General features: G+C 49.2%; 65 protein-coding genes and 1 tRNA gene (1 of these 66 running past the window's edge). 52 read left to right on the plus strand and 14 right to left on the minus strand.

The window, feature by feature from the left end; all coding sequences use genetic code 11:
- Window positions 1-144 precede the first annotated feature (144 nt).
- The gene (locus VGK02_02850) at window positions 145-342 is read left to right on the plus strand and encodes a hypothetical protein (GenBank protein HEY3373983.1); all 198 of its coding nucleotides are present in this window, start codon (window positions 145-147) and stop codon (window positions 340-342) included.
- Window positions 343-374: 32 nt separating this feature from the next.
- Here VGK02_02850 and VGK02_02855 read toward each other — a convergent pair whose 3' ends face one another.
- Both VGK02_02855 and VGK02_02860 read right to left on the minus strand, forming a co-directional pair.
- Window positions 375-1001 (minus strand): Fe-Mn family superoxide dismutase, encoded by a 627-nt coding sequence (locus VGK02_02855; GenBank protein HEY3373984.1) that lies wholly within the window; start codon window positions 999-1001, stop codon window positions 375-377.
- 92 nt (window positions 1002-1093) lie between these two features.
- Window positions 1094-1603 (minus strand): flavin reductase family protein, encoded by a 510-nt coding sequence (locus tag VGK02_02860; protein ID HEY3373985.1) that lies wholly within the window; start codon window positions 1601-1603, stop codon window positions 1094-1096.
- 439 nt (window positions 1604-2042) lie between these two features.
- Here VGK02_02860 and thiM point away from each other — a divergent pair, with 439 nt between their 5' ends.
- The 6 genes from thiM (at window position 2043) to yfcE (ending at window position 7276) form a co-directional block, all read left to right on the plus strand.
- Window positions 2043-2867 (plus strand): hydroxyethylthiazole kinase, encoded by an 825-nt coding sequence (thiM, locus tag VGK02_02865; GenBank protein HEY3373986.1) that lies wholly within the window; start codon window positions 2043-2045, stop codon window positions 2865-2867.
- The gene (gene thiE, locus VGK02_02870; GenBank protein ID HEY3373987.1) at window positions 2839-3489 is read left to right on the plus strand and encodes a thiamine phosphate synthase; all 651 of its coding nucleotides are present in this window, start codon (window positions 2839-2841) and stop codon (window positions 3487-3489) included. Before thiM ends, thiE begins: the two co-directional genes overlap by 29 nt.
- 15 nt (window positions 3490-3504) lie before the next feature.
- Window positions 3505-4806, plus strand: coding sequence for a phosphomethylpyrimidine synthase ThiC (thiC, locus tag VGK02_02875; protein HEY3373988.1), 1302 nt, complete (start codon window positions 3505-3507; stop codon window positions 4804-4806).
- Window positions 4806-5804 carry a thiamine-phosphate kinase gene (gene thiL / locus VGK02_02880; GenBank protein HEY3373989.1) on the plus strand — a complete coding sequence of 333 codons (999 nt, stop codon included), beginning with the start codon at window positions 4806-4808 and terminating at the stop codon, window positions 5802-5804. Before thiC ends, thiL begins: the two co-directional genes overlap by 1 nt.
- 47 nt (window positions 5805-5851) lie before the next feature.
- Window positions 5852-6658: a bifunctional hydroxymethylpyrimidine kinase/phosphomethylpyrimidine kinase gene (gene thiD, locus VGK02_02885; protein ID HEY3373990.1), complete on the plus strand. Its 807-nt coding sequence runs from the start codon at window positions 5852-5854 to the stop codon at window positions 6656-6658.
- Window positions 6659-6721: 63 nt separating this feature from the next.
- Window positions 6722-7276: a phosphodiesterase gene (gene yfcE, locus VGK02_02890; GenBank protein HEY3373991.1), complete on the plus strand. Its 555-nt coding sequence runs from the start codon at window positions 6722-6724 to the stop codon at window positions 7274-7276.
- A 128-nt stretch (window positions 7277-7404) separates the two neighbouring features.
- On the opposite strand, the gene rpmB is transcribed toward yfcE, so the two are convergent.
- A complete protein-coding gene (rpmB, locus tag VGK02_02895) occupies window positions 7405-7596 on the minus strand; it encodes a 50S ribosomal protein L28 (protein ID HEY3373992.1) in 192 nt (63 codons plus the stop codon).
- Between the two features lie 167 nt (window positions 7597-7763).
- Here rpmB and VGK02_02900 point away from each other — a divergent pair, with 167 nt between their 5' ends.
- The 30 genes from VGK02_02900 (at window position 7764) to VGK02_03045 (ending at window position 38051) form a co-directional block, all read left to right on the plus strand.
- Window positions 7764-8258, plus strand: coding sequence for a ferritin-like domain-containing protein (locus VGK02_02900; protein HEY3373993.1), 495 nt, complete (start codon window positions 7764-7766; stop codon window positions 8256-8258).
- Window positions 8259-8531: 273 nt separating this feature from the next.
- Window positions 8532-10190, plus strand: a complete 1659-nt coding sequence (locus tag VGK02_02905) for a DAK2 domain-containing protein (GenBank protein HEY3373994.1) — start codon at window positions 8532-8534, stop codon at window positions 10188-10190.
- 34 nt (window positions 10191-10224) lie between these two features.
- A complete protein-coding gene (locus tag VGK02_02910; protein HEY3373995.1) occupies window positions 10225-11070 on the plus strand; it encodes a DegV family protein in 846 nt (281 codons plus the stop codon).
- 1 nt (window position 11071) lies between these two features.
- Window positions 11072-13144 (plus strand): ATP-dependent DNA helicase RecG, encoded by a 2073-nt coding sequence (gene recG / locus VGK02_02915; GenBank protein ID HEY3373996.1) that lies wholly within the window; start codon window positions 11072-11074, stop codon window positions 13142-13144.
- Between the two features lie 41 nt (window positions 13145-13185).
- A complete protein-coding gene (gene rsmD, locus VGK02_02920) occupies window positions 13186-13740 on the plus strand; it encodes a 16S rRNA (guanine(966)-N(2))-methyltransferase RsmD (GenBank protein ID HEY3373997.1) in 555 nt (184 codons plus the stop codon).
- 2 nt (window positions 13741-13742) lie between these two features.
- Entirely contained in the window at window positions 13743-14219 is a 477-nt protein-coding gene (coaD, locus tag VGK02_02925) for a pantetheine-phosphate adenylyltransferase (protein HEY3373998.1), read from the plus strand.
- Window positions 14220-14241: 22 nt separating this feature from the next.
- Window positions 14242-14694, plus strand: a complete 453-nt coding sequence (locus VGK02_02930) for a hypothetical protein (GenBank protein ID HEY3373999.1) — start codon at window positions 14242-14244, stop codon at window positions 14692-14694.
- A 262-nt stretch (window positions 14695-14956) separates the two neighbouring features.
- Window positions 14957-15475, plus strand: coding sequence for a YceD family protein (locus tag VGK02_02935; protein ID HEY3374000.1), 519 nt, complete (start codon window positions 14957-14959; stop codon window positions 15473-15475).
- Between the two features lie 266 nt (window positions 15476-15741).
- On the plus strand, window positions 15742-16125 hold the full coding sequence (locus VGK02_02940; GenBank protein ID HEY3374001.1) for a hypothetical protein: 384 nt from the start codon (window positions 15742-15744) through the stop codon (window positions 16123-16125).
- Window positions 16126-16297: 172 nt separating this feature from the next.
- The gene (rpmF, locus tag VGK02_02945; protein ID HEY3374002.1) at window positions 16298-16477 is read left to right on the plus strand and encodes a 50S ribosomal protein L32; all 180 of its coding nucleotides are present in this window, start codon (window positions 16298-16300) and stop codon (window positions 16475-16477) included.
- 75 nt (window positions 16478-16552) lie between these two features.
- Window positions 16553-18649 (plus strand): acetate--CoA ligase family protein, encoded by a 2097-nt coding sequence (locus VGK02_02950; GenBank protein ID HEY3374003.1) that lies wholly within the window; start codon window positions 16553-16555, stop codon window positions 18647-18649.
- A gap of 6 nt (window positions 18650-18655) precedes the next feature.
- Complete coding sequence (locus VGK02_02955) at window positions 18656-19720, plus strand: phosphotransacetylase family protein (protein HEY3374004.1); 1065 nt, start codon at window positions 18656-18658, stop codon at window positions 19718-19720.
- Window positions 19721-19978: 258 nt separating this feature from the next.
- The gene (gene plsX / locus VGK02_02960; GenBank protein ID HEY3374005.1) at window positions 19979-20992 is read left to right on the plus strand and encodes a phosphate acyltransferase PlsX; all 1014 of its coding nucleotides are present in this window, start codon (window positions 19979-19981) and stop codon (window positions 20990-20992) included.
- Window positions 20985-21974 carry a beta-ketoacyl-ACP synthase III gene (locus VGK02_02965; protein ID HEY3374006.1) on the plus strand — a complete coding sequence of 330 codons (990 nt, stop codon included), beginning with the start codon at window positions 20985-20987 and terminating at the stop codon, window positions 21972-21974. The genes plsX and VGK02_02965 overlap by 8 nt, the downstream gene beginning before the upstream one ends.
- Before the next feature lie 15 nt (window positions 21975-21989).
- Complete coding sequence (gene fabK / locus VGK02_02970) at window positions 21990-22952, plus strand: enoyl-[acyl-carrier-protein] reductase FabK (protein ID HEY3374007.1); 963 nt, start codon at window positions 21990-21992, stop codon at window positions 22950-22952.
- A 10-nt stretch (window positions 22953-22962) separates the two neighbouring features.
- Window positions 22963-23907: an ACP S-malonyltransferase gene (gene fabD / locus VGK02_02975; protein HEY3374008.1), complete on the plus strand. Its 945-nt coding sequence runs from the start codon at window positions 22963-22965 to the stop codon at window positions 23905-23907.
- Between the two features lie 150 nt (window positions 23908-24057).
- Window positions 24058-24798 (plus strand): 3-oxoacyl-[acyl-carrier-protein] reductase, encoded by a 741-nt coding sequence (gene fabG, locus VGK02_02980; protein HEY3374009.1) that lies wholly within the window; start codon window positions 24058-24060, stop codon window positions 24796-24798.
- A 73-nt stretch (window positions 24799-24871) separates the two neighbouring features.
- The gene (gene acpP, locus VGK02_02985) at window positions 24872-25108 is read left to right on the plus strand and encodes an acyl carrier protein (protein ID HEY3374010.1); all 237 of its coding nucleotides are present in this window, start codon (window positions 24872-24874) and stop codon (window positions 25106-25108) included.
- Window positions 25109-25151: 43 nt separating this feature from the next.
- Window positions 25152-26126: a nitronate monooxygenase gene (locus tag VGK02_02990; GenBank protein HEY3374011.1), complete on the plus strand. Its 975-nt coding sequence runs from the start codon at window positions 25152-25154 to the stop codon at window positions 26124-26126.
- A complete protein-coding gene (fabF, locus tag VGK02_02995) occupies window positions 26119-27360 on the plus strand; it encodes a beta-ketoacyl-ACP synthase II (GenBank protein ID HEY3374012.1) in 1242 nt (413 codons plus the stop codon). Before VGK02_02990 ends, fabF begins: the two co-directional genes overlap by 8 nt.
- A gap of 2 nt (window positions 27361-27362) precedes the next feature.
- Complete coding sequence (rnc, locus tag VGK02_03000) at window positions 27363-28067, plus strand: ribonuclease III (GenBank protein HEY3374013.1); 705 nt, start codon at window positions 27363-27365, stop codon at window positions 28065-28067.
- Between the two features lie 210 nt (window positions 28068-28277).
- Window positions 28278-31805, plus strand: coding sequence for a chromosome segregation protein SMC (gene smc, locus VGK02_03005; GenBank protein ID HEY3374014.1), 3528 nt, complete (start codon window positions 28278-28280; stop codon window positions 31803-31805).
- Between the two features lie 246 nt (window positions 31806-32051).
- Window positions 32052-33209: a signal recognition particle-docking protein FtsY gene (gene ftsY / locus VGK02_03010; protein ID HEY3374015.1), complete on the plus strand. Its 1158-nt coding sequence runs from the start codon at window positions 32052-32054 to the stop codon at window positions 33207-33209.
- A gap of 193 nt (window positions 33210-33402) precedes the next feature.
- Entirely contained in the window at window positions 33403-34140 is a 738-nt protein-coding gene (locus VGK02_03015; protein ID HEY3374016.1) for a tetratricopeptide repeat protein, read from the plus strand.
- 220 nt (window positions 34141-34360) lie between these two features.
- Window positions 34361-35137 (plus strand): hypothetical protein, encoded by a 777-nt coding sequence (locus VGK02_03020; protein HEY3374017.1) that lies wholly within the window; start codon window positions 34361-34363, stop codon window positions 35135-35137.
- A gap of 195 nt (window positions 35138-35332) precedes the next feature.
- Window positions 35333-36676, plus strand: coding sequence for a signal recognition particle protein (ffh, locus tag VGK02_03025; protein HEY3374018.1), 1344 nt, complete (start codon window positions 35333-35335; stop codon window positions 36674-36676).
- A gap of 72 nt (window positions 36677-36748) precedes the next feature.
- Complete coding sequence (gene rpsP / locus VGK02_03030; protein HEY3374019.1) at window positions 36749-36994, plus strand: 30S ribosomal protein S16; 246 nt, start codon at window positions 36749-36751, stop codon at window positions 36992-36994.
- Between the two features lie 25 nt (window positions 36995-37019).
- Window positions 37020-37250 carry a KH domain-containing protein gene (locus VGK02_03035; protein ID HEY3374020.1) on the plus strand — a complete coding sequence of 77 codons (231 nt, stop codon included), beginning with the start codon at window positions 37020-37022 and terminating at the stop codon, window positions 37248-37250.
- Between the two features lie 51 nt (window positions 37251-37301).
- Complete coding sequence (rimM, locus tag VGK02_03040) at window positions 37302-37814, plus strand: ribosome maturation factor RimM (protein ID HEY3374021.1); 513 nt, start codon at window positions 37302-37304, stop codon at window positions 37812-37814.
- 164 nt (window positions 37815-37978) lie between these two features.
- Window positions 37979-38051: transfer RNA gene (locus VGK02_03045), tRNA-Ala, on the plus strand.
- A 4-nt stretch (window positions 38052-38055) separates the two neighbouring features.
- Here VGK02_03045 and VGK02_03050 read toward each other — a convergent pair.
- Window positions 38056-38364, minus strand: coding sequence for a tyrosine-type recombinase/integrase (locus tag VGK02_03050; GenBank protein HEY3374022.1), 309 nt, complete (start codon window positions 38362-38364; stop codon window positions 38056-38058).
- A 203-nt stretch (window positions 38365-38567) separates the two neighbouring features.
- Between VGK02_03050 and VGK02_03055 the strand changes: the two genes are divergently transcribed.
- Both VGK02_03055 and VGK02_03060 read left to right on the plus strand, forming a co-directional pair.
- On the plus strand, window positions 38568-39257 hold the full coding sequence (locus VGK02_03055) for an isoprenylcysteine carboxylmethyltransferase family protein (protein ID HEY3374023.1): 690 nt from the start codon (window positions 38568-38570) through the stop codon (window positions 39255-39257).
- A gap of 226 nt (window positions 39258-39483) precedes the next feature.
- Window positions 39484-40218 carry a glycerophosphodiester phosphodiesterase family protein gene (locus VGK02_03060; protein ID HEY3374024.1) on the plus strand — a complete coding sequence of 245 codons (735 nt, stop codon included), beginning with the start codon at window positions 39484-39486 and terminating at the stop codon, window positions 40216-40218.
- A gap of 27 nt (window positions 40219-40245) precedes the next feature.
- On the opposite strand, the gene VGK02_03065 is transcribed toward VGK02_03060, so the two are convergent.
- Window positions 40246-40935 carry an SDR family oxidoreductase gene (locus VGK02_03065; protein HEY3374025.1) on the minus strand — a complete coding sequence of 230 codons (690 nt, stop codon included), beginning with the start codon at window positions 40933-40935 and terminating at the stop codon, window positions 40246-40248.
- A gap of 235 nt (window positions 40936-41170) precedes the next feature.
- Here VGK02_03065 and VGK02_03070 point away from each other — a divergent pair, with 235 nt between their 5' ends.
- A complete protein-coding gene (locus VGK02_03070) occupies window positions 41171-42154 on the plus strand; it encodes a CapA family protein (protein HEY3374026.1) in 984 nt (327 codons plus the stop codon).
- A gap of 30 nt (window positions 42155-42184) precedes the next feature.
- Here the strand turns inward: VGK02_03070 and VGK02_03075 are convergent, their stop codons facing one another.
- Window positions 42185-42727: a hemerythrin domain-containing protein gene (locus VGK02_03075; GenBank protein ID HEY3374027.1), complete on the minus strand. Its 543-nt coding sequence runs from the start codon at window positions 42725-42727 to the stop codon at window positions 42185-42187.
- Between the two features lie 183 nt (window positions 42728-42910).
- Between VGK02_03075 and VGK02_03080 the strand changes: the two genes are divergently transcribed.
- Complete coding sequence (locus VGK02_03080) at window positions 42911-43078, plus strand: hypothetical protein (GenBank protein ID HEY3374028.1); 168 nt, start codon at window positions 42911-42913, stop codon at window positions 43076-43078.
- Window positions 43079-43396: 318 nt separating this feature from the next.
- The gene (rsgA, locus tag VGK02_03085; protein HEY3374029.1) at window positions 43397-44401 is read left to right on the plus strand and encodes a ribosome small subunit-dependent GTPase A; all 1005 of its coding nucleotides are present in this window, start codon (window positions 43397-43399) and stop codon (window positions 44399-44401) included.
- A 170-nt stretch (window positions 44402-44571) separates the two neighbouring features.
- Here rsgA and VGK02_03090 read toward each other — a convergent pair whose 3' ends face one another.
- Window positions 44572-44739: a hypothetical protein gene (locus VGK02_03090; GenBank protein ID HEY3374030.1), complete on the minus strand. Its 168-nt coding sequence runs from the start codon at window positions 44737-44739 to the stop codon at window positions 44572-44574.
- Between the two features lie 214 nt (window positions 44740-44953).
- On the opposite strand from VGK02_03090, the gene VGK02_03095 reads away from it, so the two are divergent.
- The gene (locus tag VGK02_03095; protein ID HEY3374031.1) at window positions 44954-45796 is read left to right on the plus strand and encodes a hypothetical protein; all 843 of its coding nucleotides are present in this window, start codon (window positions 44954-44956) and stop codon (window positions 45794-45796) included.
- A 103-nt stretch (window positions 45797-45899) separates the two neighbouring features.
- Here VGK02_03095 and VGK02_03100 read toward each other — a convergent pair whose 3' ends face one another.
- Window positions 45900-46259 carry a hypothetical protein gene (locus VGK02_03100; GenBank protein HEY3374032.1) on the minus strand — a complete coding sequence of 120 codons (360 nt, stop codon included), beginning with the start codon at window positions 46257-46259 and terminating at the stop codon, window positions 45900-45902.
- A 398-nt stretch (window positions 46260-46657) separates the two neighbouring features.
- Between VGK02_03100 and VGK02_03105 the strand changes: the two genes are divergently transcribed.
- Complete coding sequence (locus VGK02_03105) at window positions 46658-46993, plus strand: hypothetical protein (GenBank protein ID HEY3374033.1); 336 nt, start codon at window positions 46658-46660, stop codon at window positions 46991-46993.
- 139 nt (window positions 46994-47132) lie between these two features.
- On the opposite strand, the gene VGK02_03110 is transcribed toward VGK02_03105, so the two are convergent.
- The 3 genes from VGK02_03110 to VGK02_03120 all read right to left on the minus strand — a co-directional run bounded on the left by VGK02_03110 (window position 47133) and on the right by VGK02_03120 (window position 48500).
- Window positions 47133-47501 (minus strand): GNAT family N-acetyltransferase, encoded by a 369-nt coding sequence (locus VGK02_03110; GenBank protein HEY3374034.1) that lies wholly within the window; start codon window positions 47499-47501, stop codon window positions 47133-47135.
- A gap of 161 nt (window positions 47502-47662) precedes the next feature.
- Window positions 47663-48079 carry a hemerythrin domain-containing protein gene (locus tag VGK02_03115; protein ID HEY3374035.1) on the minus strand — a complete coding sequence of 139 codons (417 nt, stop codon included), beginning with the start codon at window positions 48077-48079 and terminating at the stop codon, window positions 47663-47665.
- A gap of 133 nt (window positions 48080-48212) precedes the next feature.
- Window positions 48213-48500 carry an RNA-binding protein gene (locus tag VGK02_03120; GenBank protein HEY3374036.1) on the minus strand — a complete coding sequence of 96 codons (288 nt, stop codon included), beginning with the start codon at window positions 48498-48500 and terminating at the stop codon, window positions 48213-48215.
- Between the two features lie 236 nt (window positions 48501-48736).
- On the opposite strand from VGK02_03120, the gene VGK02_03125 reads away from it, so the two are divergent.
- On the plus strand, window positions 48737-49435 hold the full coding sequence (locus tag VGK02_03125; GenBank protein HEY3374037.1) for a hypothetical protein: 699 nt from the start codon (window positions 48737-48739) through the stop codon (window positions 49433-49435).
- Here VGK02_03125 and VGK02_03130 read toward each other — a convergent pair.
- Window positions 49419-49985 (minus strand): hypothetical protein, encoded by a 567-nt coding sequence (locus VGK02_03130; protein HEY3374038.1) that lies wholly within the window; start codon window positions 49983-49985, stop codon window positions 49419-49421. The two genes, VGK02_03125 and VGK02_03130, sit on opposite strands and share 17 nt — an antisense overlap.
- Before the next feature lie 127 nt (window positions 49986-50112).
- On the minus strand, window positions 50113-50712 hold the full coding sequence (locus VGK02_03135) for a NapC/NirT family cytochrome c (GenBank protein HEY3374039.1): 600 nt from the start codon (window positions 50710-50712) through the stop codon (window positions 50113-50115).
- A 464-nt stretch (window positions 50713-51176) separates the two neighbouring features.
- Between VGK02_03135 and VGK02_03140 the strand changes: the two genes are divergently transcribed.
- From VGK02_03140 to VGK02_03150, 3 genes are all read left to right on the plus strand, one after another.
- Window positions 51177-51689, plus strand: a complete 513-nt coding sequence (locus VGK02_03140) for a GNAT family N-acetyltransferase (protein HEY3374040.1) — start codon at window positions 51177-51179, stop codon at window positions 51687-51689.
- A gap of 211 nt (window positions 51690-51900) precedes the next feature.
- Window positions 51901-52575 (plus strand): trypsin-like peptidase domain-containing protein, encoded by a 675-nt coding sequence (locus tag VGK02_03145; protein HEY3374041.1) that lies wholly within the window; start codon window positions 51901-51903, stop codon window positions 52573-52575.
- 79 nt (window positions 52576-52654) lie between these two features.
- Window positions 52655-53503: a hypothetical protein gene (locus VGK02_03150; protein HEY3374042.1), complete on the plus strand. Its 849-nt coding sequence runs from the start codon at window positions 52655-52657 to the stop codon at window positions 53501-53503.
- Between the two features lie 7 nt (window positions 53504-53510).
- Here the strand turns inward: VGK02_03150 and VGK02_03155 are convergent, their stop codons facing one another.
- The gene (locus VGK02_03155) at window positions 53511-53966 is read right to left on the minus strand and encodes a hypothetical protein (GenBank protein HEY3374043.1); all 456 of its coding nucleotides are present in this window, start codon (window positions 53964-53966) and stop codon (window positions 53511-53513) included.
- Window positions 53967-54203: 237 nt separating this feature from the next.
- Here VGK02_03155 and VGK02_03160 point away from each other — a divergent pair, with 237 nt between their 5' ends.
- The 4 genes from VGK02_03160 to VGK02_03175 form a co-directional block, all read left to right on the plus strand.
- Entirely contained in the window at window positions 54204-55079 is an 876-nt protein-coding gene (locus tag VGK02_03160) for a hypothetical protein (protein HEY3374044.1), read from the plus strand.
- 173 nt (window positions 55080-55252) lie between these two features.
- Window positions 55253-55768 carry a peptide-methionine (R)-S-oxide reductase MsrB gene (gene msrB, locus VGK02_03165; protein HEY3374045.1) on the plus strand — a complete coding sequence of 172 codons (516 nt, stop codon included), beginning with the start codon at window positions 55253-55255 and terminating at the stop codon, window positions 55766-55768.
- Window positions 55769-55822: 54 nt separating this feature from the next.
- Window positions 55823-56338, plus strand: a complete 516-nt coding sequence (locus VGK02_03170) for an N-acetyltransferase (GenBank protein HEY3374046.1) — start codon at window positions 55823-55825, stop codon at window positions 56336-56338.
- Window positions 56339-56513: 175 nt separating this feature from the next.
- On the plus strand, window positions 56514-56909 hold the 5' portion of the coding sequence (locus tag VGK02_03175; protein HEY3374047.1) for a flavin reductase family protein. It continues 183 nt past the right edge of the window; only the first 396 of its 579 coding nucleotides appear in the window; its start codon is at window positions 56514-56516; its stop codon lies off the right edge, out of view.

Below are 56909 nucleotides of genomic sequence, written 5' to 3' on the forward strand. Positions count from 1 at the left end.
GCCATCATTGCCACGGCAAAAAAGCTGCTTGGTATTATCTACCAGACCCTGAAGAACAAGTGGGTCTTTGAGGATTTCAGCAACTTTGTGCTGAGATCGACATAAAAATGTAAGTTGGAGTAGATTTCTTTCATAGGAGGAAATATGACTCTTGGCGAGACCGTAGTACTGTTTGTGGTATCTCTTATCGGCTTTGCGTGGTTCACGTATATAAGGCTAAACCGAGGGCTTGAATTACCGGTTTGGTTGGCCCTCGGTTGGTTTATTTCGCTTGTAACGCTATTATCTTCCTGGTTTTACTTGCTTGGCCTGTTAAAGCCTTACTACACCATCCACGGTTAGGCGTTAGAGGCCTCGCTCATATATAGCTCCAACTAAGCGGCTCTTCGCGTCTGCTGCCGGCGCGTCTCGATATCATACAGCTGAATTACGTTGTTTACATAATCCCAGTCGGCCGCGTTCATAAACGCATCTACATATGCTTTGCGATTCGTTCCGTAATCAATGAAATAGGCATGCTCATATACATCGAGAATAAAAAGCGGTATTGCGTTGAAGATATCCCCGATATTATGCGCATCGAGCGAATAATTGTGAACCGTATTCCAGTTGAGATCGTAAGCTAGAACAACCCAACCTCTGGCGCTCATGCCCGCCGACGTAAAGTCTTGTTTCCAGCTGTCAAACGAACCGTAATCCTCATCAATAAAGTTAAGGATCGGGCCGCTTGCTTGCCCGTTTCCGCCAAGATTTGCGAAGTAACCTTCATGAAGCTTGACGGCGTTAACGGCGAACGTTTCTTCAATCTTTAGCTCTCGCACCATACTGAACGTGGCGTTAGTATCACTCCAATCAACGCTTTTCAGCTTTTGCCGGATTTCGTTTACTTTCTTCACGTAGCCTTCGTATAGCACATCGTGGTGCTGTTTGAGTTGGTTCTCTGAGAGGCCGGGAAGGCTTTTATAGGGCAGTGGTTTTGGTTCGAGATTCGGAATCATCATTGTCCTCCTTAAGAAGTCGAAATGTCGATTCTGATTTTGCCCGTCGCCCATATCTACCAAACAAAAAGCCCCGGCATGATGCCTCACTACAGTTAAACTTTGCCGATTTCGTTACCGATCGTACAGTAATGCCCGTGATACAGATAGAGCGGCTCCTTGTCTTCGGTCTCACATTCATGGTAAGCAACCACTCTGCCGACATAGAGGGAGTGGTTGCCTAAATCGACGGTTTTCTCTACGCGGCATTCAAGCACTGTGTGGGCATCATGAACGAGCGGCGCTTGTATTACTTCAGCCTGTTCGGTATCTATATTGAACTCCGCAAATTTATCGATTCTATTACCGGTCGACATGCCGACATTCTTCGCAAGATCAATCAAATCGGGGCCGATTATATTGATAGCAAACTCACCGCTTTGCTCGATAAGCGAGCGCGTATGCGAGTGGTGGCTCAGCGAAACTGCCGTAAGCGGAGGGTTAAACGATATTCCGGCAACCATGTTTATCGTCATAATTCCTGCGTGCCCTTCATGCGCAGCCGTAATTAAAACGACCGGACTGCCTATTGCCCCCATTGCCTTGCGATCCGTAAACTTTCCCAATACCGGCACCTCACACGTTTACTTTTGTTTATAATGCCCCATTGCGCTTGCTGCTATCGCTATACTACCGCATTTATTGCAAGCTAAAAAACCGGTTACTATTTTCGTAGCTCGGGCACGCTTAGGATTCAGCTGCGGCTAATCCCAAAACAGCGACCGCATTCGCAGGTATCATTATGGGTATATTGCCTACAATCAGGCTTTTAGCTACTATAAACATAAGTTGACAATAAAATACCGTCGCGGGAGCTGCTGTGTGGCGGCTGAGAGGCGAGGAGCAACCTCGCGACCGTTTGAACCTGAAAGCCGAAAGCTACTGGATAATGCCAGCGAAGGGAATTATTACGAATGCAAGCCGTACCTTTCTGGTATGGCTTTTTATATTCATAAAAAGAGCGTATATGCATCAATAGAGAACAATGTGTGAAGAGGAGAGTAAATGAATCCTGTAGTCAACGCTATTGCAAGCGACCTCTCTAAAATTAGAGAAAATAAGCCGCTCATACACCACATAACGAATTTTGTTGTGATGAATGAGACGGCCAACGCAACGCTGTGTATAGGAGCGCTTCCCGTTATGGCGCACGCGAAAGAAGAAGTGGAAGAGATGGTATGTTTTGCGAGCGCTCTTTTACTTAATATCGGCACGCTCACACCCGAGCTGATAGATTCGATGGTGCTGGCCGGTAAAAAGGCTAATGAGCTCGGCGTTCCGATAGTGTTTGATCCGGTCGGGGCAGGCGCGACGGCGTTGCGCACCGATGCGTGCAAACGGATATTGAATGAACTCGATATCGCAATCATCAGGGGGAACAGCGCTGAGATCGGCATCCTTGCCGGGGCCGGCGGCGAGATCAAAGGCGTCGAGGCGATAGGCACGATCAACGGCATGGCCGAGATCGCTCAAGCATTTGCAGCCGCGAACAACTTTACCGTAAGCGTAACCGGCGCCACCGATATCGTTACCGATGGCATGCGAGTCGCCTTGATTAAAAACGGTGATCCGATTATGGCGACAGTCACAGGTACAGGTTGCATCTCGACTACCATAACGGCGGCGTTTGCTGCGGTACAAAATGATACGTTTTTGGCGGCTACCGGCGCGCTCGTCGCCTATGGTATCGCCGGCGAGAATGCGGCTCGCGTGTCTGGTGAAAAGCCGGGCACATTTCATGCGTGCCTTTACGATGCTCTCTACGAGCTTTCTCCGGAAGATATTATAAGGGGTGCAAAAGTTGAAGTCATCCAACCGGTCTCGGCTTAGTGCGTATCTGGGCCTCTATATGGTAACTACGGAATCGCCCGGCAGAACTCACATAGAGGTAGCCCAGGCCGCCCTAGAAGGCGGGGCGAAGGTTATCCAGTACCGGGACAAGAACGCCTCATCAAGAACGCTGTATGAGCGGGCTCGTGAGCTGCGAAAGATTACACGGGAAGCGGGGGTGCTTCTGATAATTAACGATCGCCTCGACATCGCGCTCGCCGTAGGAGCCGACGGAGTGCATCTGGGGAAAGATGATATGCCGTTCGAATCAGCCCGCGAAATAATGGGCGCTTCATATATTATCGGTATTTCGGCAACAAATTATGAGGAAGCCGCCGCCGCGCAAGGGGCTGATTACATCGGGCTCGGTCCCATCTATCCGACGCCGAGCAAAGACGACGCTGCGGAGCCCATAGGTTTACAGGGGCTTAACCGTACGAGGTCATCGGTATCGGTGCCCATAGTTGCGATTGGTGGAATTACCGCTGATAATGTTGAAGAGATTATAACCGCAGGCGCAGATGGTGTGGCGTTGATCTCTGCTGTCGCTTCGGCACAGGATATGGTGCATGCAGCCCAAACGCTTACACATTTAATAGAGCGGGCTAAGTCTCGCAGATAGTGAGGATAATACAGTATGGCAACGATTATCGAGAAAATAAAAAAAGCCGAAGCAGTGAAGGCGATCGAACAGGTATGCCTGGATGAGGGTATCGAGTTCGACGCTCTGGTTAGCGGGATGCTCGACGGCACAATCGTCATACCACATAACGTGAACAGGCATAACACGCGGGCGGTTGGAGTAGGCGCGGGCCTCCGCACCAAGGTTAATGCAAATATCGGCACATCAGACGAATACCCGTATTTAGAGGAGGAACTTACCAAGCTCGATGTGGCGATAAAAGCGGGCGCCGATGCGGTTATGGACTTAAGTACGGGCGGACCTCTCGTCGAAATTCGCAACAAGATCCTTGAGCGATGCCCGCTGCCCTTGGGAACGGTACCGATTTACCAGGCCGCGGTTATGGCTAAAGAGCGTTACGGCAGCATTGTCGAAATGACGGATGATGACATGTTTGATGTAATCGAGACCCAGGCGAAAGAAGGCGTCGATTTCGTGACCATTCACGCCGGGATTACCTGGAGGACGCTTGCCGCTCTACAAACGCAAGGTCGAGTAACCGACATTGTGAGCCGTGGTGGGGCGCTTACCGTTGGTTGGATGATACATAACGAGCGTGAGAACCCGCTTTATGCGCAGTACGAAAGGTTACTCGATATATGCCGGGATCATGACGTAACGATCAGCCTCGGCGACGGCTTGCGCCCGGGCTGCCTAGCCGACGCATCCGATAGAGCACAGATACAAGAACTTATCGTTCTCGGCGAATTGGTCGACCGGGCGCGTGCCGCCGACGTTCAGGTTATGGTTGAAGGGCCGGGCCACATGCCGTTTAACCAAATCACCGCGAATATGCGGATGGAAAAAGAGCTTTGCAGCGGTGCACCGTTTTATGTTTTAGGTCCGCTCGTTACCGATGTCGCACCGGGTTACGACCACATAACATCGGCTATCGGCGGCACTATGGCTGCGGTTTCAGGCGCCGATTTTCTCTGCTATGTAACACCGCGCGAGCATCTGGGGTTGCCGACAGCGCAAGACGTGCACGACGGCGTCATCGCGTCTCGCATAGCGGCCCATGCGGCAGATATCGTAAAGGGAATCAGGGGTGCGGCCGATTGGGACCTGTCGATGGCCAAAGCGCGAAAAGCGCTCGATTGGGATGAGCAAATCCGCCTATCCATCGATCCGGAGAAAGCGGAACGAGCACGTGCCGAGCGTAAGATAAAAGACGTTGAGGGATGCACAATGTGCGGCGATTTTTGCGCCATGAAAGTGGTTGCCGAATATCTCGGCACGAGCGTAGAGAAGTGCTAATGAAAGTAAAAGACATCGGCGAGTTTGGGTTAATAGAGCGAATAGCGGCGATTGTCGAGTACGCGGACGAGCGTGTTATCGTAACAATCGGTGATGACACCGCGGTCGTCCGACCGACCCGGTTGGATTACACGCTGCTTACGACCGATTTGTTGGTCGAAGACGTTCATTTTGTTATCGACAAGATAACTCCGTGGCAGCTTGGCTATAAGTCAATCGCCGTTAATGTGAGCGATATTGCAAGTATGGGCGGCCTGCCTAGCTACTGCGTTGTTTCACTGGCGGTTCATCCCGAAACCGATGTTGCGTTCATTGAGGATATGTACCGCGGGATGGCCGATATCTCGCGCAAATACGGCATCCGTATCGTCGGCGGCGACGTCACCAAAGCGGATAAGCTCGTGGTTAACATCGCCCTTGTCGGGGAGGTCGAAGCCGAAAACCTATGCCTAAGAAGCGACGCGCAAGTCGGCGACCTAATTATGGTCACGGGCGAACTCGGCGCCTCGGCGGCGGGGCTGCGCCTTATCCTCAACAATGATTTGCGAACAAAAGTAAAACGGACGGCCGATCTTTTGCGCGCTCATAATGTGCCGGAACCGCGTGTTGCAGCCGGTCGCGCGCTGGCGCAAGCAGGGGTCGATGCGATGGAGGATATAAGCGACGGTCTTGCCGGTGAGGTGCGCCACATATGCGAGGCAAGTGATGTAGGCGCCCGGCTTTATTTAAACAAAATACCGATTGGCGGCGGCGTTGCACAAGTTGCCGAGTTGACAGGCGAGCGCGCCGTTGACCTTGCTCTATTCGGCGGCGAGGATTATGAACTTATCTTTACCGTGCCGCAGGAGCTGCAAGAGAGCATCGAGCAGGTTATGCAAAGCATACAAGAGAAGGTATCGGTTGTCGGTGAGACCACGGATACCGGCAACGGCATAACGATTGTCGACTGGTCGGGTATGGAGCAACCGCTCCCAATGGGCGGTTACACGCACTTCTAGTCCTGATATAATAGCTATGTAAGATAGATATTACGAAGGCGGTTTGTATGAATACAAGCGCTAAGAAAATAAAAAAGGTGCTCGCAATCGGCGGCTCCGACCCGAGCGGCGGCGGCGGTATCCAGGCCGATCTAAAAACGCTTAATGAACTAGGCGTATATCCGTATACGGCCATAACCGCAGTAACCGCGCAAAACAGCACCGGTTTGACGACGAGCGGTGTATTAAAAGCGCCTGTCCTACGCGCACAACTCGATTCTGTGAGCGCTGACGGGCCGATCCAGGGCGTAAAAACCGGCATGCTGGGAAGCCCTGAGAACGTGCTCGAAGTGCTCGGCTTCATTAAGGACAACAGCATCGGCTTCTCGATAATTGACCCGGTTATGCGTGCGACCGACGGCAATACTCTTACGAGCGATGCGGCTATCGCGGTGCTTAAGAAATGGCTGCTGCCGCACTGCTTTATGGTGACACCGAATCTTGAGGAAGCATCCAAGCTTACCGATATCGCCGTAACTACCGAGGATGATATGCTGCCGGCAGCGCAGGTATTAAAAGAAACCGGCGTACAATGGGTCCTGATTAAAGGCGGTCATTTCGGCGGCGATGTGGCAATCGATGTGCTCTACGACGGCGAGACCTCATACCACTTTGAAGCCGAACGGCTCGGGGGACGCAACGTGCGGGGGACGGGATGCATGCTGGCATCGGCTATCTGTGCCTATCTCGTGCTGGATTACGAACCATACGATGCCGTCAAGCAGGCTAAAGCATACGTCCATACAAAGATAAAAACTGCCGTCGCTTTGGGCAAAGGTAGCCTACAGGCTACGCATTTTTGTGACAACGTATAAGTGGCCGGCACGTAAGCGGCTATTAAATATCCGGCGCATATCAAGAGAACAGAAGGTGATAGTGTGAAAATCGGCCTCATAAGTGATACGCACGGCGATCTTACGGCATGGAAGAAAGCGCTTTCTCTCTTTGGGAAGATAGATATTGCACTGCATGCGGGGGATATCTTAAGCAGCGGTCCGTTTAACCCGAGGAAGCCGTCATACAAGCCGGCTGAGCTTGCCGAAGCTATAAACTCAGCGTCGTTTCCTACAATCTTCGCTAAAGGCAACTGCGACGCCGAAATCGACACGTTCGCGATAGACTATCCGATTGAATCCCCATACGCCTTTGTGTTTATAGATGGTCTAAGAATCATGGTCACGCACGGCCATCACTATGGTGAGAAGGAACTTGCCGAGCTCGGCCGCCGGTACGGGCTCAACCTTATCGTCCGCGGGCATTCGCACCTTCGCGGCATAAGCGCCGATAGGGATATTATGATGGTCAATCCTGGGAGCGCATCGCTTCCGAAAGGCGAGGATGAAACTCCGAGCGTTGGTATTATCGAAGGGCGATCAATAACGATCATCTCTCTAAACGACGGGATGGTAATCGAGTCCGCAGAGATCCCTTAAAGCACCTGAAAACATCATGCAATAAACTGCGAGTATACCAAAGCAGCGCTTGTTCACACTAATTCTATCTTAACGCAAAAAGCCCAGGTTGTTGAGAACCTGGGCTTACATATTAGTTTGCGTAAAAACTAGACTGCCCGCGTTACCTTGTTAGCCTTCAAGCACTTTGTGCAAACATAAACATTCTTCGGCGAACCATCGATGATCGCGCGAATTTTCTGCACGTTTGCGTTAAACCTTCTTGGGGTTAACCTGTGTGAGTGGCTAATATGATGACCGCTCATTGGGCCTTTTCCGCATACAGCACATTTCCTGGCCATGTCGATCTCCTCTTTAAAATAAATCCAACACCGAAAAATACTACCACTTATTTGGCTCTATGACAAGGCATAAACACCGCTTACTTGTTCCGTTTAACCGAATGTTGCCGGGGGTAATCTAGAAATTGTCAGTTTATATCCGATTCTAGAGAAAGGAGATGGCGGTTTTGAATACGCAGGAAATTATTGATCGCTTGAACTATCTGCGCAGCAAGGAACTTTTTGCTATTCAGCAGTATATGAACCACCACTATACGGTTGACGGCATGGATTTCACATCGATCCAAGACTTCGAAAAGAGTATCGCAATAGTCGAAATGAATCATGCTGAGGCACTCGGTGAGAAGATAAATATGTTGGGTGGTGAGCCGATTACAAATCCGGCACAAGTAGAGCAAATGAAGGGTGCTAGCGTGATTACCAGCGATAATCCAAAGGAGATGTTAATGGCCGATCTCAACCTGGAGAGAGGCGCGATTCAGGATTATACGAATGCCATAAACGATATCGGCGATAGCGATCCCGGTATCCACAAGATGCTGCAGGATATCCTGGCAGATGAAGAGGAGCACGCCGATACATTCTCGTCGTGGCTTAGCGAGAAACCGGCATATCAGATTCCGACAGTCCAGCAACAGGGTATGCAGCGAGGCGCGGCTTAAGTTACGTTGCATAAGTGTGTGTTATATAACGCACCGGCATGTGGTGCATAGCACAAAGGGTGAATACTATTTTTTCGGCAGGACAAACGGTGATAAAAGCGCTGCTAAAAGCGGCGCTTTTCTATTTAAGCACACCCTAAACAACCCAGCTCGAAGCCCGAACAACCGTGACATCCCTTAATTATTGATAACACTGGAAATCTCCCGAGTTATGCTATAATTTCGATTAAATGTAAAATACTCATCACAATCACGGCGCCAAGGAGAGCTAAGGTGTTCGAGCGAATTATTGACACCGTTAAAAAAACCAGCAATCTTACCAGACTCAGCCGACGTGCTCTGACGTACGGCAAACCCAGTATTTTATCGCTGCTTAACGCTTCGCTAGAGACATTGAAGCGTTATGAGGATGAAATCAACCGCCTCAATGTATATCCCGTTCCGGATGGCGATACGGGTACCAACATGGTTCATACGATGCAAAGCGTGCTCGCCGAAGCCTCAAAAGCAGGCGATACATCGCTCCCGGATGTCTGCAAAGCGGTAACTCTCGGTTCTTTAATGGGCGCACGCGGCAATTCGGGCGTCATTCTCTCGCAAATCATTCGTGGTATATGCGAAGAGGTCGGCAATAGCGAAATTATAACGGCAAAGGTTATGGTCAAAGCAATCCGCAATGGTTCCGATACCGCGTATCGCGCCGTAAAGAAGCCTACCGAAGGTACCATGCTCACGGTCATCCGTGAAATGGCAGAGGCGGCCGAGAATACCACTCATTTTGTAACATCACCGACCGAGGTGCTGGAAAACGTTATCAAAGCGGGCCGGGCATCCGTTGACAAAACGCCAACACTTCTGCCGGTTCTAAAAGAAGCGGGCGTTGTGGATGCAGGCGGTTTCGGTTTAGTGGTGCTTGCACAAGGCATTCTCTCCGCTGTTAAAGGTGAGATCATCAGTTCAAACGGCAGCGGTGATTTGATGAATATCGGCGTTTTCGGTATGGATGAGGAAATGAATCACACGTACTGTACCGAGTTCATCCTTAAAAGCGAGGGCATCAACATGAAAGACCTCGAGATAAAACTCGATCACCTCGGCGACTGTATGCTAGTCGTGGGAACACCGGATATCACGAAGATCCATATCCACACGGATGAACCGGGTAAGGTGCTGCAAATCGCGACCGACCTCGGTACGGTATCAAACGTGCAGATTAATAATATGGTCGAGCAAACTGAAAAGCGCAACCAGGCCATAAAAGACGATGAAGAGCGTGTAGATGTGCCGTTCGGCATTGTCGCGGTTGCAAACGGCAAGGGTACTGAGGAGATTCTTACGAGCATGGGCGTCGACCGCATAGTCAGCGGCGGGCAGAGTATGAACCCGAGCGCGTCAGACATTCTAGCGGCGGTTGACGATATTCCGGCTAAAGATGTTATTATTCTTCCTAATAACAAGAACATTATCTTGGCGGCACAGCAAGCGGCTGAATTAACCCATAAAAACCTGGCGGTTATCCCGACAAAATCTATCCCGGAAGCGTTTGCCGCGCTTATGGCATGTGACCAAGATGCGCCGTATGAGAAAAACGTTCAGGAGATGGCCGAAGCGATTTACGATGTGAAAACCGGTGAGGTTACTTATGCGGTCCGCGCCGATAAAACTCGCGGTTTTGAAAAGAACGATATAATAGGTTTATATAACCGCGAGATAAAAACGCATGGTAAACACCTGCTGTCGACGACGCTCAACTTAATCGAGCACATGCTTGATGATTCGGACGAGGTTATTACCATCTTGGTCGGCGATAAGGTTAGCGATCACGATGTAAAAGAGCTTGCCGAGGTCATAAACGATCGCCATCCCGACTTAGAGCTTGAGATTCACAAGGGCGGCCAGCCCATATATAATTTCATCATAGGAATTGAATAGCATAACAAAACTACCGCGCACGGAGGAACCATCAATGGCAAGAATTGCACTTGTAACTGACAGCACGGCGGATATGCCACTCTCGTTTTATGAAGAAAATGATGTAACGATGGTACCGCTAATCGTGCGCTTTGGGGACAATGCATTTAAAGACTGGGTTGAACTCCCTCCGTCGAAGTTTTATGAAATGCTTAGGGCATCGAACGAGCTTCCAAAAACCTCCACTCCACCAGTGCAGGATTTTATTGAGGCTTACGAAAAATACTCAGGTTACGACCATATTATCAGTATCCATTTATCCTCAAAATTGAGCGGTACCTATCAATCGGCCTCTATAGCAGCTCAAAATTCGCCCGTAGCCGTTACCGTTATAGACGGTAAATCCGGGAGCATCGGTACGGCGATGTTGTTAAATGAACTCATCGATGCCCGCAATCAAGGTAAAAGCCTCGATGAGATGGTCACCGATGTGGAAGCGCTTATTGAAAGGGTTAAGGTTGCGTTCTGTGTCGATACGTTAAAATACCTGGAAATGGGCGGGCGAATCGGTAAAGCGGCTGCGCTTGTCGGCTCTCTGCTTAATATTAAGCCGATTCTGACGCTTGATGATGGTATCGTCGCACCGCTAAAGAAGGTAAAGGGTCAAAAGCGGATGATTCGCGAAGTTATCGAGCTTGTTAAAGAAGAAAGCAGCCGGGGCAAAGTTAAGTTGGCGCTCGTTCACGCGGATGCGGAAGAAACACTCAATGAACTTGCGGAGGGAATCTGCCAGGAAGGCATAAACCATGAGGTCGTTTTCCGGTCTGAAATCGGAAGCGTTATCGGCACATATACAGGTCCCGGCACTATGGCGGCGATGTTTTATGCAGTAGAACCATAAGATGTTAGAATTGCCCGTATCAAACGTAAAATTTGTCGGTTCTACCACGGTATCCCATCTAAGAAAATTAGGGATAGAATCTGTCGGGGACCTCTTATTTCACTTTCCTCACCGCTATCTCGACCTCTCCAAGATGCGGAAAATATCTGAGCTTCGGGCGGGGGATCATGTCACAATAGTCGGTAATGTTACGCAGGTCAAAAAGTGGCGGGCAAAAACCGGTATGCGGGTCGTCAACGTAACGATCGGTGACGGCACAGGAAATATCACCGGCACGTGGTTTAACCAGGATTATATTGCACAGCGCCTCAAAGAAGGCATGCAAGTAACCTTTAGCGGTAAAGTCGCCTATAAATACCGGCAGCTGCAGCTTGAAAACCCCCTCTACGATATCTTAAATGAAAAAGCGGGTGAATCGATCCATTCCGGCCGGATAGTGTCGATTCACCCGGCAACGCAAAACCTTTCAACGACAATGATCAGGCGCATCATGAAAAACGCGCTTGACGCATACGGTACCATCGACGACCCACTACCAACAGTGATTATTGAAGAGAACGACCTGTTGCCGAAAGCGGTCGCTCTGCGTGAGATACATTTTCCGTCGAATCGCGAGCTACTGTTTAAGGCCCGGGCGCGTTTTATCTTTGAGGAACTTTTCGTTATGCAGGTAGCCCTTGCGGCGCGCAAGAAACACATCGAGCTCTATTCAAACGGCATTCAGCACAAGGCGGGCGGGGAGCTTGTCGATAGGTTCTACGATTCTCTGTCCTTTGAACTAACCGTCGGCCAGAAAAAGGTAATCGCCGAGATACAAGAAGATATGAGCCGTCCCACACCGATGAATCGGCTGCTTCAGGGCGAGGTTGGCTGTGGCAAAACCATGGTAGCCATAGCGACGCTTCTGACCGCCGTACAGAGCGGTTATCAAGGGGCGATGATGGCGCCAACAGAGGTTCTCGCCACACAGCACTACCTGAAAATCAAAGACACGCTTGAATCTCTCGGCGTAACCGTTGCACTGTTAAAAGGCACAACAACGCCGAAAGAGCGCGAAAAGCTTTTAAACGATATAAAAGCCGGCGATATCGATATTGTTATCGGTACCCACGCGATCATCCAGGCTACGGTTGATTTTAATCTGCTCGGGGTCGCGGTAATAGACGAACAGCACCGCTTTGGTGTAGAACAGCGGATCACCCTAAAGGAAAAAGGGTACTATCCGGATGTCTTGATCATGAGCGCCACACCGATCCCGCGAACCTTATCACTCACGCTCTACGGCGATCTCGACGTGTCGATTATAAAGGAACTTCCCTGCGGTAGAATAGTCGGCGAGCAGATAAAGACGGTCCTCTGCCAGGATGACAAGCGAGGGCGCGCGTACGAAAAGATTCGCAGTGAAGTTCAAGCGGGGAGACAGGCGTACATAGTCTGCCCGCTTATCGAGGAATCGGATAAACTTGAGGTTAAAGCGGTTCTAGAGGAAGCTGTGCGGCTTAAAAACGAAATATTTCCGGACCTCAGGGTGGGCCTTATCCACGGCAAGCTAAAATCGGCCGAGAAAGAGGCGGCTATGGCGGCGTTTGATGCCGGTGAGCTTGATGTTCTCATCTCAACTACCGTTATCGAAGTCGGCATCGACGTGCCCAACGCAACGGTCATGCTCATCGAAGACGCCGACCGTTTCGGTTTGGCCCAGCTTCACCAGTTGAGGGGTCGTGTTGGGCGTGGAAGGCATAAATCGTGGTGCATCCTCTTCGCTTCGATGAAAACCGATGACGCTAAGCAGCGCATGAAAGCGATTTGCGAGATTAACGATGGTTTTCGCCTGGCCGAAGCCGACCTGCAGATCCGTGGAGAAGGGCAGCTCTTCGGCACACGCCAGTCGGGCATGCCCGAGCTTAGAATCGCACGGCTCACACGGGATATCGAGATTCTCGTGCATGCACGCAAGCAGGCGTTTACGATTATCGAGAACGATCCGCGGCTCTCATCATCCAAGCATGCACCGCTTCGACGTGAAATAATGCAAGCGTTCGGTTCAACAGTCGATTGGCTATTTCAAGCATAGTGTACCGGTATGCCAGCGATATCAAAAGGTAAGGTTTTCAGATGAGAGTAATTGCCGGTAGCGCAAAGGGAAGAAGATTAGCAGCCCCAAAAGGCATGAGTATACGGCCTACCGCCGATCGTGTTAAAGAATCTATCTTTAATATTGTCGGGCAAGAAGTTGTAGATGCCGTCGTGCTCGACGTTTTTGCGGGCACCGGCAATCTTGGAATCGAAGCGCTCAGTAGGGGCGCCGATAAGGCATACTTTATTGATTCGAGCGACGAAGCGATAGCAACTATTAAGAAGAATCTTGATAATACCGGGTTTATAGATAAGGCCGTGATAATGAAATCACAGGCAGAGCGAGCCGTAAAACAGCTAGCGGCAGAGGCCTTAACATTTGATTTGATTTTTCTTGACCCTCCTTATAGAATTAGCGTATCCTTTTTAGATGCCATCCTATTTAATTTGGCATGCCAAGCTTTGCGCCCCGATGGCTTACTTGTTCTTGAGCATGACGCAAAGGGCGAGGTCAGAGGCATCGAAGGGCTTGTTTTGATTTCGACACGGCTCTATGGAGATACGGCCGTTTCTTTGTATCGCAGGGAAGGGTAGAAATGGCGATTGCTGTAGTTGCGGGAAGCTTCGATCCGATAACAGCCGGTCATTTAGACATAATTAGAAGGGCAAGCCGGCTTTATGACGAAGTAGTAGTGGGGATTGTAGTAAACCCGAATAAGAGTCCGCTGTTTACGCTGGAAGAGCGGGTCGCCATGGTTAAAGAAGCCGTCAACTGGAACCAGAAGATTGTAGTAGATGCGTTTGACGGGTTACTGATTGAATTTGTAAAAAAGCATGGTGCTCATGTTATCATAAGAGGGCTGAGGGCAGTCTCCGATTTCGAGCATGAGTTCCAAATGGCCCAGATGAACCGAAAGCTATGCCCTGACGTAGAAACAATCTTTGTTATGGCTAGTCCAGAATATGCATATTTGAGTTCGAGCATCGTCAAAGAGATAGCACGATACGGAGGAAATATAAACGGGCTCGTACCGCCCAACGTCGAGAAGTTACTGCGCAAAGCGCTGGCGTAGCCAGGGGAGGTTTATGGTGTAGATGGATATAATGGGCCTAATTGATAGGTTAGAGGATCTTATAGCGACATCGCGTAAGGTTCCGCTAACCGGCTCGGTTATGTTACCTGAGCAAAAATTATACGACATAATAGATGAACTAAGAGCGGCATTTCCCGATGAACTAAAGCAGGCGCGTTGGATCGTCAAAGAACGCCAAGAGATGATAGACGAGGCCGACAAGGAAGCAAATCGCATTATTGAAGACGCCAGGGCCCGCGCGGAAGGTATGCTGACTGAAAAGGAAATCGTAAAGCTCGCCGAGAAGCGCGCGCAAGAGGTTATTGAAATGGCGCAAGCACGGGAGCGCGAGATACGCCTCGGTGCCGAAGATTACGCAGATGAGATGCTTGCAAATCTCGAAGTTAATCTCGGCAAGCTTCTAACCGCGGTACAAAGAGGCCGCGATAGGCTTCAGGGCAGGTTAGAGCGCTAATAAACCGATCAGAACGTATGAATTCTCGCCTGGTTTAATTCATATTTATTTATCATAGTTTGCACTTAGTAACGAATTATTTCGCGTTTACGAACGTTTATCCATACAAGTTCTTGTGTCCTACTACACAAGAACTTTTTTTCTGCTACTATTTATAACTAGCATGTAGCAGGTCAGCAGCAATGCGAATCTAGTAAGCATTATTTGGGTATCAATATACATTGGCGTTGCACTGGCGCACGCAAGGAATGGAGTCGATCGCATGAATCAAGTGATCTTAGATGCAAAAGATATAATGGGCAATGTTGGCTCGGAAGAGCGCCGCTCCTTCGAGCATGAATTCGCCCCTATAGAAACAGAAACAGGCAAAATAGAATTCGTTGAGCCTGTTAAGTTCGACATTCGTATTGAAAACACCGGCAGCGGCGTCCGGGTAACCGGCCACATCAAATCAGCGCTTAAGCTTATCTGCAGCCGGTGCCTCACCGAGTTCAGTTATCCGGTCGACTGGAAGATCGATGAAATATTCTACTCAGACGAGGCGCCCGAGGAAGAAGCATACGCCATGAAAGAGACAAAATTCGATTTAGGGCCGCCCACGGAAGAGGCATTCGTGCTCGATATACCGATGAAACCGCTCTGCACAGAATCTTGCCGGGGAATTTGTCCTACATGCGGTCAACAGATAACTGAAGAGCACAAACCGCATGAGGAACAAGCAATCGATGCACGGCTGGAAATATTAAAGAAGCTGCTTGAGGAAGAGAAGCAGGATTCATAAACCGTTTACCCTGATAATTTAAACGCTAATCCCCAACTGCCTGATGCCGGCACACCTTCTAGCACATCTCACGCTTAATTTGGTGCGCTTGCGTTCCAAAACGCCCGTCTACCGGAAAAATATATCTAAGTCCAACAGGGTGTAGCTACAATCGATATTAAGAGCAGTTTAAAAATCTGCAGATATAAACCGACCCCGTTATAAAGAGCAGGCCACTGACAAGCGTCAACCGGCACACACGTGCCATGCGCCAGGGAGGTACGGAAATGTATGACGTCAGCGAAAAATCCTACACCAGGCAACATCTACTCGCCGATTTGCAAGCAGGCTTTTCACCGCTAGAAGCCGCCAAAAGAAAGTGGACAGCTATCATAAACGGTGGTGAAGACTTCGGAACTTACAGCTGCGCGTGCTGCGAAACGTATTTTGACAAGGACAACCCCAGGGCATGCTTGTTGGTATGCCCGCTCGGCGGCACAGAGGGTTGCTGTAACGGTGACTACAGCCGGTGGGTACGACATCAGAACAGCGAGCACATGCACGAGCACACGTTTTACGCAATCCACTGCCCTGAATGCGAGGATATTGCGCTTGGCATCCTTGCCATAATAGAAACCAGACTGCAAAATCGGTATATGGGCGCCGGTTAAGTCTGGACATATCGGCCTTGCCCATGTAAAATATTGCTGTTGTGCGCATGTTTAACAAAGCCTGCATCTTGGCAGGCTTTTAGTTTTGATGTAGCATTTTACTTTGTTATTGGGTAAAATCCGCATAATTTGGATTTAAGAATTTTACTTTACTGTTTCAGGGAGGTGCAAAATGGCGGTACCGAAGAGGAAAACCTCGCACGCTCGAAAGAATTCGAGGAAGTCGCAGTGGTTGAAAACCTCCGGACCAGCCCTGGTTGAATGCCCACAGTGCCACGAGCCAAAGCTGCCGCATCGCGTATGTGCGGCATGCGGGTATTATAACCGTAAGCAGGTTCTCGAAGTCGAATAGCGAACACGTAGAGCGACGAGAAACATACAACATGTCATACCAGGCTGTATAGATAAACCTCGATAGGTGGTTTCGATGCTCGAAAAGCTGTTTTGTCCTGCAGCAGTAGCAATAGTTGGTGTAGGTCGTGAAGAAGGCAACGTAGGTCACGATATATTCGACAACATAAGAGAAGCGGGTTTTGGGGGAAAATACTTTGCCGTGAATCCAAAAGCACAGGAGATTCACGGTGAAAAAGTTTACCCCTCGCTCAGGGATATTCCTGAGCATATAGATTTAGCCGTCATCGTGGTCCCGGGTAAGCTCGTCCCCTCAGTTATGGAGGAGGCCGGCGAAAAAGGGGTCAAAATGGCGGTTATTATTTCTGCCGGATTTAAAGAAACAGGCATCGAGGGAGCCCACCTAGAACGAGAAGTCGTCGATATAGCAAAACGCTACGATATGCGAATTCTCGGCCCGAATTGCCTTGGGGTAAGCGATACTTACTGCAGGCTAAACGCCACATTTGCGAAAGAAGCTCCGTACCTGGGCAATATCGCAATGATCTCACAATCAGGCGCCCTGCTTACCGCTATTCTTGACTGGGCAAAGGCCGAACTCGTCGGTTTTTCAAAGTTCGTAAGCCTGGGGAATAAAGCCGACATAAGTGAAATCGATCTGTTAGAAGCGCTCCGAGCCGATACGCACACCAAAGTAATCTGCGCCTATATGGAAGGCATCAGCAAAGGCCGCGAATTCACCAATATCGCCTCCATCGTTTCGAAAGAAAAGCCGATCATCGTCATTAAATCGGGCGTTACCGACGCCGGCGCCCGCGCTGTTTCATCGCATACCGGCACACTCGCCGGGTCGGAGCAGGCCTATAATAGCGCATTTAAACAGGCGGGCATCATTCGAGCCAATTCCGTTGAAGACCTCTTCGACTACGCGATTGGTTTTGCATACCAACCGCTTCCCAAAGGAAAAAATATCGCCATACTCACAAACGCGGGCGGCCCCGGTATTATGGCAACGGACGCATGCGAGCAGCATGGGGTACCGCTGGCGGCGTTTGACAGGCGGATAATCGATAACCTACGCGAATCACTGCCGCCTGCGGCAGGGCTCTATAACCCGGTTGATGTCCTTGGCGATGCAAAGGCCGACCGGTATCGGAAAGCAATGGATCTCATCTTGAGCGACGATGGCGTTCACGCGCTTCTCGTCATCTTAACCCCGCAAGCCACGACCGAGATCGAGGAGACCGCTCGTGCCATAATCGACATCTCGAAGAAACACGTGGGGAAGATGATCTATGCCTGCTTTATGGGTAAAGCGGAGGTCGATGCAGGCATTCAAATACTCAAAGAAAACAAGATTCCTAACTATTACTATCCGGAACGGGCGGTTCAAACATTTTCCGCCGTTACCCGTTATCTCGATTACCTGCGCGAGCCACTGCAAACATACGAAACGTTCCGCGCCAAACGCACTACGGTTCGCGATATATTTCGAGAGATGCGGGAAGAACGGCGTCACGACATACCAGACATCCAAGCGTCACAGGTGGCAACAGCTTATGGCATCCGTACCGCCAGGTCTATTATCGCCCACGATGTCGAAGAAGCGGTTCGCGTAGCAAATTACCTGGGCTATCCGCTCGTCCTAAAGATTGCATCGCCGGACATCCTGCATAAAAGCGACGTTGGCGGTATCGTTGTCGGTGTTCGCAACCCGGATGAGGTACGCGCGGCATATAATACAATCCTCGATCACGTGTACCGGTTCATGCCGCAAGCTCGTATTCTCGGCGTTAGCCTCCAGGAAATGATAACCGGCGCCCGTGAGACGCTCATCGGCGTAAATAAAGACCCGCAGTTCGGGCATCTCATCGTGTTCGGGCTCGGCGGTATCTATGTCGAAGTATTAAAAGACGTTACCTTCCGAATAGCGCCGGTTTCCATACAAGAAGCGCACAAAATGGTTACTGAGCTTCGCACGTATGCGCTGCTGCGCGGTGTTCGCGGCCAGGCACCAGCTGATATCGATGCAATTATTGATACAATACTTCGTGTTTCACAGCTTGTTACCGATTTTCCTGATATCATAGAGATGGATATAAATCCGTTTATGGTGCTTGATAAGGGGAAAGGCGGCGTAGCAGCCGACGTTAGAATTACGATTGGAGAGTGAGGGAAGATGGCAGTCCTATATATTGTTTCAACCGAACCGTATTCAGGCAAGACCGGCATCTGCCTCAGCTTAGGTCTTGAGCTTAAGCAAAGGGGTTATAAGGTTGGGTATATGAAACCGATCGGTACGGTTCCGGGAAGGATTGACAGCAGAACGGTCGATCTCGATGCGTATCACGTCCTGCAACGCCTGGATACCGGTGACCATATAGAGGACGTCTCACCGATTTCCCTGACCCGCCAGTTTATTCACGCGCACCTTCGCGGTGAGCAACAAGATAGTATGCACGTCATTCAAGCCGCTTTCGATAGAATCTCCAAGGACAAAGACGTCGTTCTCCTTGAAAACGGCGCAGACGTAAACGAAGGGCGCTTCATCGGTGCGTCGGCATATCAAATAGCCCATACCCTTCACTCGAAAACGTTACTCGTCGCAAAATTTAGGTCGGAACTGGTTATCGATGACATTCTCGAGGCGAAGGACCTTCTCGGCGAAGATTTCCTAGGTGTGGTATTCAACCAGGTACCGCGCAGCGAACGGGCGGTTATGGAAATGATGGTCCCGTATCTGACCAGGCATGGGATAAATGTGTATGGGGCGCTTCCACAAGATCGAACGCTCATGGCAGTAACGGTCGGTGAGATAGCGCAGCACCTTAACGGCACAGTACTAACCGCCACAAATATGACGGACGAACTCGTCGAGAATATCATGGTCGGCGCAATGGGGCAGGAAAAAGCCTTGCGTTTCTTCCAAAGAACGAGCAACAAAGCCGTTATTACAGGTGGCGACCGCTCTGACGTACAGCTTGCCGCCCTCGAAACTCCCACCAAGGCCTTAATCCTAACGGGCAGTCTGCAACCAAGCCCGATCGTTATGGCGCGAGCCGAGGAACTTGGCGTTCCGATGGTCCTCGTTGACCTGGATACCTTACAAGCCGTCGAAAAGACCGACGAACTTGTGGGCAGGGTGCGCATTCACCAGAAGGAGAAAGTCGACCGGTTCCATACGCTCGTCCGAAACGGCATAAACCTGGAGCGTTTGTTTGCAGACGCGGGAATCGCGAAATAAGCGTGGCTTTTCAAGCTTTTGTATATAATAATGAACGTAATTAAATACGGCTACACGTCATCCGTTTTGCGATCTTTCATAAACTGCCGTTTAATCCCTATTGCCTATGAAATGGTGCATCCTGTAATCTTATAGGCTAGTTATGGCTTGCTTATAAGATTATTATAAGCAAGCAAGCCAGATATAATAAGCCGGATGGCCTCAAGGCAATAAAGTAAAGCTATACGATACCAGCAAAAGATGGGATAGAATCTTTGTATGAGTAACACTACAATAGTTGTCGATGTTATGGGCGGCGAGCTTGGCCCCGATGAAATTATTAAGGGGTGTATCAGCGCCGCTACAATTACACCGGACGCGAATATTATACTCTTGGGGCCTGAAGACCTCTTAACATCAAAGCTCAGCACAATACAACATCCAAATAATATAAGTATAGAGCACGCACCGGATGTCATAAGAATGGATGAAGAACCGGCAAAGGCAGTTCGGCAGAAAAGTGCCGCAACTGTTGTGGTCGGCAGTAAGCTTATAAAAGAAGGCAAAGCCCATGCCCTTGTAAGTCCCGGTAATACGGGGGCTGTAATGGCTGCCGCCCTGCTGATAATCGGCAGAATAAAGGGTGTCTCCAGGCCTGCGCTGATTGTGCGATACCCGATGCGGGCCCGTGACGTATTCGTGCTTGATGTCGGTGCCAACGCCATGTGTAAACCCGAAAACCTGCTCGATTTTGCCATAATGGCAGATTCCTATCTAACCTCATCACTGAACAAGCAAAATCCGGCGATCGGCCTGCTGAGTATCGGCGAGGAAGAAAGCAAGGGCAACGAGCTCACAAAAGAAACGTTTCAGTTACTGAAAGATTCGAGCTTGAATTTTTACGGGAACGTTGAAGGCAACGATGTCACCGCGGGAAAGACCGATATTGTTGTGTGCGACGGATTTACCGGTAATGTCGTGCTAAAGCTTACCGAGGGCTTGGTAAAAGCGATGTTCGGAGAGCTCAAAGCCATAATGACGGGATCGCTGCTCGGGCGGCTCGGAGCGTTGTTCCTCATGCCCGGCCTTAAGACCATGAAAAAACGGCTTGACCCCGACGAAACAGGCGGCTCATTATTATTGGGTGTTAACGGTGTATGCGTCATATCGCACGGCAAATCGTCGGGGCGAGCGATTCATAACGCCATTATTGTTGCAGCGGATGCGGTTTCGGGTGGGGTTGTAGCAAAAATCCAAGCAGCTATGAAAGAGAAGGCTCATATTAATGTCTAATATATCTGCGGGTATTGTCGGCGTCGGGGCGTATGTGCCCGAAAGAGTCTTAACTAATGTCGACTTAGAAGCGTTTCTTGATACATCAGATGAATGGATCAGGACGCGAACGGGCATCCGTGAACGCCACATTGCTGCGGTCGGCGATGCAGCATCTGATTTAGGTGTTAAAGCAGCACGCGCGGCTTTAGAAGATGCCGGTGTTAATCCCGAGGAAGTCGACTTGATCTTAGTCGCGACCTCATCGCCTGATATGATTTTGCCGTCGACGGCTTGTTTCGTGCAGGAGAAACTCGGCATCAGGGGATGTGCGGCATTTGATTTGCAGGCGGCCTGCAGCGGCTTTTCGTATGCGTTGGCGGTTGGAGCGCAATTTGTCGAAACGGGCATGTACAAGACCGTGCTTCTAGTCGGCGCCGATGCGATGAGCCGGTTCTTAAACTGGGATGATAGGTCAACCTGTGTGCTATTTGGCGACGGGGCCGGCGCTTGTGTCATTCAACCCGTTGAAGCTGGATACGGCGTTCTTGCCAGCCATTTAGCGGCTGACGGCTCGCGTTCGGATTTGTTAAAAATACCGGCGGGCGGCTCTGCGAACCCGGCAACCGAAGATACTGTTCGGGATAAGCTGCATTATATTACTATGAACGGAAACGAGATATATAAGTTCGCCGTAAGATGCATTCCGGATGCAGTCAAAACGATCTTGGAAAAGGCCTGTTTAACCGTTGATGACATCGATTACTTGATACCACATCAGGCGAACATGAGGATTATTGATGCGGCGGTCGAACGACTCGGTATCGACAAAAATAAAGTTATAGTAAACTTGGATAAATACGGAAATACTTCGGCGGCGTCAATTCCACTTGCAATTCATGAATTGCATAAAAAGCGCAACCTCAAGCGTGGGGACATTCTGGTCCTCGTAGGCTTTGGGGCTGGTCTTACGTGGGGCGCCAATATTATAAGATGGCTTTAAGGGAGGGGTAGCATAGTGATCAAAACTAGACTCTGTCACTTGTTAGAAATTGAATATGCGGTTATCCAAGGTGGGATGGCGTGGGCAGCTACCGCCGAACTTGCCGCGGCAGTGTCTGAAGGAGGCGGCCTCGGGATTATCGGCGCGGGGCATATGCCCACCGATATCCTGCGCGAGGAACTCCGCAAGACAAAACAACTTACAAAGAAGCCGTTTGGAGTTAACCTCATGTTGTTGACTCCGCATATTAATGAACTTATAGAGGTGTGCCTTGAAGAGCGCGTACCCGTTATTACCACAGGGGCGGGAAACCCCGGTTCGTTCATAAACCGGTTTAAAGAGATCGGCACAAAAGTCTTACCTGTTGTTCCAAGTGTCGCGCTCGCCCAACGTATGGAGAAAGTGGGCGCTGATGCGGTCATCGTCGAGGGTACAGAGGCAGGTGGTCATATCGGGGAACTTACCACGATGGTTCTTGTCCCGCAGGTGGTCGACGCTGTAACTGTTCCGGTTATCGCTGCCGGCGGCATAGCCGACGGTCGCGGCATGGCGGCCGCACTTGCCCTAGGCGCAAGCGGCGTGCAGGTTGGCACACGGTTCTTATGCGCAACCGAGTGCACCGTCCATATTAATTACAAGAACAAACTAGTTGCCGCAAAGGACAGGGACACGACTGTAACCGCACGATCAACGGGTCATCCGGTTCGAGTATTAAAAAATAGGCTTTCCAGAGAATTTGAGCGTCTTGAGAAAGAAGGCGTACCGCTTGAGCAATTGGAAAGCCTTGGTATAGGTAAGCTGCGCGTGGCGGTAAAAGACGGCGATGTCGAGATGGGCAGCATTATGGCAGGTCAGTCTGCCGGGCTGGTAAAAGACATTAGGCCGGCAGCAGAGATAATACAAGACATGGTATTAGAAGCGGAAAATATTATAAACAGGCTGCAAGATACACTTATATGTAGCCCTGTTAAACTATAGGGGTTTCTAGGTGGCAAATAAAACAGGTGTAGCATTTGTCTTTCCTGGGCAGGGTTCGCAATACATCGGCATGGGCAAAGACCTTGTCGAAACATATCCGCAAGTCCGTGCGGCTTTCGATATGGCAACGGATATGCTTGACAAGGGCTTCCTCGACCTCTGTGTCAACGGACCCGAGAGCGATCTCAACGATACGCTCAACACCCAGGTTTGTATTTATATTATCAGCTACGGCATTTATGCGATGCTTGAGGAGAGCGGCATTCAACCGCAAGTTATGGCGGGTCATAGTCTTGGCGAGTACAGCGCTCTCACGGCTGCGAAAACCTTTAAATTTGATGAAGGTTTGCGTATAGTTGCTAAGAGAGCGGAATTAATGAGCGAAGCCGCCAGGGAACATCCCGGTGCTATGCTTGCAGTGCTCGGCGCCGATATGCGAGGCGTCGATGATGCTGTGAGCCAGCTATCGCAGCAAGGAATGATCGCAGTTGCAAATTATAACAGCCCCGGTCAAATCGTTGTTTCGGTTGATAAGGACTTGGTGGATAACGCGACCGTCGCGCTTTTGCAAACCGGCGCTAAAAAAGTCGTCCCGTTGCCGGTTAGCGGTGCGTTTCATTCGCCCGCTATGAAGCCGGCGCAGGAGCAGTTCAATGGGTTCCTTGAAAGCTTTATCTTTATGACTGCCGATGTGCCCGTAGTACCGAATACGTTGGCCAAGCCGGCTGTTGATCCGGCTCAGCTAAAAGAAGCCCTCGAACGGCAAATGGCGTCAGCGGTAAAATGGCAGCAATCGGTCGAGCAAATGATAGGGCTCGGCATAACAACATTTGTCGAGGTAGGGCCGGGCCAAGTGCTTTCAAAAATTATAAAGCGCATCGATCGGCAGATATCCGTATTGCCGACCGAAACACCCGAGTTCTTAGAAAAGGTGTTGTCAGAGTTAGTAGCTTAGTAAACGGTTAGGTATCTGGGCTAGAGGCGGCAGTATAGCGTTCTGAACGCATATGCCCCGGCGCCCTATCAGCTTTTACGATATATAAGCATTTGCCGGCGGTATTAAATGCAAATGCTCAAAATATAATTTATTATACAGGGGGTTTTGATGAAGCTAGATAAAAAGGTTGCTCTTGTAACCGGTGGAGCGAGGGGTATCGGCGCCGCCGTCTGCTTGAGGTTGGCGCAAGAAGGAGCTACTATTGTGTTCTCTGACCGTGACGCCTCAATCGCAAGCGATACCATCAATGCGGTCAGCGAATTAGGTGGCAAAGCGGTATTTTATGAAGCTGATGTGACCGTCAAAAGCCAAATGGATGAGGTCTTTGCGGATGTCGTGAAAACGCTCGGCTCGATTGATATCGTCGTCAATAACGCAGGCATCACCAGGGATGGCTTGTTTATTCGCATGAAAGAAGAAGATTGGGCTGCGGTGATCAACATTAACCTGACGGGCGTATTTAACGTCTCGCAGGCGGCCGCAAAGTATATGCTCAAGCAGCGGTGCGGTACGATCATCAATATGGCATCGGTTATCGGTGTAGCCGGTAACGCCGGTCAAGCCAATTATGCCGCTTCAAAAGCGGGTGTTATTGGTTTAACAAAATCACTCGCGAAGGAATTCGCCGGAAGAGGCGTTCGCGTGAATGCGGTAGCACCCGGTTTTATCGAGACGGAAATGACTCGCAAACTCTCTGATGAGGTACGCGAGCAAGCACGGCAAAATATTCCGCTTGGCTTTTTCGCGGAGCCGTCAGACGTTGCGGCTGCGATCGCGTTTCTCGCCTCCGACGACGCCCGGTACATCACCGGGCAAGTACTCCTCGTCGATGGTGGTATGGTAATGTAGTAATGCCTGGCATAGATACTTTGCCAGCGATAGTTTAGTTAGTAAAGTAGGGTTTTGAAAGGAGATTCTAACAATGAGTGAAGCAACATTTAATAAGGTAAGAAGCATCATCGCTGAGACTGCGGGTATTGAGGAAGACGAGATTAAACAAAAATCTGCGTTTGTTAATGATCTTGGTCTCGATAGTCTCGATATCGTCGAAGTTGTAATGGCAATGGAAGAAGAGTTTAATATCGAGATTCCCGACGAAGATGCTGAAGGTATAGCCACTGTTGAAGATGCAATCGAGTATATCGAAGCACGTTCATAGTTATTGCTTGATGCATTCGAATTTCATTTAAAAAGGAATGAACATGAATCTACCAAGCCTTAAGATAGGCAAGTTGACGGCCAAGGTACCGGTCATCCAAGGAGGTATGGCTGTTCGCATATCGATGGCCAAACTCGCGGCTGCCGTTGCTAATGAAGGCGGTATCGGCCTTATAGCCGGATCCGGGATTAAACCGGCCGAGCTCGTTGAGAATATCAGGGAAGCGCGGCGTTTAACCGATGGCATAATCGGAATCAACGTTATGGTTGCCGTCAAAGAATTCGCGAATCTGGTGAAAGCCGCTATCCAAGAGGGTATCGACCTTGTGGTGGCCGGCGCCGGGTTTTCTCGTGATGCGTTTAAGTGGTGCGAAGAAGCAGGCGTACCGTATGTGCCGATCGTCTCGTCGGTGCGCGTAGCAAAGCTGGCGGAGCGCTTTGGCGCGACAGCCATCGTTCTCGAAGGAGGCGCCGCCGGAGGTCACCTCGGTACACTTGAGCCGATGTGGGATCTTTTGCCTGACGTTGCTGATTCGGTAAGCATACCGGTTATTGCAGCAGGCGGTGTCCTTACCGGCGGAGATATAGCACGTGCGATGTCTCTCGGTGCGAGCGGCGTGCAAATGGGAACGCGATTTGCCGTGAGCGAAGAATCGAACGCCGCCTACGTGTGGAAAAAAGCATGTATCGATGCGCAGCCTGAGGACATCATGATTGTTCAGAGCCCCGTCGGCATGCCGGGTCGTGCGATTAGGAATGAGTTCATCGATCACGTGTATAGCGGCGATAATAATCTTGAAAAAATCCGGTGCGTTGCCTGTTTAAAGCAGTGCAAGAAGAATTATTGCATTATCAGCGCCTTAGAGCAGGCACAATTAGGAAACCTTGCAAACGGTCTCATCTTTTGCGGAGAGCGCGTAAGCGAGATTAAAGAGATTCTCTCGGTAAAGGAGATTTTCAATAACTTGAAGGAAGAATTTGAAAGCGCGACGTCAAACATGGTGAGTAGCTATGCCTAGGCGCGTTGTGATTACCGGCGTCGGTGTCATCTCACCGGTCGGTTCCGACAAAAATACATTCTGGGCCAACCTGACCGGCGGTAAATCCGGCATTGGGCCGATTACCACATTTGATACTGAAGGTTACTCTTCAAAGATAGCCGGTGAGGTGCCTGATTTTGATGCCAAAACATATCTCGACCCGGTAGAAGCGCGGCGTATGAACCGGTTTCAGCATTTTGCCGTCGGTGCATCAGCGCTTGCGCTACAAGACTCCGGGTTTGAGATAACCGATAGCAATGCGGAATCGGTGGGCGTCATCATCGGCTCCGGAATCGGCGGAATCGGATCGATGGAAGAAGCCCATAAAGCGTTATTGCGTGGAGGGCCGCGCAAAGTCGGCCCGTTTATTATCCCGATGATGATTACCGACCTTGCCGCCGGGCATGTATCGCTTACGTTTGGGGCCAAGGGGCCGAACTACTGCACAACATCTGCGTGTGCTTCAGGCAGTCATGCCATCGGCGAAGGATTCGAAACGATTAAACGAGGTATCGCCGACACCATGCTCGTGGGCGGCGCCGAAGCATCTATTACACCGCTCGGGGTGGCATCGTTCTGCGGAGCGCGTGCGCTTTCCACTCACAACGATGAGCCGCAGCGGGCCAGCAGGCCGTTCGATATTGCTAGAGACGGGTTCGTCATGGGCGAAGGCTCTGGCATCGTCGTTCTCGAAGAGTTATCTGCGGCGCTGAATCGCGGCGCTCGCATCTATGCCGAAGTGGTCGGCTACGGCGCGACGGCAGACGCATATCATGTGACCCAACCCGACCCAAGCGGTCGCGGGGCTATGAAAGCTATGCAAACGGCGCTTGAGGAAGCCGGCCTCGATACAACCGCCATCGACTATATCAACGCGCACGGAACGTCAACAGAAGTAGGGGATATCGCCGAGACAAAAGCTATCAAGAATCTTTTCGGTGATTACGCATATTCCCTGTTGGTAAGCTCAACGAAATCTATGACCGGGCACCTTCTCGGTGCTGCCGGTGCTGTCGAGTTAATCGCCTGCGCATTAGCAATCGACACAGGCATCGTCCCGCCTACGATAAATCTGGATAATCCCGACCCGGAGTGCGATCTAAACTATGTCCCGCACACGGCGGTTAAAAAAGACGTCACAACTGCTTTGTCGAATTCGTTTGGATTCGGCGGGCATAACGCAAGCCTGGTTATAACAAAATACGAGGGCTGATAATGTCGCTACCTGATACCATTGCTCAAGCGGAAGAGTACTTAGCGGTTCAATTTAACAACAAAGGGTTGTTGTTTCAGGCACTCACGCACCGGTCTTACAGCTTTGAAAAAGACCTGCCCGACACAAATGAAAAACTCGAGTTTCTCGGGGACTCTGTCTTAAGCCTCACAGTCACCGAGTACATTTTTGATAAGTTTCCGGCTTTAAACGAAGGGGATCTGGCAAAGCTTCGGGCAAATGTCGTCAACGCCAATTTTCTCGCCGAAATTGCGCAGCAGCTGCGTGTCGGAGATTGCCTGCTTATGGGCAAGGGCGCCGAGCAAACGGGGGGCAGGACACGCGTCTCTATCCTAGGCGATGCGCTTGAGGCCATTATCGGTGCCATTTACCTGGATAAAGGAATGGACGCCGCCAAAGACTTCATCCTCACGAACTTTAAAGACCTCATCGACGAGCGTGCATCAATGGGCGAGTTCGGAGATCCGAAAACCAGACTCCAAGAACTTGTTATGGCGAAGTACGGAAACATTCCGCGCTATCGTACGGTTGAAGAATTCGGCCCGGTCCACGACCGGAGTTTCGTCGTCAAAGTATATATTAATGACGAGGCATGGGGTCGCGGTACAGGCAAAAGCAAAAAGAAAGCGGAGCAAGAGGCCGCGAAAGAGGCCTTAAAGCGGTTTGAGCAAGAGACCGCGAAATAGGCCTTAAAGCGGTTTGAGCAAGAGACCGCGAAATAGGCGCTTATCGAGCTTTGCTATGAACCGATTATGCAGCGCTTATAGGGCTTTAACGGGAAGCGCTAAACAATAGTTTACAAAATCTGAGCACACGTAATTTATAGATATTATTGTTTAAACAGCATTACTAGAACCGATAACAGATTCACCGAACTAGATCATAAGGAGTAGCCGTTGCAGCTTAAATCGCTCACACTGCGAGGATTTAAATCATTTGCCGATAGAACCATTCTGCGTTTTGAGGACGGCATGACGGCTATCGTCGGCCCCAACGGCAGCGGCAAAAGCAATATCAGTGAAGCTGTAATGTGGGTACTCGGCGAACAGAGCGCGCGCTCACTGAGAAGCGGCTCGATGGAAGACGTTATCTTTGCCGGCAGCTCAGCACGCCCCGCGCTCGGTATGGCCGAAGTCTCGCTTACCCTTAGCAATACCGACGGTACACTGCCGATTGAATTTACCGAAGTAACGATCACCCGCAGGCTCTACCGCTCGGGCGAAAGCGATTACTATATCAACAATTCACCGTGTAGATTACTCGATATCCAGGAACTCCTTTCCGATTCGGGCCTCGGCAAAGGTTTGTATTCGATCATCGGCCAGGGTCGGCTCGAAGAGATTCTCAACAGTAAACCCGAAGATAAACGCCAGCTTATCGAAGAGGCGGCCGGAATAACCAAGCACAAAAAACGCAAAGACCGCGCGCTTAGAAAAATCGCTTCGATGGACCATAACTTGCAACGCGCAAAAGACATCACGCTCGAGATAGGCAGGCAGCTCAGGCCGCTTAAGAACCAGGCCAACAAAGCCCGTGAGTACCAGGCGTTAAGCCGGCAACTGCGCGCGCTCGATATCGGCCTTGCGATTGCCGATCTGAAAGAGCTTCAAGAAGAGTGGGAATACGTCATCAACCTGGAAGGCGATCTTAAAGAAAAGCTTTCCTCACTCAAGGAAGATCTTTCACATAAGCATGAAGCAACCGAGAAACTGCAGCTTGAGTTCGAGACCAAGAATTTCTTCTCCGGCGATATTAGTGAGAAGCGAAGAAAACTGCAATCGGTTGAAGAAAAACTTCGCTCGAACATTAATCTTCTGGACGAGAAGAATAAGAATATTATGCAGCGTATCGGTGAGGTCAGGCATAGCACCCTGCAGGCCGAGCACCGCAAAAACAGCCTTGTCGACCAGAAACGCTGGCTTGAAAAAGAGAGGGACTCGCTGCAGGACAATATTGATAAAAACAACGCTTCACTCGTCGATACCACTCGAAAAATCGACGAAGTGCACACAAAGCGTTTGGATATTGAGGCATCAATCAACGAGCTGAAAGCAAAAACGCAGTCTGAGAATCGCGCGTCCGACAATTACCAAACCGAGATGCATCGTCTCCAGCTCTCCATTCAAACCAATGAGAATCAACATTCATTTCTCGCAAAAGAGCTCGCAACCATCACGAAAAAGCGCGCTGAACTCTACCAGCGCATCGAGCAGAAGAAGCGCGACCTGGAGATTTCCGGTATCGAGCTGTCGCGTCTCGAGTTTCAGCAAAATGAGCTTACGATGCTCATCGAGCAACACGAGCAGGAGCTCAACGAAAAACGCAACGTAGAGGTCGAGCTGGGTCAGGAGTCTGCGGGCCTTAAAGCGCGCATTAAAACGCTCGAAGACATCATGGACGCCTTCCCGACGACTGAAGACGTAACCAAATCGCTCAGTACCCTCGAGATGACCAATATCAGCGGCCTCATAAAAGAAGCGATCCAGGTTAAGCCCGAGTACGAGCGTGCAATCGAAGCCGTTCTCGGCGGAGACATATTCTGCGTAATCCTGGAAGATTCTGAGAGCTTGAGCAATCTCATCAAGTCCGAGAATGCCGACGCCCTTAACCTGTCGTCGTTCCTGCCAAGCGACCGCGCCAGGTTTAAACTGCCGACTAACAAGCTTCCTTTGGCAACCTGGGCGCTCGATGTAATTTCATACAAAGACGAATTCAAATACGCGGTGAGCGCACTCCTCAGCCACGTGTATATCGTGCCCGATTTCGAAACGGCGCTTAAACTTCAAGAAAAGGTCGATGGCGAGATTCTGGTTACTCACGACGGGGAAGTGCTCTTGCCGAACGGTAAGATTATTCTCGGGGCCGCAAACGAAGCCATCGGTATCTTAAGCTACCAGCGTGAACTGCATGAGCTTAACCAAACCGTTGAAAATGTCGAGAGCCGTATCGGTATGGCGGTTAGGGCTCAATCGGATATAAAACTTAAGATCAGCCGATTCGTGCAGCAAAAAGAGCGCGTTGCCGAGCATCTGCAAACAAAGAGGGTCGAAGTATCCAACCTCAAGCAGTCTCTCGGTGAAATGGAGCCCGAATCGACGCGTCTAACCAACCAGGAACGCTCGATGCAGGAGACAATCCATAAGCTGCAAACGGCGCTGACGCAAGATAACGAGAGCATCCTCAGGGTTAAGCAAGAGTCGAAAATCCAGAAAGATAAGGTTTACTCGGTCCAATACGACCTGGAAGACACGCTGAAAGCCCGCGATACGCATTTCGAGGAGGAATCGCGCCTCAAGGTCGAGTTGAGCAGGATGCAGGTTGAGATCGACGGGTTAGTCAGCAAGATCGCGCATAACACCAAGCGCATCTCGGGCATTAATAATGACCTCGTTAACTTCGACAGCCAGTCCGAGAATGAAAAGGAATTTCTAGGCTTCTTAGAAAAGCTGCAAGGTAAAATCGCGCCGCTAAAAGAGGCATTCGCCGGGCTCTTGAACTCGGTTACCTTCAGGCACGACCAGATTAGCGAGATGACTTCGTTTGAAGAGGGCACGCTCGAAGATCTTCGCCAGGATCTCAGGCATAACCAGCTGGAGATCAACAAAACCAACGATGCCATCGAGGCGACGGTGCGAGAGATTCACGAGGCAGAAGTTAAGAAAGCTCAACTGGAACTTAAAGTCACAGCGGCGTTGCATAAAGTTGTTGACGAATACGACGTCCCGCTTGAGAAAGCGCTGGAGCAAGACTTTGCGTTGTCGCGGGAAGAGGCAGAAGCCGAAGCAGCGGGCTTGCGCAGGCGAATCGTAGTTCTCGGCCCGATTAACCCGATCGCAATTGACGAATATGACCTGCTGGAAGAACGCCATAAGCTCTTTACCGAACAGATCGAGGATTTACAGCGCAGTAAACGCGCGCTCATGAAAGTTATCAGTGTCATCGACCAGAAGATGAAAGCGCGCTTTGTTGAGACCTTCGAGAAGGTCAACGAAGCGTTCCAGGCGGTATTCGAGTCGCTGTTCCCGGGCGGCCAGGCCGAACTCATACCGACCGATCCCGACAACATTAACGAAAGCGGCATCGATATCATCGCGCAACCGGGCGGTAAGCGCCTGCAGCGCCTCTCGCTTCTATCCGGCGGTGAGAAATCCTTAGTTGCGCTGGCGTTCTCATTTGCGCTCTACCAGACACGCCCGAGCCCATTCTATATCCTCGATGAAGTAGAGGCGGCGCTCGACGACATGAACCTACAGCGCTTTATATCGCTTGTAGCGCGCATAAAAGATAACAGCCAGGTTCTCATAATAACCCACCAACGCCGCACTATGGAGCAATCTGATGCGCTCTACGGCGTCTCCATGCAAGCCGACGGCGTGTCGAAGCTCATCTCCCAGAAATTCAGCGAAGTCACCGTCGGGGTATAGCCGTAGCCCTCGCATCCTACCGATCGCAACCCACCTATAACGAGTCCTTAAATCTTGACTCTCAAAGGATGATACCCACACACTCTATTGTGGTATTATTAACAATCGAAGCCGAAATTGCTGCCACGGATGTGCGCAGCTTTACATATTTATCTAGATTCATACGTTAGATATAGCTAACGTATGAATCATCGGTTATACCGAACAAATCGATCAAATTACATTTATATAAAACAGGGGTGTTACATGCGCTGGTTTAGACGTCAAGAAAGAGAAGAGGAAGCACAAGAAGCGCCGCTTACTGAAGAGGAGATACAAGCCGCTGAAAAGGCGGAAGAGCAACAGCAGAAGGAAATCGAAAACATTGATGAGGCAATCGATGAAGCCCCCGCTACCGAAGAGCTGGTAGAAGAAGTCGAAGCAGGTGTCATCGAGGAGGAACAAGAAAATATCCAGGATATTTACGAGAAGACCGAGGAGGAAGAGCCGGCATCGTGGTTTACTCGGTTAAAGCAAGGCCTCACGAAAAGCCGTGAAAACATCGTCGGTCAAATCAGTGGGTTGCTGAACCTTCGCGGCACGATAGATGATGAGCTCTGGGACGATATAGAAGCGATTCTTATACAGGCGGACGTCGGTGTTGAGTCGACCATGCGGATCATTGATAACTTGCGCGACCGCGTAGCTAAAGAGCACATAACCGAAGCCGCAATGATTATCGACCTGCTGAAGGAAGAGCTGGAGAATATCCTGCACTCGACTTCGCCCCGTTCAGTCGAACCAAAGGAAGGGCGGGCCATATATCTTATCGTCGGTGTAAACGGCACCGGAAAAACGACGACGATTGCGAAGCTGGCGCGCAGCTTTACGAAAAGCGGCAAGTCGGTGCTTGTCGGTGCTGCCGACACATTTAGGGCCGCGGCGGTTGAACAGCTCGACATTTGGGCAAAACGCCTGCGTGTCGACATCGTAAAACACGATCGAGGCGCAGACCCGGCCGCAGTCGTCTATGACGCCATTCACGCGGCGAGCGCACGCAAATCAGATGTTCTTCTTATAGATACCGCAGGCAGGCTCCATACCTACGTAAACCTCATGGAAGAGCTCAAGAAGATTAAACGCATCGCCGACCGCGAGCGCGGCGACGCTCATCTTGAAACGCTCCTGGTCATTGACGCGACGACCGGGCAGAACGGTATCGCCCAAGCGCGACTCTTCGATGAAGCGCTCACCGTTGACGGCATCGTGCTCACCAAGCTCGACGGCACGGCAAAGGGCGGCATCGTACTCGCCATACAAGACGAGCTTAATATCCCTATCTGCTACGTCGGTGTGGGTGAGGGCATGGATGATTTACAGCCGTTCAAACCGGAAGAGTTCGTCGACGCTCTCGTCGGCCAATAGACAAACCCGCACAGCCGTTAAAGTAGAGCGATAACAATACGCTTTCACACAAGCCGCACGTGAAAGCGCTTTTCCTGCCAAAATAATCCTAAAGATTATCCGTCCGGTCCCGATACATAGTAAGAGCTGATTATGAGCTTCACCCAGCTTTTGAATCAAGTAATGCTATGTATTGCAGTAACGGAGGATAAAGATGCAATTAGCAATAGTGGTTTTAACAATTTTAGTTGTTGCGGTAATTCTTGTTTCACTAAAGCAACAGCGCAAACAAGCCGATGAAGGCCACAGCTTCACCTCTTACCAACTTCGCGCACAACAATACGTCCTACACGGAAACTTCGACGATGCCAAGAGCGAGATCGAGCAAGCCATCCAGAATAACCCGGAAGACGGCTTAAACTATTACGCGCTCGGCGTTATCTATTACAATCTTAAGCAGTATAGCAAAGCGCTTAAGAATCTTAAGCAGGCGCTCCTTATAGATAGGGGCAACTGGGATGCATGGTTCCTCACCGGCCGCGTCTACTTTGAGCGACACGATCACGATAAGGCTTTAAAGTATTACCAGAAAGCCGCCGAGGTAAATCCGTCGTTTACTAAAGCGCTCTTCGGTATGGCTACGATACTCTTTGACCGCGGTTTTATCGAAGATGCAGCCGATATCTATAAGAGGATTATTACGATAGACCCGATGAGTGCAAACGCTCATTACAACCTCGGTTCATGCTTTCTCGAGTTGGGTATGTTTAAAGAATCTATCAAAGAGCACGAGATCGCAGCCGGTATCGATCCGAACAACGCTTATGCGCATTACTGGGTTGGCTATTCATATATCCAACTCAACGAAAAGAACCGTGCGGCTGAAGCATTCGCCAAGTCGCTTGAGCGGGGCTACGACGGTGCAGCCAATGCATTGAAGGATTTGATTTAACGAAATTAACGCTTACCAGCAAAAGCTTGCGGCGTTAAGGCGCTGGGGCCGCTCAATGAAGTGGTCGGTTGCAGCGCAAATACAAACCAATACCAAGTGAAAGTGAGATAACCGATAAGGAGGCTGTCTCACTTTCGCATTCACTATCGATTTCCGTTGTTTTTGTCCCGGTGTAATTCAGCTATAATCTAATAGGTCCACTACATTTTGGAGAAAGAATTTGCTGTTTAAAGTTTTACGAGGCGCATTACGGTTCTTCGATACGCATTGGAAGCTAGTCGTTCTAGCCGCCGTCTTGTCCGTCGGCTTAGCTGAGACCATTAGCTTTGTTATTAGGCTAGCCGAAGTAATCCCAAAAGCACACATAAAGATACCTGGCAGCGCTCCGGTCATTTTTGATTTTAATAACACCATCGAAGCATTCTTAACGTTCCTGGCGACTATCTGGTTCCAGGCGTTTATCGCTACGGTTGCCAAATATGAGCTGTTGGCGATGCCGATTACGTTTAGAAACGTCTCTTTAAATGCGACGCTTCTTTTCCCGCATGTCTTTCTCGTGAATCTGGCTTCACAATTTGTCATATTCATAGGAATATTTACGGGTCTGCCGGCAGCATCTATGCTCGGTAAAGCCGGTATCGTGTTTTATATACCCGCAATATGTTTCGCCGTTTGGTTTGCTCTTGTATCGCCGGTTGTCGTTATAGATGAGATACGATCCATCGGAAGGGCGCTGGTACGCAGCCGGTTGCTTGTAAGCGGCAATTTCTTAGTAGTACTTGCAGCGCTTGCGCTGAGCCTTATTCCCGTTGTTGGAACCGTCGGCATAAACATAGACAACATGGCGTTCTGGCCTGTCTTGATATTCATCTATGTTGCGACGGCAATTATCACAACAATGCTCACGATTTCAGCATATATTAATATTCGTTTGGTGAAAGGCGAGCTGCTTATCGTCCAGGAGGATGATATCGAGGACGAATCGCCTGAGGCATAGAATCGCACGGACGTAAGTCATACAAAACAATTTTAGCTAATTTTAGTGTTGTCTAACCGCCGGTCTGTAGCGGTAAAGATGCAAGCCCAGAGGTAACAGGCAATCTTGACAGTATTAATTACCTGGTATAATATTTACGAGGCTGGGAATATATTCCCAGCTGAATTTTATTTTGGAATAGAAGTAGGGATTCTTATGTTCGATAACCTTTCCAACAGGTTACAGGATATATTCAGTAAACTAAAATCCCGCGGCAAGCTCACAGAAAAAGACGTCGATGTGGCGATGCGCGAGGTTCGCCTTGCGCTGCTCGAAGCAGACGTAAACTATAAAGTGGTAAAAGATTTCGTCGCGAAGGTGAAAGAGCGCGCTATCGGTGTCGAAGTGCTCGAAAGCCTTACGCCGGCGCAGCAGGTTATTAAGATCGTTAACGATGAGCTTACCCAGCTCATGGGCTCGACCGAGAGTAAACTCGTCATGGCCCCGAAGCCACCGACGATTATCATGCTCGTCGGTTTGCAAGGCTCCGGCAAGACGACGACTGCGGCAAAGCTTTCGCACCACCTGCGCTCGAACGGGCGCCGGCCGTTTTTGATCGGCGCCGACATATACCGGCCGGCAGCCATCGATCAACTGCGAACACTTGCCGAGGAAAACAAGATACCGTTCTACAGCGACGACCCGAAGACACCGCCTCTACAAATAGTGAAAGCGGGCATCCGGGCGGGCAACCAGAACGGTGCCGACATAATTATTGTCGATACGGCGGGCCGTTTGCACATCGACGAACAGATGATGCGCGAGCTCGAAGAGATAAAGGCCGAAGTTCGGCCGCACCAGATACTGCTTGTTGTCGATGCCATGACCGGCCAGGACGCGGTCAATGTCGCGCTGACGTTCCGGGAGAAGCTCGACTTCGACGGCGTAGTTATGACCAAACTCGACGGCGACGCGCGCGGTGGCGCCGCGCTTTCGGTTAAGGCCGTTACCGGCAGGCCGATTAAGCTCGTGAGCATCGGCGAGAAGATGGACAGCCTTGAGCCGTTCCATCCGGACAGAATGGCATCCCGTATCCTTGGCATGGGTGATGTTCTAACGCTTATCGAGCGGGCACAGAATACGATCGATGAGAAGAAGGCAAAGGAGATGGAGGCCAAGCTTCGCAAGGCCGAGTTTACCTTTGAAGACTTTCTCGATCAAATGGAGCAAATGCAGCAGATGGGCCCGATAGGCCAATTGGTGCAAATGATCCCGGGCTTGGGCAAATTGCCGAAGGATATACAGGTTGACGATAAAGACATGGCGCGCATTAAAGCCATGATTCAGTCGATGACGCGCGAAGAGCGCCTGAATCCGAATATTATCAACGGCAGGCGTCGCGAGCGTATTGCAAAGGGCAGCGGGACCGACACACATGAGGTTAATCAGCTGCTTAAGCAGTTTAATCAAACCAAGAAGATGTTAAAGCAGTTTGGCAACATGCAAGGTAAAATGAAGATGCCCAAGGGCGGATTCGGCGGCGCCGGATTCCCGTTTTAGGATAGCTTGTGTTGCTGACTTTTGTTAGGTTTAAATCATTGTGATTATGGCAATCGTAAAGGAGGTGCAAGTTTGGCAGTCAAGATTCGTTTATCTCGTGTAGGTGGGAAGAAGAATCCCCACTATAGAGTTATTGTAGCTGATTCAAGATCGCCGAGAGACGGCAGGTTTATCGAGATCATTGGTCGGTATAACCCACAAACCGATCCTTCGACCATCGAGATCAACAATGAAAAAGCTTCGGAATGGTTGAAGAAAGGTGCTCAACCGACCGACCAGGTAAAGAACATACTTAAAATCGCCGGCGTTCTCGGATAGATAGTAGCATGCAGGGGGTATCCTAGTGAAAGAGCTGTTGGAGCTGTTGGCGAAAGCCGTTGTTGATGATCCAGACGCCGTAAATGTTACCGTTGTTGAAGGTGAAAAGTCGATAATTCTGCAATTGCATGTTGCGCAGGATGACATAGGCAAAGTCATCGGTAAGCAAGGCCGTATCGCAAAAGCTATCCGCACGATTGTGCGCGCATCGGCCGTTCGCGATGGCAAAAAGGCTATTGTTGAGATCATTGACTAATACGTTGCTAGGTAAAGTAACTAGCTGATTAAACGAAGCGGAGTGTGGTGAATGCGACCACAATACCTGGTCGTCGCACATTTAGTGCGGCCCCACGGGTTACGGGGCGAGATTGACGCAATGAGCATGACCGATTATCCGGACCGCTTTACCGAGGGTTTGCGATTGTATCCAAGCCCTCCCGTTGCAGAAATGAGCTCCCTGACAATCGAGAAGATAGATTTTAAGCCGAAGGGCTTAATATTGAAGTTCGCCGAGTCAAATACGCGCGAGGAAGCCGAAAGGCTTTCAGGTCGCGACGTTGTTATACCCGTCGACGAGGCGGTCGAGCTTGAAGAGGGCGCGTTCTGGGTCTACGATATTATAGGGATGCGCGTCTATACCGAAGCAGGGGAGTACGTCGGCGATGTAATCGACGTGCTCAGAACCGGCAGTAATGACGTGTATGTCATACAATCCGAAGACCAAGAATATCTTATACCGGCGACAAAAGAGGTCGTCAAAGAGATATCGACCAAAGATCGAAGAATTACCATAGAGCCGATTCCAGGGTTGCTGGAGTAGGCTTTTTTGGTGTTTCTATAAACGCATTTGAACGGTAATTGTTATGCGAAGGAAGGCTCTTCAAGGTGGCGACTTTTGTCTAATAATTTGCAATAAATGCGCTTGTCGTCGGTTGAGAAAATGGTTTCGTAGTAGTATCATTGTTGATGCAAATTGAATGAATTGGGGATATGGCTCAGCTGGGAGAGCGCTGCGTTCGCAATGCAGAGGTCGGGGGTTCGAGTCCCCCTATCTCCACAGGTTAGACGGGGTTATCAATATCAGATAGCCCCGCTTTTTTATCCCGTGGTAGCACGGTAGTAGCAAAATCGTTGAGACGGTCGACAGCCTTGCGTTTGCTGTCATCATAGAGGTGTGTATAGATTCTTAGCGTCGTCCGCTCTTCCGAGTGACCCGCGAGTGCCTGGATTGTTTTGATGCTCTCGCCTTGGTTGGCAAGTAGTGAAATATAGGAGTGTCTAAGCCCGTGAAAGCCGATTTGCAGTACTCCGGCTTTTTGGCATGCCGGTTTGAGCACATGGCGTACCAGGCTTCGCTTATCGAGCCCCATGGTCTTTCCCTCACCGACAAATACCGCCAGCCGTTAGAAGGCATGAACCGTCTGGTATTCCTCTGTCTTATCTAGTAAAGAAGTTCTAAGAACGCCCCCGTACATCCACCGCCGATATGGCTGCCGAAAGGTGGCCATTTTGTTTTATCGGGTATAAATAAACTCAATAAACCGGAATATCATTTTACCAACAAAGGAAACCTATGGGCGCAAATCAACTTTCGCTAGTGGAACTACGAAGAAAGGCGTATGTGTACTTCTTTGTGGCTATTCTTGTGATATCCGCTATATTTTTTCTACCGGCAGGCACACTTGCCTACTGGGAAGCTTGGGTGTATCTGGCCGTTTTATTTATTCCTGCATTCCTTGCGGTCAACTATCTGCTGAAAAACGAGCCGGAATTGGTAGAACGCAGGATGCGTTTTAGAGAAAAAGAGCCGGAACAAAAGCTAATCGCCGGGTTTTCGTATCTCTATTTTATCCTTGCTTTTATTCTTCCAGGTTTCGACAGGCGTTTTGGATGGTCGGACGTCCCAATTGCCGTAGTACTACTAGCAGATGTTTTTGTCGTGCTCGGCTACGGCATAGTGTTTCTTACTTTTAGGGAGAATCCCTATGCGTCTAGAACCGTTGAGGTAACCCCGGGGCAGACAGTCATTAGTACCGGGCCATATGCAATTATCCGTCATCCCATGTACCTGGGGTCCACATTGCTGTATACCTTTTCGCCGCTCGCGCTGGGATCATATTGGGCGATGATCCCCGCTTTGTTGATAATCCCAATCCTGGTGGCAAGGATACTGAACGAAGAAAGTGTGCTTGCGAAAGAGCTTAAGGGTTATCGAGAATACATGCTAAAGACCAGATATCGCTTACTACCAGGTATTTGGTAGCCTCTATTGAGAATGGAGAGCGACTGAAGGGCTCATTACATTTTTCGCAAGCTTAGGCATCCTTTTCTGGGGTGTCGGCCAAGTGAGAAAGAAATATGGCAATACCGCGAGCTCATCGGTCGCCCGGCTACCACGCACGGCGCCATTTATACGTTGCATCTTCCGTTTATCGTAATCCCGAAAGTGAGAATAAAGGAATACGATAAAGCTAAGGGTGGTAAACACTATGCGAACTCGACCGATGATTATAGCTCATCGCGGCTTTTCAGGGCACTTTCCAGAAAATACTTTGCTTGCGTTTCATGAAGCCTTAAAGCTTCCGATAGATGCAATCGAACTCGATGTGCGCAAAACCTTAGATGGTGTGCTTGTTGTTATCCATGACGAAACCGTTGATCGCATAACACAAGGCAGCGGGCACGTAAGCGAGCTTACTTGGGATACGATAAAGGGGCTAGACGCGGGCATTCGGAAGGGGAAGGAATTTACCGGTGAGCATATCCCGACTCTAGATGAGGCTCTCGAGCTTATAAACGGAAAAACAAAGCTTCTTATAGAGATCAAGGAACCGGGAACTGAAACGCAAATTGTCGAGATACTTCGTCGTCATGATGCTTTGGAATGGGTAAACCTTGTAAGCTTTCATGCTGATGCTCTAGTATCAGCAAAGACGATGGTTCCGCAAATCTCATGCACGCTTATTGGCGGGGAACCTGTGGGATTAAGTGACGAGGTTTTCTCTGATTTTGTGCACACAGCGTTTAGCTGCAATGCAAACTCCATAACTGTTCATTACTCCGCGCTTAATGCGGAACGAATCCGTTACTGCCATGAACGCTATCTCTTTGTTGGAGCGTGGACGGTTGATAAGGAATACCTGATGAAAGAACTGTTTTCGATAGGCATAGATGCCGTTGCATCGAATTTCCCCAATATTATATTGGCCGCTCTTGCCGCTTAGGCGAGTTATTCTTCTGAAGGAGGTAAGCTAGCTGTAAACCTCAATCGATTCGCCCGGTGGCATCGTTCCTTCAGCGATTTCAAAGATTCTTTTGGCAACGTGTTCCGGCGTCATCATCTTTGACGGATCTTCCCAGGGGTGAATATCAAGATGTAGCTTTGTGGCCACGGCCCCCGGTAGAACCGCGTAAACTTTGATACCCACATCTTTTGTTTCGTCGGCTACGACTTGAGTTAGGCCGATTAGCCCAAATTTAGAAGCAGAATAGGCTGAATAGTTAGCTTCGCCTTCTACGCCGAGCCCGGAAGAAACGTTTATTATAATGCCACTCTGTTGATGTCTCATTATCGGCACAACTTCGCGCATGAAAAGAAAGCTTCCTTTAAGATTCGTGTCTATAATGTCATCCCATTCACCCTCGCTAGTAGCCTCAATGGGTCGCCACACTGCGACCCCAGCGTTATTTATCAGAACATCGATTCGCCCGAAATTTCTAAATGTTGCGTCGACTATTTCTCTTACGTCATCAAACATCCGAACATCTCCAACTAATCCCAGGATATTTTGGCAGGGGTTTTGTAATCCCGCATTCTTACATAATTGCTCTAACGCCTGGTCGACATGATCTTGATGACGGCAGAAGACGGTAACGCTGTCGCCGTTTTTAAGGAACTCGACTGCTGTAGCCAGGCCAATACCGCGCGTAGACCCTGTCACTATTACAGCTCGACTATCTATTTGGTCGGGTTCGCTCTTCATGGATTCTTGCATGTATATACTGTACCCATTGATAAAGTATTTAGTGTGGGCATCAAATGGTTGGACCGCCGGGGCCTATCGAATATTTCGCGCCGATGCGGGTACACATGATGTAGTTTAACTGCCTGAAACGTACTTATTATCAATTCCGGACGGAAGGTTAAGGAGCAGACGCATAAATTCTGGAGACAAAATGGGAGTAAAGGTCACGTTGGCATTTGTCGGTGATGTAATGCTCGGTCGCGGCGTCAACGAGGAAATCGAACATCATGCGCCGGAATATTTTTGGGGGACTACTTTACCGGTGCTGCACTCGGCCGACGCAGTTATCACCAACCTTGAGTGCGCTATCACTAACCATACGATGGAATGGCAAGGGTCGCCCAAGGCATTCTATTTCCGGGCTAGCCCCAAAGCCGTAGATGTATTGAGAGTGGCTAACATCCGCTGTGTTAGCCTGGCGAATAACCATATCTTAGACTTTGAGGAACAAGGATTATTGGATACGCTGCAATGCCTCGACGAAGCCGATATTTGCTACGCGGGCGCCGGTAAAAATTTGGATGAAGCGAGAATGCCTGCGATTATGGATGTCAACGGCACAGCGCTTGCGATTATCGGAGCAACCGATAATGAGCCCGATTTTGCCGCAAACGCCAATCCTGGTACGAATTATATTGAGATCGCAACCGATACCGCCACGCTCCCGCCGCTCGAACAGGAAATTGCAAGCGCACGTCAAATGGGTGCCAAAAATATCATATTGTCGTTACATTGGGGCCCAAACATGGTCGCTTCACCTCCGCAACGTTTCCGAGATTTCGCTCATGCGGTTACAGATTTAGGTGTCGATATACTTCACGGGCACTCCGCCCATATTTTCCAAGCGGTAGAGGCGTATAAAAGAGGGCTTATCATGTATGATACCGGCGATTTCATAGATGATTACGCTATCGATCCGGTCTTAAGAAATGATTGGTCCTTCATCTTCCTCGTCAGCATTGATGCCGAAGGCCCTCATAGCCTAAAGATGCTTCCTGTCGTGCTCTCTTACGCACAGGTTAATCTGGCGACGGGAACAGAATTTCGTGTGATTTGCGATCGCATGAAACATTTATGCGAAAGGTTTAATACCCGAGTTATCGATGTGCCCCAGGGTTTAGAAATACCCCCATAATAGACATCTCGCAATAGTATCTAATGAGCTTTACCGGTTTTGCTGCTCAAGTTCCATTACCTTTTCTCTGTACAGCTCATGGATAAGGCGCCTGTCGAACTCCCAAAAGGCTTTGAGCATCTCGTCGCGTTCTTCTTGGCTAAAATACTCCATGCTTGGGATGAAGAAATGCTTGTCCTCCTTTTCTATGTGCGCAGGATAAAATGTGCTGAGAACACTCATGATCCTTTCGATGTCTTCCACGGAACCTTCATTGCCTTGTTCGTATAGCTCTTTAGCGGCAATTAGTTCCTTAACAACCCGCCTTGCAAAGGCATGCTCTTGAATCAACAGTTCCAGCATGGCTCTATGCTCGGATACGAGCGGTTTGCTCTCCAGCTCGCTAAACAAAATATGCTCTTCCTTACCATGGTGGCAGAAGTCAGCATAGATTCTAAAGAAATCAGTCGCCGCATCAATGAATTTGGGGGTTGCTTGCTGTGTTGTCTGCATTATCGCAATTTCAGCGTTAAGCTGGTTAACCATTCTTTCTATAAGCCTATGTTCTATCATCAATGGCCCGATCGGCATCATGGCGAATTCTCCGGTTATCGTTCTGTGTACATATTTACATTTGTTTTTGCTTGCCTGTATTTACATAAGTAAGTGATATATGCCCCATATCGGGCGCCTTTAAAAAGTTCTAGACGAAGATTCCTCCTCTGAATCTACCGTTGTGCTAGAATTTCCCATCATTGTTTTAAGGAGTAGCTGTTATTGAAAGACGCCAGAGAAGCAATTCTCTCGATGATTGATCGCCAATACGAGCTAAACCGCGATAAGAATCTTCTCTATAAGGATTCTTCAATAGTTAGCAAGAACCACTTTATCCACCATCACTTAAGACAAGACGTGGCAAGCCTTATGTGTACGCACAAAAATTGATGGCCATCCTGCGCTCACTGAAGTTAGACGGCACTTTCTGTTATTCACCGGACTTACCGTTTATCGAGAGTTTGCTGCCTCCCACCGAATATGACGTGCGCAAGATACCCGCTGAGCTAAGTGACGGCCAATATCAGAACATGCACTCGCTGATCCTAGATGAGCCGCTTTTATTCTACGCAGATACGCAGAATCAACTAAAGCAGCCACGCCTTCATCTTACCGGCTTCATTTATGCCTCCGTGTTATAATCATATCCGTAACCTAGTGGGATTTCGCAAATGAAAACAGAAGCACAGCTACAAAAGGAACAAGAATTTGGATTTGGAATCGTTAGGGTGGAATTCTGCTTTTGAGAACGCGTTTAAACCGTACGCAGATCAGGGATATACCGCCGGCCGAATATCTTCGGAACATAAGAATATCTATAGAGTCCACACCGAGCGTGGCGAACTGTTGGCCCGCATGACCGGGAAGATGATTCGTGAGAGCCGCGCAAAGCATGACTTTCCGGCTGTTGGCGATTGGGTTGCAATGAAAATTCGAGCATCGGAAGAAAGAGCCGCGATTCATGCAATCCTTCCACGGCACAGCAAATTTACGCGCCAAGCTGCAGGCTTCAATGTTGCAGAACAAGTTATCGCCGCAAATATCGATACCGTTTTCCTCGTTACCGCGCTAAATAACGACTTTAATATCCGGCGCATGGAACGCTACCTAACGCTAGCTTGGGAAAGCGGTGCAAATCCTGTCTTTATTCTCAATAAAGCGGATATCTGCGACAATATCGACCAAATGATTGCAGAAGTCGAGAGCGTTGCATGTGACGTTCCTATACATGCCGTTAGCGCAGTTACCGGACACGGTCTCGACCATCTCACCCAATATCTGCGCAAAGGAGAAACCCTCGTATTATTGGGTTCATCCGGTGCGGGCAAATCTACGCTGGTCAACACATGGTACGGTCAAGACATCCAAACAGTAAACCAGACACGCCAGGGCGACGATAAGGGAAGGCACACAACAACATATCGCAGGTTAATGGTCTTGCCGGAAGGTGCGATCGTAATTGACACACCCGGCCTGCGCGAAATCCAGCTCTGGGGAACCGACGATAGTCTTAATGATGTCTTCAAGGAGATAGCACAATACGAAGCAGGATGCCGCTTCAGAGACTGCAGCCATGACGGGGAACCGGATTGTATGGTTAAGCAAGCACTCGAAGAAGGAAAGATCGAGCCCTCAAGATACGAAAGCTATCTTAAGCTAAAACGAGAACTCGGCCTCTTAAGTGACAAAAGAGGGCATCAAGAGAAACGATAGAAGCACGGGTAATATTACCGGGGCTTTTTTGTTGAGAGAATTTAAGCAACACCATATTGCGATTATGAAGCATGCAATACGACACGATTAATCCCCAAATGATCATTTCCCATGAAGCCAAGTTGTCATCGACTACTAGCGTGAGACCGGCTATAACCGCAGAAAGGTAGTTATATCACCAGCAGCTCACCCTCGGACGGCACTATTATAGCAACGAGCGGTATAAGGCCTACTGCAAAGTTAGGCGACATCAGTAATCTTGACAGCAGTTGGATCACTTTTGCCGTCGATTTTGTCGGCGTCGCCACAACTGTGAAAATCAGCGGCAAAAGTGGCAACTTCGTAAACTCCACCTGGGGCATTTACAGGAAGTAAAAACGCCGTTGATTGCCGGAATCTCATATGGTTGATTTTCCAGCTACATAGACAGCTAAGAAAGGGGATCGTAATGATCCGGTTTCTCTATATGAGATATTTATCCAAATACTCTTTAGCTATAGAGGTATAGGAGTATACTCAGATTAGTTGCTAAGCGATAAAGGGGAGGGCGGTATGATCCGGTTTGAAAACGATGATAGCGCTTATCTAAGTTGGTTAGAGATGAATCCTTCGGGATTTGTGGTAAACTGCGATCGAAACCCGAAGCCTAGCTATCTTATACTTCACAGCGCAACGTGTGGATTTATCAGCACATCAAAAAGGTCAAATTGGACGACCAACGATTACATCAAGATCTGCTCTAGCGATAAAGAAGAACTCCAAAAATGGGCTAAGGAGAAAGTACGAGGCCCATTAAAACTCTGCGGGTGCGTTGCATCGCTCAGACATCCTTCAAACCTGCACCATCCGCATCAGATGAAGATCCCCGACTGGAACATCCACAATAATCATAGTCCTGAGATTATGAAAGCGTATGCCGCGTACCGGGTTGCCCGGCTCAATCTCCTTATGCAACTTGGGCTCCCTGGCTCACACCGGGACCCGCTGTCGGAATTCAGCGAGTGGTTTGTTGCTCTTCTGGTGGAAGGCACGCTCGCACGCAGCAGGGTGAAGGAAGGCTGTGACGTAATTAACGCTGATGGCCAAAGGATACAGGTCAAGTACGTAGCCAATCCTCAAGGCAAGTGGATAAACGAGCACCGTATTTATTTCTCTAAGGATATGGATTTATTCGCGCTTGTCGCGTTCGTAGATTTAGAAGTAGCTGCGGTTCTATTGTTTCCGAAAGCGAGCCTGGGGCAAGTATGCCAGTCCCTGCACAAACGGCACCCCGATCAGGATGTCTCCTTGCAGCTCACCCAGCGTAATTTTAACGAGATAATTGGTAATATAGGGTCATTTGAAGAACTCGGTGTAACCGATCTTTTACGGAAAAGCCCTCAGATCGTCCCTTAGAATCTACCTATGCTGTAAAAGCCACCACTAAATAGCTTCCAAAATATTATAAAGGGCGGCACGAATGCCGCCCTTTCTTTGTGTCTGCGCTGAACACAGCGGGTTAGTCTCTACATTCCTGCCTGCACTCATTGAAGCGTTCTCTGCGCTCTTGCTTGAACACTCTGGTGTGGTTGCACTCATTCTCACAGCCATTGAACTGCTCTCTGCATTCCGGCTTGAACTCTCTACATTCGTTGCGCTCGTGCTTGCATACTCTCATCTGGTTGCACTCGTTCTCACAGCCATTGAACTGCTCTCTGCATTCCGGCTTGAACTCTCTACATTCGTTGCGCTCGTGCTTGCAGCCAAATTGGCCGAAGTTTGAGTTATGGCTGTCGCCAAACCCTGAGGCAAATGCAAATGCCGGTATACCGAGCGCGACAACGAGGACTACCGCCAAAATCACTATGGCCTTCTTCATACGCTACACCTCCTTTCGTCAGGAATATCTAGACATCTAACAAAATCCCGTATGCTATTTCCCGCTCAATGAAGCACGTAAACAACTTTTGCTAAAATCTGCTATTTAAGCGTGTCATTAAACGCGCAGTTCAAAGGAGGTGTTATCGAGGATAAACCTTAAGCCACCGTCCAACGGCAACGATTATGAGGAGAGTCTGGTCATCAATAAATGACATTATCTGATAATAGCATTTACCCCTGGTCGCATTCGTACCATTCACGTCATTTGCTATCCTCACTCACGGCCCAGCATGGACGCAGGCATGCAGACGTCCTAACGATTCCTAAAAGATGTCATGCGCAAGCTGTTTCTCAGTTGATTGGTGGGGCTTTTTGTTCTAGTATTATGCAGCCATTATGGGCGTCTCGATAATCGCCATGTGGGCTTTGTCTTTTGTATCCGGTCAAGTGCCCGAGGTTAGAACAGCTCCAATCGCGCTGGCATTTCATCTTGCTGCGGAATTTTTGACGGCTATTGCGATACTGGTTAGCGCGATCAGGCTATTTGGTAGCCGTCGATGGGGCATACATAAGAACGTTTATGGTAGCCATGGGGATGCTCTTTTACACCCTCATAGCCAGCCCCGAATACTTCGCCCAGCAGGCAATATAGGGCTTGTGATAATGTTCGCAGCATTTCTTGCGATAGTGTTGGTTTTAACGTGCATAGTGCTGTTAAGCGAGGATATCTAGCATGATTTGAGGTAAGATCGGCAACACGCTTAGCGGTTTATATAATGTACGCGCGCATTTAATGTATTACGGAGACAACAACATCGAGCTTTACCTGTTTGAAAAACGCATCTAAGCTTATGGAGATAGCTGCGACCGCCTAAGGCTTACTTTCTCCAGGTATATGGCCGGTGAAGAGCTCAAACCTTCGCGTGCTTTCAAACTGTGCCTCAATTTCGCACATCAGCTCAGCCCCAATTCCTTGGTCGCGGAAATCCGGATGCACGGCAAGCTTTCCAATATGGCAGGTATCGACATCTTGATATGCTCTTACAAAACCGACGATTCTGTCTTCGATTACGGCTTTTAAGATAATCTGGCTCTTAAAGTCGTCCTGTATATCCTGTAAATTCTGCACTAGTGGGTCGATGGCGAAATCGTTATAGATCTCCGCTTCGCTTACATAGGCGAGCTTTTGAAGCTGCAGGATTTCCTCCAAGTCGGTAGCCGTTGCCTGCGTTATTAACAATTTTAACCTCGTTTGTGTCGAACAATTGTGATTATCTTATTGGTACTTAAATGCATATCGAATTCCAGTTGAAACAAGAAGTACAGGTGAGCATATAAAAAAGCCGCCGAAAGGCGGCTTTATCAATCAAGAATATCCTTGATATTGTTTGCAGCTTCTATTTAGGCAGATGCCTTAAGTTCGGCGGCAATCACTTGCTTATACAGCTCGTAAAGAATGGTCTCTTCTTTACCGATTCTGCTCTTGATGGCGTAGCTTAAGCGACCGAAATCATTAGCAAAGTCACTGCCGGAGCCGCCTTTCTTATACCTCTTAAAGAACTTTGAGACCGCCTTTGATACAACCTGCATGTCTCGCTTACACAATTGCATGGTTCGCTTGATGTCTTCATCGAGTTCAGCAGCATCACTCAAAGCGGGGTAGATGCGATCTTCTTCCTTCTTTAAGTGCACAAGAAGGTCTTCGTGCGCGCTTGCTAAAAGTTCTTGACCCTCCTTAGAAGAAACGTCAATTGTTTTCAGCTTGCTCAACATTTCGGCTATTTGCGTGTGTTCTTTTTTCAATTGGTCGATCAACATTACTTGGTCCTCCTATAGTATGCATATTGAATCCTGTTTAAAGTACTACACCTGAGATACAGTGTGCGTACTTTATTATTTATCGGCAGATTCCGCCATAACTAAAGGAATGACCCGTAAAATGCTTAGAATGCTACCGGCGTCCTCCGCCGACAGCTCGTCTTCCGCCCTCACGACGTTCCTGAGGTTTTGCTTCGTTTACGTTGATCCTCCGCCCATTAATCTCTGTTCTATTAAGAGCAAGCATCGCTTCTTTTGCCTGTGACGCCTTTGGCATCTCTATAAACCCGAAACCTTTGCTCCTACGGGTATCTCTATCGATGATAATGTCGACTGTTTCAACATCGCCATATTTGCTAAAAAGATTCCTGAGGTCTTCCTCATCTGTTTCATAAGCTAAATTCCCAACATATAATCTCATTTTGTGACCCTCCTTTCTTAAATTAGCTATACCCGCGATAGGGATTTCCTGACAGCAAAAATGTTCACGAGCATTAAGGGCGTGAAATCTTCGTGACGATTATTATGAGCTTAAGACAACGCTCGTAAGCTACATCAACCAATCGGTTTGGACGAGAATCGCGAAAAAGCTTTTGTATGGGCTAAAGCTCAATTACAATAAAGGTACGACGTACGGCTATTTAGATAGTAGGTGCTATGAAACGTTACCTATTGCTGCTAATCAGTCTATCCTTATGCGAGGCTTTTCTCTTTGGCCGTGCGGCAAAAGAGCAGTCATCGCAGCGGCCAAAACCCACCACAGCGTCGGGCACAAAGACAGGCGCGATGAAAAAATACGTCGTGACCGCAATTATAATTATGTTTGTATGTCTCTGCAGCTGTTCGGAGCATACGCGTAACAAGACTGTCTCCCTCGGCCAAAACGTTACCGTTAACCATGTTGGATGGGCGGCAGAATCAGCTAACAAATACAAAGCCTTAAAAGTATACGCGGGTATCGGCAGCGGCAGAGAGATAAAGCCCGAGGGTACTTTCATAGTTGTACCGTTGAAATGTGCGCCTGATGCCTCCAAAAAAGACTATGTCGATAAAAGAATGGCCATAACTAAGCAGAAGCAGCAAGACCTAAAAGACAAAGCAAAGCATAACAACTTTAATCCAAGCACGGATGGGGCAAGCAGAGCTAGCGATTATTGGATACTAAAATCTCAATACACGTTCTCGCTCGTTGACTCACGAGGAAGGCTCTTCGAAGAATTCATACTATTTCACGAAAGATTAACTGATTATACGCAGGCAGTTACCTTCGATGTCCCGCAGGATGCAACCCAACTCAAGCTGGTAATTAAGTCGCTTCCCACAAAAGACCGGGGATTCATCAAACTTGGTTTTTAGTGGTGTCCGATGATCTTCCAGGCAGGACACCTAATATTCCCACATCGGCTTTCTTGTTTTCCCACGGTTTCAAGAACGACACCATAAATAGCGCTAGATTGATGCTTAAGTTAATCAGACCGCACGTAGTGGCTGTGTGGTAGAAGGACTGATATGCGCTATCATGAATGGCAACCAGCCCTTGAGCATTAGATACGGTAATCATACCGATTACGGATTTATCGAGCAGGAAGCCCCCGTTAAGCATGGCAATACCGGTCGCAATCCATTTGAAGATAACCCACCTATGCTTGAAAAACCCCCATTCGGTAAGCAAGCCCATCAAAAAGCCCGTTGTAAAGCTTCCGAGCGCTCCGGGAATAATAAGACTATTTTCTATTAGTTTGAGTATCGCAATTGTGGTGGTCAGCTCTTCCGCAGAAGCAGGATTATTCTTCGTAAACAGAACCAGAAGTGCTGAGATCGCGCCGCCCAGCCACACAGCGCAGAACAAAGCGTGCGTACTTATGAGCAACTTTCTACCCTTGAAGTGCCGTACCTTTGAATGCACAGTGTTTACCTCCCAGATTACAGCGAATCTAAGACCGTGATAGCTTAGTTTGGGGGCACGTACGCATTATATCTCTATCTTGCATTTTATGCTTTTAATAATAAACGTAAAAGCAAAATAAGCAGGCTTACGATCCCGGTGGAGTTTTAGGGTGGCATGTCTTGCAGCCAACGGAGGCGCGTTTCTTCTGGTGGCACGCGATGCAGGATTTCATTTTTGACCGGTCGTCATACTCCTTGTTGTTTGGGTGACCCACACGGTTATGGCAGTAGACGCACGTTATATGTAGTTTCTCGCTGTGTGTCTTGTGTGCGGTCGTAATCCGTGCGGATATCAGCCGTTTACTAGAATGGCAAACCGAGCAGCTTTCAAAGCTCGAAGCCTTGCTAAGAACACTACCTTTGTTAATCGGGGCAACATAATCATTTTTAGAATGTAAAAACATATCCCTTAGAATATGTAATTCCGTTCCGGCAACGCTCGTTACGGAAAAGCTAAAATCAGCGTGGCACGACCCACAGTCCACCGTTGCATGATTTGAGGTCATCCAGGAGTTATACGACGGTTGCATTTCATGGCAGCGGTTGCAGAATGCCGGTTTTGAGGTGGCCACAACACCTCCGGCCAGGAGTAATATTACAACCGCTGCCGCAACCGTAAGTGACAATGCTAGCTTCTTATTGTTCTTTATGCGCTCTACGACCTTGGCAACGTTTATTGGTTTCATTCTGGCTCCGTGTATGATAGTACTTACTTCATAACTTTACCCTAGCTCGCACGAAAATCAAACGTATGATTGCCGACATTCTAAGCGGTCCGAAACTGTTCCGGTCGACGTAATAGCGATTTCGGCAGAGAATCTCACGACGATAAAATGTATGAAGATATTTGAAAACAACGGCCATGCCCGTGCTTTTATTGCCTGAACTGGAGGGTCGCTAGGTTAGTTGCACAGGGCAAGAGGGGGCAAAATACTACACAACAAATACATACGGTCTTCACACTTTATTTATAACTGCTGGGTAATATAGGAATTGGGAATAGAATTGTTGGTGTGCCCGCTCTCACTGAAATTAATTACAAGCTGCGCTTGTGGGCTGTTCCAGGCAGTGAGGGTAGCCCGGCTCTGTAGAGCCGGGCTTTTTGCTTTTTCGGAAATGCTTCGGCACCAGCGTGGTATATTAACTCTATATGATAATCCTTGAGACAATTCGTCTGATATTGCGCGAACTAACGATGGAAGACACGGACAACCTTCTTAGTATCTTTACCGATCCTGTCGCCATGCTATACTATCCATCAACACTAAAGAGGGATGGGGTGGAGGCGTTAATCCAGCGTCATCTCAATAACTATCAGAAATACGGAATAGGTATTTGGGCCGCAACCCTGAAAGAAAGCCAGGATTTTGCCGGGCTCGTCGGGCTCATCCCGCAAGACCTCGAAGGCCGTAGAGAAATTGAAATCGGCTATCTATTCTTGAGGAAATATTGGGGGAGAGGACTCGCTACTGAGGGCGCCGTGGCGTGCCGAGATTATGGGTTTGAAAAGCTAGAATTAGAAAGGCTTATATCGCTGATCGATCCCAATAACACTCCATCGATTCGCGTTGCTAAGAGGATAGGCATGAAGCTCGAGCGAGAAATCGTCAAGTGGAACAAGCCCATCCTTGTTTATAGTATTTACCGGGACACTGCTACTTAGTTTTTAGCACGATTTCAATAGTTCTTTTTAGCTGTTCCTATTTTTGTTCGTATATTATGCAAACAAAGGCTTTGCCTTGTAGCAACGGCTGTTGCTACAAGTGCATATTTGTTATATATTTCGGCTACGACAGAGAACCAAGCATACTTATCAGATATTTGGATATTAAGAAAAGGACGGTGGATATCTACTAAGTTGTAGCCGGTGAACAATGGAATCGATGGTGATACATATGAGCCCCGATGCGCAAAGCTCCAATCTTAACCAACCAGAACATTCGGATACACAGCTTCTTGATGCGTATTCCCACGCGGTAATTTCGGTGGTCGATGCCACCGGGCCGGCGGTTGTCGGTATCTCGATAAAGCGCCCGTCACCCCGAAGCATCGGGGATCAATCCGGGGCAGGTTCGGGCGTGCTTATCTCTAACGACGCCTATATTCTTACAAACGCCCATGTAGTGAGTAAGGCAAGAGAGGTCACCGCATTCCTGCAAAACGGCACGAGGCTCAGCTGTTCGCTTATCGGCACAGACCCGGCGACAGATATTGCGGTTGTCCGAGCTCAGGCAAAGAACATTCAATTTGCGCAGCTCGGCGATTCGTCGGCGATTCGCGTCGGGCAGCTGGTTATCGCTATCGGTAATCCGCTTGGCTTAAGTTCAATTGTATCAACCGGCGTCATCAGCGCCCTTGGCCGGTCGTTGCGGAGCACCAACGGCAGGCTCATCGAAAACGTAATCCAGCACCAGAAAGCGACAAACATCGATGATATCCAGCGGGTGCTCGCTAGGTGGAACCCCGGTGAGCGAATAACGCTGACGGTGTTACGAGACGGCAAGAGGCTCGAGATAGCCGCCAATCCGCGAGAAGCCGACGCCGCATAGCGGTCCATACTATAAAATTCATAAGGTTTCTAAGAAGCGCTGGCGTGCTAAAGTGTTGTTATACACGGAGGTGTTGGAAATGGACCAAAATCTTGGCGCAAACGATTCATTAAATAAGAAATCGTCGAGCTCGTCATTGCTACCTCTAGTAGTGACGTTTAGTGGGCCGGCTATAGTTGCGGGCGCAAGCATAGCGGCAGCGGTGGCCGGGCTTTTTCTGCGCCCGCGCTCGCGAAAAGCTGCGCGTATTGTTCGCTCGGCTGCGGTTGCCGGTGTAGTGCTCCCGTGGATATATCAATTTGGTCTACGCCCGTGGCTGCAGTATTGGGGAGCGAGTTCCGACGAAGCGCACGGTACATTGCCCGGCGACGAAATAATCGCACACCCGCCCTACGAAACCACCCACGCAATTGCTATTAATGTTCCGGCCGATAAAGTATGGCCTTGGCTAGTCCAAATTGGGCAGGGTAGAGGCGGTCTCTACTCGTATGATTGGTTGGAAAATATGATCGGTCTTGATCTGCACAGCGCAGACCGAATAATCCCGGAATTTCAGAACCTTCAAGTCGGCGATACGATTCGGCTCGCCCCGGAAGACCCTGAGGTTGATATGGGGCTGGTTGTCGAGCGCATGGAGCCAGGTCGCTTGCTTGTCCTGCACGCCAACCCGTTTAATCCTTTAAACGGTCGTCCTGTTAGCCCAAATAACGGTGATAACGAGCCCTATATTGATTGGACCTGGGCTTTTATTCTTGATAAAGCCGGGGAGAGCGCCACTAGATTAATCGTTCGAGTTAGAGGCGATTACAACACATCGCCCTATCTTGACCCCACAATTCGCGCCCTTATAGAACCGCCGCACTTCGTGATGGAGCGCAAGATGATGCTCGGTATCAAGAATCGAGCCGAGCGCAAGACCGGTGACTAATAGTCATCTACTCGAGCCGCTCAAGCGTTGCCGGAATCTTCACTTTGGAATCGGTAATTTCTATCTCATCGTCGCTGTTAAAGGAGATCGCATAATCGAATTCTTGGCCTGCGCCTTTCACGATGAGCCGGTCATCGGCAAGGCTGTATCGAAGCGTTTCGGCCGTTCCTTTCTCGGCGCCGTCTTTGTAGGTGATTGTAAGGTCGCCGGTCTCTTTAAACTCCCATGTAGCCTTAAACAGGGGAGCATCCCACGTGCCGATCAGCCGGTCATCGGTCGTATTTGCGGCATTGTTATTGCCCGATCCCTTACGTAGCTTATCCGATCCTTTACTCCCCGTAGTTGCGGCAGAATATTTTTGTATCGGGTCGCCGGCTTCGTTCTTAGCGCAGGATACCAATACCGTAGAAGTCAGCGGTAACAGAGCTATTAATATTATTGACAGTAGCTTTCTTACAAACACCTCGAGCCCTCTCATTCAGGTATACGGTTAGCAGTCGCAATGGCATAATGGCAGAACCACATTATTGCCAGTTTTAGTTCGATGACCTCGTTATCAGGGTACACCATTTATGTATCGAGCTCCAACACGCATAACAAATGCCATTGCTAATACCATCGTATAGTTGGCTATTGCACTAGTACCGCATACATGGAACTATTGATCTATGTTCTTGTTTTGAGAGCGGAAGGATTTTGGTTGAAAAAACGATATGCAGCCGGACAACTCATCGTATACCTGCTCGTAATCGGATTAATGCTGGTCGGCTGTACTAACCATACGGCAACAAAGCCAACGAACAAAGGTGTTCTCAGCAAACAGGTTGAAGCGGTCGACCCAAAGGTAATTTCCGCGGCCGATAAGAATGCAAAAGCAATGCTGGAGAAATACCGCCTACATCCGGTACAAAGAGTGCGAATTTTTGGCCCCAAGGAAACCCAAAGGCTTTTATATGACAACAAATGGACACCTGAGCTCTTTAGCACAGCTTCCAAACATATCGGACTCGACCTGAACAAGGGGCGGGAAAAGAACGTCGTGATTCTTTCTTATAGGCTTAAAGAACAGTGCCAATCCCACGAACGTACGGTTACCGCAAGCTTCGTGTTAGATAATAACGGTTCATTGATCGGAGCATTTATGTCATTGTCCGGATACATGCCCGGTGTAGTAGGGCTCGATGAGAGATATGCACTACTGCCGGAAGGATTATCGCGCGATAAGCTATCGTTTGAAGGCTTGAGCAAAATCGAAATTGCGGGATGGCGAGCTGCTGAAAAGGGATGGGAGGATTCAGCTACAGTCAGCAACCCTGAGGATATCGAGCATATTACGTCGTTAATCGAACAGTCTATAGGCCACAGGGGAACATATGACGTTGCTGGCATGGGTGAAGAGGAATATCGAATGCTCCTTTACTACAAAGACGGCCCAATCATCGATATTTGGCTCGCCCCTAAGAATAATCGTGACCAGATGGGGATAGATGCGTTTGACCGGTGGCATTACTATCCACCGAAAGAATTGAGAACCGAAATAAAGAGGCTGCTGTCCACAAATACTCCACCGCGGTAGGATTTATAAACACGATGCTCACAGACCGAGTCAACGATTATCTAAGCTAGCTTGGCTTTTAACATCCCTCTGAGCCGTCTAGTAATAATCACGCCGGAAACGTCTTTGTAGCATACATGGTCTTTCTTCACATCTGCGAATAAATAAACATGGTTGAGGCGATATAGATATCTATGACCGTATTTGCAGATGTTTCGCATTATGATATCGATAACCTTAACGACCGTGAAAGGAGAGGCACGATGGAGCAGAGATGGGAAAAGCCAAGTATAGAAGAGCTGAAACGTAAGCTAACCCCAGAACAATACGATGTCACGCAAGAGGAGGGTACCGAGCCGCCGTTTCGCAACGAATACTGGGATAATCATAGGGAGGGCATTTATGTCGACGTCGTATCCGGAGAGCCGCTGTTTAGCTCGAAAGATAAGTTCGAATCGGGAACAGGTTGGCCGAGCTTCACCAAACCCCTGGAATCAGATGATATAGTTACCAGGAGGGAAGCAGGCCCCTGGGGTAGGGTTGAAGTGCGCAGCGCCCACGCCGATTCTCACCTCGGCCATGTTTTTGACGATGGGCCGCCGCCGACCGGTTTGCGCTTTTGTATGAATTCAGCGGCTATGCGCTTTATACCAAAGGAAGACCTTGAAAAGAAAGGTTACGGCAAGTATAAAAAGCTCTTTGAAGACTAAGCCGTCTCCCCGCGTTACAATAGGATAGACCTTAACACAATACAGAGAGATTATATGGTGCGCGTAAGACCCGAATCAGAAAATGACTATCCTGCCGTTTATGAAGTAAATAAACTTGCTTTCGGACAGGAGGCTGAGGCACAGCTCGTCGAAAAACTCCGCGTGTCCTCAGCCTACATACCCGACTTGTCGCTCGTAGCTCTCGAAGATGACACGATAGTCGGTCATATCCTTTTTAGTAAGATCGAAATCGAAACGCAGAAAGGCCCGGTAGAATCCCTTGCGCTGGCGCCGGTCGCGGTGATACCCGAAAGGCAGAACCACGGTATCGGCTCTGAGCTTATTGTCCATGGTCTTAGAAGATGCCAAGAACTCAACTACAATGCCGTGATCGTGTTGGGACACGCAGAGTACTACCCGCGTTTTGGGTTTGTCCCGGCGACCACGCTCAGCATAAAAGCACCGTTTGACGTCCCTGATGAAGTATTTATGGCGCTTGAATTGAAGCCCGGAGCCCTTAGCGGTATCGAGGGAACCGTCCTGTACCCACCTGCGTTTATGGACGTGTAAGCACTCTTGCCATGCAAAACGATTACCGTGATTATATGAAAGACTCAACGGCCGCAGTTTTACAATCGCGGTTTAAGAGGGAACAACTACATGTATGACGAATTTTGTAGTTGTTGATGATTACAAATCTTTTTGATTTAAGATCTTTTGTTGAGTGAGAGAGGATCGATCGTTCATGAAAAAGTCGCTTGGGCCGGGAACCATAGCGTTTCCAACACCCACATGGGTTATCGGCACATATGATGGCAATGGAATTCCGGATGTTTCAGTGAGCGCTTGGGCCGGTATTTGCTGCTCAAAACCACCATGCGTTACGGTTTCGTTTCGCAGCGCAACATACACACACGGCAACATCACGAATCGTAAGGCGTTTACAGTAAACATACCATCCAGGCGGTACATCAAGGAAACGGACTATTTTGGCGTTACCACCGGTAGAAGTACCGATAAGTTTGCCGATGTCGGCTTAACGCCGGTTAAGAGCGAGGCCGTTGACGCGCCATATATCGCCGAATTTCCCTTAGTGCTGGAATGCCGCGTCATTCATGTGGCAGAGCTCGGCCTGCATACG

This window comes from Candidatus Aquicultor sp. (assembly GCA_036504445.1).
Taxonomy (GTDB): domain Bacteria; phylum Actinomycetota; class Aquicultoria; order Aquicultorales; family Aquicultoraceae; genus DASXVE01.

What these genes read in the sequence shown, in the direction of transcription:
- VGK02_02850 (HEY3373983.1), top strand. Translation starts at nt 145, where the DNA reads ATGACTCTTGGCGAGACCGTAGTACTGTTTGTGGTATCTCTTATCGGC.
- VGK02_02855 (HEY3373984.1), bottom strand. Translation starts at nt 1,001, where the DNA reads ATGATGATTCCGAATCTCGAACCAAAACCACTGCCCTATAAAAGCCTT.
- thiM (HEY3373986.1), top strand. Translation starts at nt 2,043, where the DNA reads ATGAATCCTGTAGTCAACGCTATTGCAAGCGACCTCTCTAAAATTAGA.
- thiC (HEY3373988.1), top strand. Translation starts at nt 3,505, where the DNA reads ATGGCAACGATTATCGAGAAAATAAAAAAAGCCGAAGCAGTGAAGGCG.
- thiL (HEY3373989.1), top strand. Translation starts at nt 4,806, where the DNA reads ATGAAAGTAAAAGACATCGGCGAGTTTGGGTTAATAGAGCGAATAGCG.
- thiD (HEY3373990.1), top strand. Translation starts at nt 5,852, where the DNA reads ATGAATACAAGCGCTAAGAAAATAAAAAAGGTGCTCGCAATCGGCGGC.
- rpmB (HEY3373992.1), bottom strand. Translation starts at nt 7,596, where the DNA reads ATGGCCAGGAAATGTGCTGTATGCGGAAAAGGCCCAATGAGCGGTCAT.
- VGK02_02910 (HEY3373995.1), top strand. Translation starts at nt 10,225, where the DNA reads ATGGCAAGAATTGCACTTGTAACTGACAGCACGGCGGATATGCCACTC.
- recG (HEY3373996.1), top strand. Translation starts at nt 11,072, where the DNA reads ATGTTAGAATTGCCCGTATCAAACGTAAAATTTGTCGGTTCTACCACG.
- rsmD (HEY3373997.1), top strand. Translation starts at nt 13,186, where the DNA reads ATGAGAGTAATTGCCGGTAGCGCAAAGGGAAGAAGATTAGCAGCCCCA.
- coaD (HEY3373998.1), top strand. Translation starts at nt 13,743, where the DNA reads ATGGCGATTGCTGTAGTTGCGGGAAGCTTCGATCCGATAACAGCCGGT.
- VGK02_02930 (HEY3373999.1), top strand. Translation starts at nt 14,242, where the DNA reads ATGGATATAATGGGCCTAATTGATAGGTTAGAGGATCTTATAGCGACA.
- VGK02_02935 (HEY3374000.1), top strand. Translation starts at nt 14,957, where the DNA reads ATGAATCAAGTGATCTTAGATGCAAAAGATATAATGGGCAATGTTGGC.
- VGK02_02940 (HEY3374001.1), top strand. Translation starts at nt 15,742, where the DNA reads ATGTATGACGTCAGCGAAAAATCCTACACCAGGCAACATCTACTCGCC.
- rpmF (HEY3374002.1), top strand. Translation starts at nt 16,298, where the DNA reads ATGGCGGTACCGAAGAGGAAAACCTCGCACGCTCGAAAGAATTCGAGG.
- VGK02_02950 (HEY3374003.1), top strand. Translation starts at nt 16,553, where the DNA reads ATGCTCGAAAAGCTGTTTTGTCCTGCAGCAGTAGCAATAGTTGGTGTA.
- VGK02_02955 (HEY3374004.1), top strand. Translation starts at nt 18,656, where the DNA reads ATGGCAGTCCTATATATTGTTTCAACCGAACCGTATTCAGGCAAGACC.
- plsX (HEY3374005.1), top strand. Translation starts at nt 19,979, where the DNA reads ATGAGTAACACTACAATAGTTGTCGATGTTATGGGCGGCGAGCTTGGC.
- VGK02_02965 (HEY3374006.1), top strand. Translation starts at nt 20,985, where the DNA reads ATGTCTAATATATCTGCGGGTATTGTCGGCGTCGGGGCGTATGTGCCC.
- fabG (HEY3374009.1), top strand. Translation starts at nt 24,058, where the DNA reads ATGAAGCTAGATAAAAAGGTTGCTCTTGTAACCGGTGGAGCGAGGGGT.
- acpP (HEY3374010.1), top strand. Translation starts at nt 24,872, where the DNA reads ATGAGTGAAGCAACATTTAATAAGGTAAGAAGCATCATCGCTGAGACT.
- VGK02_02990 (HEY3374011.1), top strand. Translation starts at nt 25,152, where the DNA reads ATGAATCTACCAAGCCTTAAGATAGGCAAGTTGACGGCCAAGGTACCG.
- fabF (HEY3374012.1), top strand. Translation starts at nt 26,119, where the DNA reads ATGCCTAGGCGCGTTGTGATTACCGGCGTCGGTGTCATCTCACCGGTC.
- rnc (HEY3374013.1), top strand. Translation starts at nt 27,363, where the DNA reads ATGTCGCTACCTGATACCATTGCTCAAGCGGAAGAGTACTTAGCGGTT.
- ftsY (HEY3374015.1), top strand. Translation starts at nt 32,052, where the DNA reads ATGCGCTGGTTTAGACGTCAAGAAAGAGAAGAGGAAGCACAAGAAGCG.
- VGK02_03015 (HEY3374016.1), top strand. Translation starts at nt 33,403, where the DNA reads ATGCAATTAGCAATAGTGGTTTTAACAATTTTAGTTGTTGCGGTAATT.
- ffh (HEY3374018.1), top strand. Translation starts at nt 35,333, where the DNA reads ATGTTCGATAACCTTTCCAACAGGTTACAGGATATATTCAGTAAACTA.
- rimM (HEY3374021.1), top strand. Translation starts at nt 37,302, where the DNA reads ATGCGACCACAATACCTGGTCGTCGCACATTTAGTGCGGCCCCACGGG.
- VGK02_03050 (HEY3374022.1), bottom strand. Translation starts at nt 38,364, where the DNA reads ATGGGGCTCGATAAGCGAAGCCTGGTACGCCATGTGCTCAAACCGGCA.
- VGK02_03055 (HEY3374023.1), top strand. Translation starts at nt 38,568, where the DNA reads ATGGGCGCAAATCAACTTTCGCTAGTGGAACTACGAAGAAAGGCGTAT.
- VGK02_03060 (HEY3374024.1), top strand. Translation starts at nt 39,484, where the DNA reads ATGCGAACTCGACCGATGATTATAGCTCATCGCGGCTTTTCAGGGCAC.
- VGK02_03070 (HEY3374026.1), top strand. Translation starts at nt 41,171, where the DNA reads ATGGGAGTAAAGGTCACGTTGGCATTTGTCGGTGATGTAATGCTCGGT.
- VGK02_03075 (HEY3374027.1), bottom strand. Translation starts at nt 42,727, where the DNA reads ATGATGCCGATCGGGCCATTGATGATAGAACATAGGCTTATAGAAAGA.
- VGK02_03095 (HEY3374031.1), top strand. Translation starts at nt 44,954, where the DNA reads ATGATCCGGTTTGAAAACGATGATAGCGCTTATCTAAGTTGGTTAGAG.
- VGK02_03100 (HEY3374032.1), bottom strand. Translation starts at nt 46,259, where the DNA reads ATGAAGAAGGCCATAGTGATTTTGGCGGTAGTCCTCGTTGTCGCGCTC.
- VGK02_03105 (HEY3374033.1), top strand. Translation starts at nt 46,658, where the DNA reads ATGGGCGTCTCGATAATCGCCATGTGGGCTTTGTCTTTTGTATCCGGT.
- VGK02_03115 (HEY3374035.1), bottom strand. Translation starts at nt 48,079, where the DNA reads ATGTTGATCGACCAATTGAAAAAAGAACACACGCAAATAGCCGAAATG.
- VGK02_03120 (HEY3374036.1), bottom strand. Translation starts at nt 48,500, where the DNA reads ATGAGATTATATGTTGGGAATTTAGCTTATGAAACAGATGAGGAAGAC.
- VGK02_03125 (HEY3374037.1), top strand. Translation starts at nt 48,737, where the DNA reads ATGAAACGTTACCTATTGCTGCTAATCAGTCTATCCTTATGCGAGGCT.
- VGK02_03135 (HEY3374039.1), bottom strand. Translation starts at nt 50,712, where the DNA reads ATGAAACCAATAAACGTTGCCAAGGTCGTAGAGCGCATAAAGAACAAT.
- VGK02_03140 (HEY3374040.1), top strand. Translation starts at nt 51,177, where the DNA reads ATGATAATCCTTGAGACAATTCGTCTGATATTGCGCGAACTAACGATG.
- VGK02_03145 (HEY3374041.1), top strand. Translation starts at nt 51,901, where the DNA reads ATGGAATCGATGGTGATACATATGAGCCCCGATGCGCAAAGCTCCAAT.
- VGK02_03150 (HEY3374042.1), top strand. Translation starts at nt 52,655, where the DNA reads ATGGACCAAAATCTTGGCGCAAACGATTCATTAAATAAGAAATCGTCG.
- msrB (HEY3374045.1), top strand. Translation starts at nt 55,253, where the DNA reads ATGACCGTATTTGCAGATGTTTCGCATTATGATATCGATAACCTTAAC.
- VGK02_03170 (HEY3374046.1), top strand. Translation starts at nt 55,823, where the DNA reads ATGGTGCGCGTAAGACCCGAATCAGAAAATGACTATCCTGCCGTTTAT.